The following is a 57671-nucleotide window of genomic DNA, read 5'->3' as shown; positions in this document are numbered from 1 at the left end:
ACTTCGCCGAGCTGGCCGACGCCTACCTCGCCCGCGCCGCCGCCCAGGGCGTCCGGCACGCGGAGATCTTCTTCGACCCGCAGGCCCACACCGACCGCGGCGTCCCGATCGGCACCGTCGTCGAAGGGCTCGGCAGGGCGCTGGACCGCAGCGAGGAGACGCACGGCATCTCCACCCAGCTCATCATGTGCTTCCTGCGCGACAAGTCCGCCGAGTCGGCCCTGGAGACGCTGGAGGCCGCGAAGCCGTACCTGCGCCGCATCAGCGGCATCGGCCTCGACTCCGCGGAGGTCGGCCACCCGCCCGCGAAGTTCCGCGAGGTCTACGCGGCGGCCACGGCCCTCGGCCTGCGCAAGGTCGCCCACGCCGGCGAGGAGGGCCCCCCGGAGTACATCCGGGAGGCCCTGGACGTCCTCGGCGTCGAACGGATCGACCACGGCCTGCGCTGCATGGAGGACCCGGAGCTGGTGGACCGGCTGGTCTCCGAGCGGATCCCGCTGACGCTGTGCCCGCTCTCCAACGTGCGGCTGCGGGCCATCGACGTCCTGGAGCAGCACCCGCTGCGGTCGATGATGGACGCGGGCCTGCTCTGCACGGTGAACTCCGACGACCCGGCCTACTTCGGCGGATACGTCGGAGACACCTTCCACGCCGTGCACGAGGCGCTCGGTCTGGACCGCGAGCAGCTGCGCACCCTGGCCCGCAACTCCTTCGAGGCGGCCTTCCTCGACCACGACGAGGAGCGCAGGGCGCGCTACCTCTCCGAGGTCGAGGCGTACGCGTTCGACTGACCGGCCTCTCCGGCCGGTCCCGCGGTCCGGATCGCACTCCGCACCAGCCTCCTGCGCCGCAGCGCCGGGACGCTGATCTCGGCCACCGCCTGCTCCGGCGCGCCCAGCTTGGGAACGGCGCCGGACAGGCTGTTGGTCGTGGCGGCGAGCAGTGCGGCAGGGGCGCCGCCCCTGCGCCGGACGGAGCCCGGAACCAGCGGGCGTCCGCCGGTGTGCAGTGCCACGGCGGTGACGGGGGCCGCGACCAGGAGCGTGGCGGCCCCCAGGATCAGGCCCATCACCGCGTAGCCGGCCTGCTCGGAGAGCACGCTGCCGAGCAGGGGGCCGCAGGCCGTACCGACGGAGGACGCCGAGCCGGCGAGGACCGCCCAGCGGCCGCGCACGTCCAGCGACGCCGCCAGGCCGATCAGGTAGGACAGGACCACCGGGTAGAAGGTGTTCCACGCGATCTCACCGGTCGCGAACGACCCCAGGTCGTCGGCGGAGGAGCTGAGCACGATGCTCCCGGCGATGATCATCGTGCCGAGACCGATCGGCACGGCACGCCCGAGCCGGGCACCGAGCATCCCGGCGCCCATGACGCCCAGCAGTCCCGCTCCCAGTGCGGCGGCGAACACGGCGCCGATGGTCACCTCGGAGAGGCCGACCTGGACGGCGCCGATGCTGCTGCTCACACCCCACAGGGCGTTCTGCGCCATGGACCAGACGAGCATTCCGCCCGCCAGCACCAGACCCGACCGCCGGTGCGGCAGCCGTCCCTGCACCGACGACGTCCCGCTGACGGGTGCGGAGCCCCCCAGCCGGGAGGTGGCGGGCCAGACGAGCAGGGCGACCAGCGCGATGGAGGCGAACGGCAGTCGGTGGCCACCGCTCAGGTGAGGGATCGTCAGGTAGAGGGCGCCCGCCGTCGCCGAGACGCTCAGCAGCCCGAGCGACGAGGTCCGGTGCGGATCGTGCTGGGCCGCGATGCCCGACGCCGCGACGGCGGTCGCCGCGCCGGAGCCGAAGCCGCCGACCACGACGCCCGCGACGACCAGCGGCACCGAGGTGGTCAGCGCCGCACAGCCGTAGCCGAGGGCGGCGAGCAGCAGTCCCGCGCGCGCCGGTCTCCGCGAGCCGTATCTCTCGACGCGTCCGGCCAGCGCGAAGCCGGCCGACGCCGAGCTGAGGAGGAGGGCGCTGCCGACCAGACCGGCCTGGGCCGAGCTGAGCCCCAGATAGGTGGTGAGGCGGCCGACGATGGTGGGGAGCAGATAGGCGGCGAGGTAACCGGCGGTGAACACGGCGACCAGGGGCCACGCGGCGCGGGGGCGCGAGGACATGGGCGTTCCTGAAGACATGCCTGAGGAGGCAGAAGAAGGCAGGGGAGGGCAGAGCGGGGTTGGGGCAGGGGAGGGTACGGCGAATGGAGGCAGGGGAGGGTACAGCGAGGAAAGCGGGGAAACGCGGGAGAAGCGGCACTCGTCGTCCACTGTCCCGAACGGTGCTCGCGGGGCAATTTGTATCAAGCGCGCGCAGGCGACGGAAAGCCGACCCGATGTGATCTGGGTCACGTATGTGTTTATGCAGGATCAGGCCGGGTAGCAGCGCATGTTTATGCAGGTGGGAGTGAGTTTGGGTGGTGCGGCGCGGACCCTCCGGATGCGGGGGTGAATCCGGCACACTGGCCGGAACTCGCGAGGTTCAGAATCTGCCGAGGCCGGGGAGCGCACGGTGAGTACAGCTAATCCAGGCATCGATCCGCTGCTCGGGCTGCGCGCCCCGCAGGACCCGGCCTGCGATGTCTTCCTGACCGGCACGGTATTCCTGGACATCATCTTCACCGGGCTGGACAGCGCCCCGGTCCGCGGGACGGAGTCCTGGGCCCGGGGGATGGGTTCCAGCCCCGGGGGCGTCGCCAACATGGCGACCGCGCTCGCCCGGCTCGGCCTGCACACCTCGCTGGCCGCGGCGTTCGGTGACGACCACTACGGCGAGTACTGCTGGGACGCCCTCGAACAGGGCGAGGGCATCGACCTGTCGATGTCGCGCACGGTCCCGGGCTGGCACTCGCCCGTCACCGTCTCCATGGCCTACGAGGGCGAGCGGACCATGGTCTCGCACGGCCACGAGGCCCCGGCCCCCGCCCCCTCCGCGGTGCCCGGCCGCACCCTCCCGCACTGTCCGCCGCGCGCCCGCGCCGCCGTCGCCTCGCTGACCCCGGGCCGCAGCGAGCCCTGGGTCGCCGGGGCGGCCCGGAACGGCGCGATGGTCTTCGCCGACGTCGGCTGGGACGAGACCGGCCGCTGGGACCTGGACGCCCTGCCCGACCTCGGGCACTGCCTGGCCTTCCTGCCCAACGCCGAGGAGGCCATGCGCTACACCCGCACCGACTGCCCGCGAGCCGCCGCCCACGCCCTGGCCGAGCGCGTGCCCCTGGCCGTCGTCACCCTGGGTGCGGAGGGTGCCTACGCGGTGGACCGGGCGACCGGGACGGCCGCCGAGGTGCCCGCCATCGAGGTGGAGGCCCTGGACCCCACCGGAGCGGGCGACGTCTTCGTCGCCGGATTCGTCACCGGGACACTGGCCGGCTGGCCGCTCGCCGACCGCCTCGCGTTCGCCGGGCTCACCGCCGCCCTGTCCGTGCAGGAGTTCGGCGGATCACTGTCCGCACCCGGATGGGCGGAGATCGCGGGCTGGTGGCAGCAGGTGCGCACCTGCGCCGACCAGGACCCGGCGGCGCTGGAGCGCTACGCCTTCCTGGAGGAGCTGCTGCCCGCGACGAGCAGGGACTGGCCCCTGCGCCGGGCCGTCCCGACCATCGGCTTCCGGCAGTGAAGGGCTGATGATCACCGGGTAAAACCCCTCGGCGTTGTCGGTGGGGAGTCGTACGCTGGTACTCCAGAGGCGGTCGAGCAGCGACAGCCCTGCAACGGGAGGTATGCGCAGGCCCGAGGGCCGGCCCATGACTCAGTCACCTACACATCCGCAGGCGCGGGCCCGGATCAGCATTCCGGCCGCACACCCCATGGTGATGCTCCTGGGGTCGGGCGATTCCCTGCTGCGCGTGATCGAAACGGCGTTCCCGGCCGTCGACATCCATGTCCGGGGCAACGAGATAAGCGCGACTGGAAGCGCGGCGGACACCGCGCTGATCCAGCGCCTTTTCGACGAGATGGTGCTGGTGCTCCGCACCGGGCAGCCGATGACGGAGGACGCTGTGGAACGCTCGATCGCCATGCTCAGGGCGGCCGGCACCGGCGACGGGGACGGTGCCGAGACCCCCGCCGAGGTGCTCACCCAGAACATCCTCTCCAGCCGCGGCCGCACGATCCGCCCCAAGACGCTGAACCAGAAGCGGTACGTCGACGCGATCGACAAGCACACCATCGTCTTCGGCATCGGTCCCGCAGGCACCGGGAAGACCTATCTCGCCATGGCCAAGGCGGTCCAGGCCCTGCAGTCCAAGCAGGTCAGCCGGATCATCCTGACCAGGCCCGCCGTCGAGGCGGGGGAGCGGCTCGGCTTCCTGCCCGGCACGCTCTTCGACAAGATCGACCCGTATCTGCGCCCGCTCTACGACGCCCTGCACGACATGCTCGACCCCGACTCCATCCCCCGGCTCATGGCCGCGGGCACGATCGAGGTCGCGCCGCTGGCCTATATGCGCGGCAGGACTCTGAACGACGCGTTCATCATTCTGGACGAGGCACAGAACACCAGCGCCGAGCAGATGAAGATGTTCCTCACCCGCCTCGGCTTCGACTCGAAGATCGTCGTCACCGGTGACGTCACCCAGGTGGACCTGCCCACCGGCACCAAGAGCGGTCTCCGTCAGGTCCAGGAGATCCTCGACGGCGTCCAGGACGTCCACTTCTCCAGGCTCACCTCCGAGGATGTCGTCCGGCACAAGCTCGTCGGCCGTATCGTCGACGCGTACGAGAAGTACGACAACGCAGAGGGCCGCACCGGCCGCAACGGGAAGTAGTCGCAGCGCACCATGTCGATCGACGTCAACAACGAGTCCGGAACCGAGGTCGACGAGCAGGCGATCCTCGACATCGCCCGCTACGCTCTCGCCCGGATGCGGATCCACCCGCTGTCCGAACTCTCGGTGATCGTGGTGGACACCGCCGCCATGGAGCAGCTCCACATCCAGTGGATGGATCTCCCCGGCCCGACGGACGTCATGTCCTTCCCGATGGACGAGCTGCGTCCCCCGGCCAAGGACGAGGAGGAGCCCCCGCAGGGGCTCCTCGGTGACATCGTGCTCTGCCCGGAGGTCGCGAAGAAGCAGGGCGAGGACGCCGAGACGCAGCACTCCATGGACGAGGAGCTGCAGCTCCTCACCGTCCACGGGGTGCTGCACCTCCTCGGGTACGACCACGAGGAGCCGGACGAGAAGGCCGAGATGTTCGGCCTCCAGGCGGCCATCGTCGACGGCTGGCGCGGTGAGCGCGGTCTGACCGGCCCGTCCCCCGCCCCCACCGTCTCGTGAGCGTCCCCCTCGTCTCCGGCGCCGTCCTGCTGATCGTCGTGGGCTGGCTCGCGGCCTGCGCCGAGGCCGGAATCGCGCGTACGTCGAGCTTCCGCGCGGCCGAGGCCGTGCGGGCGGGACGCCGGGGGAGCGCCAAGCTGGAACAGGTCGCCGCCGACCCGACCCGCTACCTCAACGTGGCCCTGCTGGTCCGGGTGGCATGCGAGATGTCGGCCGGCGTGCTCGTCACGTACGCCTGCCTCAAGGAACTGCGGGAGACCTGGCAGGCGCTGGCCCTCGCCATGGGGGTCATGGTCCTCGTCAGCTACGTCGCCATCGGCGTCTCGCCGCGCACCATCGGTCGCCAGCACCCGCTGAACACCGCCACGGCCGCGGCGTACGTCCTGCTGCCGCTGGCCAGGATCATGGGGCCGGTCCCGCAGCTGCTGATCCTCCTGGGCAACGCGCTGACCCCGGGCAAGGGCTTCCGCAAGGGCCCCTTCGCCAGCGAGGCCGAACTGCGGGCGATGGTCGACCTCGCCGAGCAGGAGTCGCTCATCGAGGACGACGAACGCCGCATGGTGCACTCGGTCTTCGAGCTCGGCGACACCCTCGTGCGCGAGGTCATGGTGCCCCGCACCGACCTGGTCTGCATCGAGCGCTACAAGACGGTCCGGCAGGCACTGACCCTCGCGCTGCGCTCCGGCTTCTCCCGCATCCCGGTCACCGGGGAGAACGAGGACGACATCGTCGGGATCGTCTACCTCAAGGACCTGGTCCGCAAGACCCACATCAACCGGGAGGCGGAGGCCGACCTGGTCTCCACGGCGATGCGTCCCGCCGCGTTCGTCCCCGACACGAAGAACGCGGGAGACCTGCTGCGCGAGATGCAGCAGGACCGCAGCCATGTCGCCGTCGTCATCGACGAGTACGGCGGCACGGCCGGCATCGTCACCATCGAGGACATCCTCGAGGAGATCGTCGGCGAGATCACCGACGAGTACGACCGCGAACTCCCGCCGGTCACGGAGCTGGAGAACGGCTGCTTCCGGGTGACCGCCCGGCTCGACATCGGAGACCTCGGGGAGCTGTTCGGCCTCGACGCCTACGACGACGAGGACGTGGAGACCGTCGGAGGTCTGCTGGCGAAGGCGCTCGGGAGGGTCCCCATCTCCGGTGCCTCCTCGATCGTCGACCTCCCCGACGGGCGCAAGCTCCGGCTCACCGCGGAATCCCCGGCGGGCCGCAGGAACAAGATCGTCACGGTGCTGGTCGAACCGGAGGGAATGGAAGCGGCATGACACCCCAGGAGCTGCGCGCGTTCTGCCTGGAGTTCAACGCGAGCACGGAGGAGTTCCCCTTCGGGCCCGAGGCCTCGGTCTTCAAGGTCCTGGGCAAGGTGTTCGCCCTCAGCGCGCTCGACGCGCCGCTCCTGAAGGTCAGCCTCAAGTGCGATCCGGACGAGGCGCTGCGGCTCCGCAAGGAGCACGCCGGGATCGTCCCCGGCTGGCACCTCAACAAGCGGCACTGGAACACCGTGACGCTCGCCGAGCTCCCGGACCGCATGGTCCGGGAGCTCGTGGAGGACAGCTACGACCTGGTGGTGGCCGGGCTCCCCAAGGCGGAACGGCTGCGCCTGGACCGGCCGTAGCCGCCGGCATGAGCCTGTGGGAGGGCACTCAGGAGGCCCGCCGCAGGCCCGCCCCCACGACGAGGCCCGTCGCGACGAGGATCACCGCCGCGGCGGTCACCACCAGCCGCACGCCGTCGAACAACGAACCCTGCGTGGTCGCGAGGACCCCCAGCAGCGGGATGCCGATCGTGATGCCGACCTGCTGGGTCGTGGTGACCAGACCGGTGGCCAGGCCCTGCTCCTCGTCGGGGACGCCGGAGGTCACCGTCAGCCCGTAGGCGATGATGGCGCCCAGGTGGCAGGCGCTCGCCAGCGACACCGCCACGGTGGCCAGCCAGACACCCGAGTCCTCGCCGAGGCCGAGCAGAGCCCCGATGAACAGGCCCTGGCCGAGCAGGGAGAGCACCAGCACCCGGCGCGCGCCGAACCGGCCGATCACCTTCGGGGCGAAGACCCCGGCGGCGACCGATGCCAGGCCCTGGACCCCGAAGACGAGCCCCGTGCCGAAGGCCGAGAGGTCCAGCAGGTCCTGGAGGTAGAGGGTCAGGACGAAGACGATGGTGCTCATCATCGAGAACGTCACCAGGCCGCCCAGGTTGCCGAACGCGACCGTACGGCGCCGCAGCATCGGCAGGGAGACCAGCGGTGCCGCCGAGCGGGACTCGACGACGACGAACGCGGCCAGCAGGGCCACGCCCAGGGCGAGGGTGATCCGCACGTCCGTACCACCGAAGCCGCGCTCGGCCGCCGTCGACAGCGAGTAGATCAGCGCGAGGAGACCGCCGGTGACGGCGACGGCGCCGGGCACGTCGAGCTTCGGCCGGTCCGGGGTGCGCGACTCGGTCAGCAGCTTCGGCGCCAGGACCAGGACGATCACCGCGGCGAGGCTCAGCAGGCCCATCGTGGAGCGCCAGCCCAGCGTGTCGGTGAGCACACCGCCCGCCACCATGCCGGTGGTGAAGCCGAGGGAGAGCAGCGTGCCGCTGATGCCCAGGGCACGGTCCCGCAGCGGGCCCTCCGGGAAGGTGGTGGTCAGCAGGGACATGCCGGTCGGCACGATGACGGCCGCTCCGAGCCCCTGCAGCGCCCGCCCCGCCAGGAAGGACGCGGGGTCCCAGGCCATCGTCGCCAGGAGCGACGACGCCCCGAAGACGGCGAGGCCGGAGAGGAACAGCCTGCGCCTGCCGTAGAGATCGGCGATCCGGCCGAAGAGCAGCAGGAAGCCGCCGGAGGGCAGCGCGAACGCGGTGACGGCCCACTGGAGCCCGGACCGGCTCAGCCCCAGGTCCTCACCGAGGACGGGCAGCGCGACGTTCAGCACGGAGAAGTCGAGCGCCACCATGAACTGGGCGGCGCAGAGCACGAAGAGCACCAGCCGTGCCCGGCCGGAGAGCGTGGGCGGAGCCGGGACAGCAGCGGGGTCGGCGGTGCCGACGGACACGGGAGTTGGGGTTTCGATCGCCATGTCCCACAGACTGGATGCACCGGAATAACCGTGGGGAGCCGCCACTTATCCTGTTGGCCGTACCACCAGGCAGCCACGCTCACGCACACCGGGCAGCCCGGCACACGGACACCAGGCAGGCACGCACACGCACACCAGGGGGAGTACGTGGCTTCACCGGCCCAGAACACCGGAGCGGTCCGGACCACCACGGCCCGGACCGGCACCGACGAGAAAGCGCACCGCCTCGGCGAACTGCGCGAGTTCCTGATGAGCCGACGGGCCAGGGTCACCCCGGCCGAGGCGGGGCTGCCGGACGGCGGGGCGCGCCGGCGCACGCCCGGGCTCCGCCGGGAGGAGGTCGCCGTCCTCGCGGGGGTCGGCGTCTCCTGGTACCAGTGGCTGGAGCAGGGCCGCGACATCACCGTCTCGCCGCAGGTCCTGGACTCCGTCGCCCGGGTGCTGCGGCTCAGCAGCGCGGAGCGCCGCCACCTCTACGTGCTGGCCGGCCTCAACCCGCCCGCCCTGGAGGTCGACCCGGCGCACACGGACATGTGCGAGGGCCTGAGCAGGCTCATCGACGCCTGGATGCCCTTCCCGGCCCACATCATGGACCGCTACTGGAACACCGTGCTCTACAACGACGCGGCGTCGGCGGTCCTCGGCATGCGCCCCGGGATCGTGCAGAACTGCATGATCGCCTTCTTCACCGACCCGGTGTACCGGGCCCGGTCGAAGCACTGGGAGACCATCGCCTCCCAGGTCGTCGCCCAGTACAGGGCCGCCTGCTCGGACTCCCCCGAGGACGAGGGCTTCCGCGCCGTGGTCGAGGAGACCAGGGAGCTCAGCCCCGAGTTCGCCGCCCTCTGGGACCGCCGCGACGTCGTCCCGGGCGGACAGGTCCGCAAGGAGCTCCAGCACCCGCTCGTCGGCACGCTGACGGTGGAGTCCACCCAGCTGCGGGTGCCCGCCCGCCCGGACCTGGTGATCGTCCTGCACACCCCGCTGCCCGACACCGGCACGGAGGCCAAGCTCCAGTGGCTGGACTCGCCCGAGGGCCGACGCGGCTCGATGTACCCCGTCCCCGGATGAGCGGACCCCGTCGTGCGGCAGGTGCCCGCCCTCTTCGTATGCTCAGCACATGACTGAGAGCACCGACCTCGGCCCCGAGGACCGCAAGATCGTCACGCTGGCGCGCAGCGTCCGCGCCCGCAACGCGGTGCCGGAGGGCGCTGCGGTACGGGACGAGACGGGGCGTACGTACGCCGCCGGCACCGTCGCGCTGGAGTCGCTGAAGCTCAGCGCGCTGCAGACCGCCGTCGCGATGGCGGTGGCCAGCGGCGCCACGTCCCTGGAGGCGGCGGCCGTCGTCTCCGAGTCCGCCACCGCCTCGGACGCCGACCGCGCCGCCGTGCGTGACCTGGGCGGGCCGGACACGCCCGTGCTGCTAGCGGGGCCCGACGGCACGCTCCGGTCGAGGGTCGCCGCGGGCTGATTCGGGGCGGCTGCGCCCTGCTGTGCAACGCCGCCCCCCGGATCGGGGAGAATGGGCGCCATGAGCGCTCGACCGAACACAGAAGCTGCTGCGCAGCAGGCTGAGAACACCGCCCCCCACCGGGCCGGCTTCGCCTGCTTCGTGGGCCGCCCCAACGCGGGCAAGTCCACCCTCACGAACGCTCTGGTCGGTCAGAAGGTGGCGATCACCTCCAACCGCCCCCAGACCACCCGGCACACGGTGCGGGGGATCGTGCACCGCGACGACGCCCAGCTGATCCTGGTGGACACGCCCGGCCTCCACAAGCCGCGCACACTGCTCGGGGAGCGGCTGAACGACGTCGTGCGGACCACCTGGGCCGAGGTCGACGTCATCGGCTTCTGCCTGCCCGCCGACCAGAAGCTCGGCCCCGGCGACAAGTTCATCATCAAGGAACTCGCCGGGATCAAGAGGACCCCGAAGATCGCGATCATCACCAAGACGGACCTGGTCGAGTCCAAGGCGCTCGCCGAGCAGCTGCTCGCCGTCTCCGCGCTGGCGGACGAACTCGGCTTCGAGTGGGCCGAGATCGTGCCGGTCTCGGCGGTCAAGGACCAGCAGGTGAGCCTGCTCGCCGACCTCATCGCGCCGCTCCTGCCCGAGAGCCCCCCGCTCTACCCGGAGGGCGACCTCACCGACGAGCCCGAGATGGTCATGGTCGCCGAGCTCATCCGTGAGGCCGCGCTCGAAGGTGTGCGGGACGAGCTGCCGCACTCCATCGCGGTCGTCGTCGAGGAGATGCTGCCGCGCGAGGACCGGCCGGCCGACAAGCCGCTGCTGGACATCCACGCGAACGTCTACATCGAGCGGCCCAGCCAGAAGGGCATCATCATCGGCCCGAAGGGGCAGCGGCTCAAGGACGTCGGCACGAAGTCGCGCAAGCACATCGAAGCGCTGCTGGGCACGCCGGTCTTCCTGGACCTGCACGTGAAGGTCGCCAAGGACTGGCAGCGAGACCCGAAGCAGCTGCGCAAGCTGGGCTTCTAGAGACCGGGCTCCCGGGTCCGGCCGCCCGGAGGGCGCCGAAGTGCCCGGGACCACGCGCCTGCGGGGACGTGGGATCACGCGCCTCCGAGGACCCGGGACCACGCGCTTGCGGGGACCCGGGTCTACGCGCCCTCTTTCAGGACCCGGGAGATCAGCGTCCGCTGCGCCTCGGTCAGCCGGGGGTCCGCGCAGTCGACCGTCCGGTCGCCCACCGTGATCCGGTAGCGAAAGCCGTCCGGCACTCCCGCGGGCGGGCCGCCCCGGCCGGCGGCGAGTGCCGTCTCGGCCAGGGACTCCCACTCCGCGGCGTCGGGCCGGCCCGAGGTCTCGACCTCGCCGCGGCGTGCGATGCCGGCGAACCCGCCGGTCCGGCTCACCTGAATGCGCATGCCTACCGGCTCCTGCCTGACACCCTGACCCCGCTCGGACGGTTCCGCGTCGTATCTACCCGGTCAGCGGGTCGGCACGCCCACCTCCGACCACGCCTTCAGGACCGCCTCGGCCTCGTCGCCCTCCCCGAACCTGTGCTGCGCGGCCGCGACCGTGAGCTTGGCGAAGTCCGTGAACGAGGCGTCCTGGGACAGCTCGCCACCGGTCAGCACGTCGAACCAGATCCGGCCGGCCCGCTCCCAGGCGTTACCGCCGAGCGCGGTGGCCAGCAGGTAGAAGGCGCGGTTCGGGATGCCGGAGTTGATGTGGACCCCGCCGTTGTCGTCGTCCGTCTCGACGTAGTCGTCCATCGACGCGGGCTGCGGGTCCTTGCCGAGCACGTCGTCGTCGTACGCCGTGCCCGGAGCCTTCATCGAGCGCAGGGCGACGCCGCTGACCCGGGGGGCGAGCAGCCCCGCGCCGATCAGCCAGTCGCCCTGGTCCGCGCTCTGGCCCAGCGAGTACTGCTTGACCAGGGAGCCGAAGACGTCCGACACGGACTCGTTGAGCGCGCCCGACTGGCCCTGGTACGCCAGGTTGGCGGTGTACTGGGTGAGCCCATGGGCCAGTTCGTGGGCGATCACGTCGATGGCGACGGTGAAGTCGAGGAAGATCTCCCCGTCGCCGTCCCCGAAGACCATCTGCTCGCCGTCGAAGAACGCGTTGTTGTACTTCTCGTCGTAGTGCACGGAGCCGATGAGCGGCAGCCCCTTGCCGTCGATCGAGCTGCGGCCGTACTCCGTGAGCAGCAGGTCGAAGGTGGCGCCGAGCCCGGCGTAGGCACGGTTGACGCTGGCGTCCTGGGTGGGCTCGTCGCCCTCGTCGCGGACCTTGCGGCCCGGCAGGTACGTGCGCTGCCCGCAGTCGTACAGGGTGCGGTGGGGCTTGCTGGGCACCGGGGCGGAGGTGCCGGCGGCCTGGGGTGTCCAGGCCAGCGCGGTCACCCGCCGGTGGTGGCGCCGGGCCGCGTCGGCCTCCAGGGTCCGCCGTGCGGGATCGGCCAGGAGCGGGTCGTCGGCCTGGGACAGCTTGTCGAGGACGTGGGGCGGCACGATGGTGCAGAAGACGGGCTGGAGCCCGTTGTTCGGTCGAGGCTGCATGCAAATGACTGTGGCACTCCGTCACCACGCTGTCACTGGTTGCGATCGTGATTGACGAAATAGAGTGATGTATCACCGTTCTGCCTTCACGCCGGCCCGATCCCGCATACTGATACGGACCGACGTATCAGGCGTCCCTCGGTTAGTGTTGCCGCATCATGCGTTTCGGGCTGCTCCTTCTTAGCTGCCGCGGCGAGGGCCTGTAGTCGTAGGCCGGCTCCCTCCCCGCGGAGTTCGCTGTTGCAGCGACACAGTCGGCCGCCCCTGCTGGACCTCAGAGGAGCCGTACGCCATGACCGCAGTGAATCCCCCCGCGCACACCGATGCCGTCACCACCCCCGTCGGTGGCCCCACGCCGGTGACGAACGCGAAGCGGCTGCAGAAGCCTTCCGGAATGCCGGTCCACAAGTACCGCGGCTACGACGCCGTGGACATCTCCGACCGCACCTGGCCGGACAACCGCGTCACGCAGGCCCCCCGCTGGCTGTCCACCGACCTGCGCGACGGCAACCAGGCCCTGATCGACCCCATGTCGCCGGCCCGCAAGCGCGAGATGTTCGACCTGCTCGTACGCATGGGCTACAAGGAGATCGAGGTCGGCTTCCCGTCCTCCGGTGAGACCGACTTCGCCTTCGTGCGCTCGATCATCGAAGAGGGCGCGATCCCCGAGGACGTGACGATCTCCGTCCTGACGCAGGCCCGCGAGGAACTGATCGAGCGGACCGTCGAGTCCCTGGTCGGCGCACGGCGTGCCACCGTCCACCTGTACAACGCCACGGCCCCCACCTTCCGCCGCGTGGTCTTCCGCGGCTCGAAGGAGGAGGTCAAGCAGATCGCCGTGGACGGTACCCGCCTGGTCATGGAGTACGCGGACAAGATCCTGGGCGACGAGACGATCTTCGGCTACCAGTACAGCCCGGAGATCTTCACCGACACCGAGCTGGACTTCGCCCTGGAGGTCTGCGAGGCGGTCTGCGACGTCTGGCAGCCCGAGGAGGGCCGCGAGATCATCCTGAATCTGCCCGCCACCGTGGAGCGTTCGACGCCGTCCACCCACGCGGACCGCTTTGAGTGGATGTCGCGCCACCTGACCCGCCGCGAGTACGTCTGCCTGTCGGTCCACCCGCACAACGACCGGGGCACCGCCGTCGCCGCCGCCGAGCTGGCGATCATGGCGGGCGCCGACCGCATCGAGGGCTGCCTGTTCGGCCAGGGCGAGCGCACCGGCAACGTCGACCTGGTCACCCTGGGCATGAACCTCTTCTCGCAGGGCGTCGACCCGCAGATCGACTTCTCGCAGATCGACGAGATCCGCCGCACCAGCGAGTACTGCAACCAGATGGAGGTCCACCCGCGCCACCCCTACGCGGGCGACCTGGTCTACACGTCCTTCTCCGGCTCCCACCAGGACGCCATCAAGAAGGGCTTCGACGCCATGGAGGCCGACGCGGCCGCCCAGGGGAAGACCGTCGACGACATCGAGTGGGCGGTGCCGTACCTGCCGATCGACCCGAAGGACGTCGGCCGCTCCTACGAGGCCGTCATCCGGGTCAACTCGCAGTCCGGCAAGGGCGGAATCGCCTACGTCCTGAAGAACGACCACAAGCTGGACCTGCCGCGCCGGATGCAGATCGAGTTCTCCCGGATCATTCAGGCCAAGACCGACGCCGAGGGCGGCGAGGTCACGCCGGCGCAGATCTGGTCGGCCTTCGCGGACGAGTACCTGCCGAACCCCGAGAACGCCTGGGGGCGGCTCCAGATCCGCTCGGGCCAGACGACGACCGGTTCCGACGGGCAGGACACGATCACCGTCGAGGCCACCGTCGACGGCGCCGACACGGTGCTGACCGGCACGGGCAACGGCCCGATCTCGGCGTTCTTCGAAGCGCTGCAGGCCATCGGCATCGACGCCCGCCTGCTGGACTACACCGAGCACACGATGAGCGAGGGCGCGAGCGCGCAGGCCGCCTCCTACATCGAGTGCGCGATCGACGGCAAGGTGCTGTGGGGCATCGGTATCGACGCCAACACCACGCGTGCCTCGCTGAAGGCGGTCGTCTCCGCGGTCAACCGGGCGACCCGCTGACACCGCCGCACGGCATGGCGGACAAACGTCCGATACGCCGCTGAACCGCACGGTCCGAGAGCCCCGTTCACCCGTCCAGGGTGGGCGGGGTTCGGCCATATCCCGGTGTTGTGACATCAGGAATACTGACGCCGCAACACGCATGTGGCTAACATCACGTCCAACGCGGCAATGTTGCCGTGGCGTTACGGAGGTGTGCGACGTGCGGACAGCCAAAGGACAACGCGCCATAAGACTGCGCATCTACGGCATCCGCACCGTCTGGGACACCGTGGGTGACGGCGAGTTCTTCTGCCCGTGCTGCGGGGGCGACCGCAACTACCGGCGCCTCGACGGCCGCCACCGCCTCACCGTCCTCGGTCTGCCGTTGCTGGCCCGGGGCAGTGCGGGGCCCGTCGTCGAATGTGCCGCCTGCGGCACGCACTTCGCGCCGGACGCACTCGACCACCCCACCACCACGCGCTTCTCCTCGATGCTGCGGGAGGCCGTGCACACCGTCACGCTGGCCGTGCTCGCCGCGGGCGGCACCACCTCCCGGACGGTCCTGGAGACCGCCGCGGCCACCGTCCGTGACGCGGGGCTCGACGACTGCAGCCAGGAGCAGCTCTTCACCATCGTGGAGGTGCTGGCCGCCGACACCGGACCCGGTGGCGGGAGCGGCCCGGCGGCCGAGGCGTGCGGCGCCGCCCTCGCGATCGAGCTCCACGAGGTCCTGGAGCCCCTCGCCCCGCACCTGGCCGTCGCCGGCCGTGAGGCGGTGCTGCTGCGGGGCGCGAGGATCGCGCTCGCCGACGGCCCGTACAGCCAGGCGGAGCGCGAGGTGCTGACCACGGTGGGCGGCGCGCTCCAGCTCTGCCCCGCCGACACCGCGAAGCTGCTCGAGGCGGCGCGTACGCCTTCGTAGCCCTCCGTCCGCCCGGGAGGCCCGCGTACGCCTTCGCAGCCCGCCGCGGGCCTCCCGGGCGGGCGGCTGCGCCCCGTGCCCCACACGGGGCCTGGAGCCCCTTCCCGGCCCGGTGCCCCGGTACGCGACAATGGGCGCATGAGCTTGTTCCGGGACGACGGCGTCGTGCTGCGTACGCAGAAGCTGGGCGAGGCCGACCGGATCATCACGATCCTGACCCGCGGCCACGGGCGGGTGCGTGCCGTGGCGCGCGGGGTGCGCCGCACCAAGTCCAAGTTCGGGGCGCGGCTCGAACCCTTCTCCCACGTGGACGTGCAGTTCTTCGCACGCGGCAGCGAGCTCGTCGGCCGCGGTCTCCCCCTGTGCACCCAGAGCGAGACGATCGCCCCGTACGGCGGCGGGATCGTCTCCGACTACGCCCGCTACACCGCGGGCACCGCGATGCTGGAGACCGCCGAGCGGTTCACCGACCACGAGGGCGAGCCCGCGGTCCAGCAGTACCTCCTGCTCGTCGGCGGACTGCGCACCCTCGCCCGAGCCGAACACGCGCCGAATCTCATCCTGGACGCGTTCCTGCTGCGCTCCCTCGCCGTCAACGGCTACGCCCCCAGCTTCGACGACTGCGCCAGGTGCGGAATGCCCGGACCGAACCGGTTCTTCTCCGTCGCGGCGGGCGGCGTCATATGCGGCGACTGCCGGGTACCCGGCAGCGTCGTACCCTCGGCGGAGGCCGTCGAACTGCTGAGCGCCCTGCTCACCGGTGACTGGGAGACGGCGGACGCGTCCGAGGCGCGTCATGTCAGGGAGGGGAGCGGGCTGGTGTCCGCCTACCTCCACTGGCATCTGGAGCGCGGCCTGCGCTCGCTGCGGTACGTAGAGAAGTGACAGAGGGAGACGAGAGAAGCCCATGGCAGTACGCGGGATGCTCGGCGGCCGGAACAGGCGTGAGTACAAGAACCCCGAGCCGCACCCCTCCGGCGCCACCCCGCCGAAGATCCCCGGTGAGCTCGTGCCCAAGCACGTCGCCGTCGTGATGGACGGGAACGGCCGCTGGGCCAAGGAGCGGGGCCTCCCGCGCACCGAGGGCCACAAGGTCGGCGAGGGCGTCGTCATGGACGTCCTCAAGGGCTGCATCGAGATGGGCGTCAAGAGCCTCTCGCTGTACGCGTTCTCCACGGAGAACTGGAAGCGCTCGCCGGACGAGGTGAAGTTCCTCATGAACTTCAACCGGGACGTCATCCGGCGCCGCCGCGACGAGATGGACGAGCTCGGCATCCGTATCCGCTGGGTCGGCCGCATGCCGAAGCTGTGGAAGTCCGTCGTCCAGGAGCTCCAGGTCGCCCAGGAGCAGACCAAGGACAACGACAAGCTGACGCTGTACTTCTGCGTCAACTACGGCGGCCGGGCCGAGATCGCGGACGCGGCGCAGCGCATCGCGGAGGACGTGGCGGCCGGGAAGCTCGACCCCTCGAAGGTCAACGAGAAGACGTTCGCGAAGTACACCTACTACCCGGACATGCCGGACGTGGACCTCTTCGTGCGCCCCAGCGGCGAGCAGCGCACGTCCAACTACCTGATCTGGCAGAGCGCGTACGCCGAGATGGTCTTCCAGGACGTCCTGTGGCCGGACTTCGACCGCCGCGACCTCTGGAACGCCTGCCTGGAGTTCGCCCGCCGCGACCGGCGCTTCGGCGGCGCCGAGGAGATCACGAAGGGCTGAAACCGCGCGGAGGGGGTGGTCGCGCCGGGCGCGGCCACCCCCTCCCGGGCCGGGCGCACCGGCCCGGGGGTCAGTCCCCGGCGCCCGCGCAGTCCGAGCAGGTCCCGAAGATCTCCACGGTGTGGGCCACGTTCACGTAGCCGTGCTGCGAGGCGATGGTCTCGGCCCACTGCTCCACGGCCGGCCCTTCGACCTCGACGGCCTTGCCGCAGACGCGGCAGACCAGGTGGTGATGGTGGTCACCGGTGGAGCAGCGCCGGTAGACGGCTTCGCCGTCGGTCGTGCGCAGGACGTCGACCTCGCCGGCGTCGGCGAGTGACTGGAGCGTGCGGTAGACCGTGGTCAGTCCGACGGAGTCGCCCCGGTGCTTGAGCACGTCGTGCAGGTCCTGGGCGCTGCGGAACTCGTCGACCTCGTCGAGCGCCGCCGCGACCGCCGCCCGCTGCCGGGTGGACCGGCCGCGTACCGGAGCCGCGTTCGTGCCACTGATCGGCGCCGTCGCCACAGCTGCCTCCTCGTGTCGCCCGTACGTATGTCGGGCCATTGTGCCAGCCCTGCCGGGGGGCACGGTCACACCCGCACGTCGTCCGGGGCCGGGCGGGCCGCCGGTACCTCAAGGGTGCACCGGTCGTCCTCGTCCGTCCGCTCCCTGGAGCGCCTGCGGGCCAGCGGCGTGGCGAGCGCGGTCAGCAGGACGAACGCGGCGATGGCCAGCAGCACGATCGTCGCCCCGGGCGGCACGTCCTGGTAGTACGAGGTCACGGTGCCGGCCAGGGTGACGGCCGTACCGATGACGACAGCCAGGACGAACGTCACCTTGAAGGACTTCGCGATCTGCTGGGCGGCGGCGACGGGCACCACCATCAGTGCGCTGACCAGAAGCAGGCCGACGACCCGCATCGCCACGGTGACGGTGATCGCGGCCGTGACGGCGACCAGCAGGTTGAGCACGCGCACCGGCAGCCCGGTGACCCGGGCGAACTCCTCGTCCTGGCTGACCGCGAACAGCTGCCGCCGCAGCCCCACGGTGACCAGGACGACGAAGGCGGCCAGCGCGACGATCGCGACGACGTCCTCCTCGGAGACCGTCGAGAGGGAGCCGAAGAGGTACGAGGTCAGGTTGGCGTTGGAGCCGGTGTCCGAGAGGTTGATCAGCATCACCCCGCCCGCCATGCCGCCGTAGAAGAGCATGGCCAGGGCGATGTCGCCCCGGGTGCGTCCGTACCAGCGGATCAGTTCCATCACGACGGAACCGGCCACGGCGACGAGCGTCGCCATCCAGACGGGGTTGGTGGAGAGCAGGAAGCCGAGGCCGACACCGGTCATCGCGACGTGGCCGATGCCGTCGCCCATCAGGGCCTGGCGGCGCTGGACCAGGTAGATGCCGATGGCGGGCGCGGTGATGCCGACCAGGACGGCCGCGATCAGGGCCCGCTGCATGAAGGGGGGGTTCAGGAATTCCAGCATGATCAGCTCAGCAGTCCCGTCCGGACGGGCTCGGAGGCCGCGTGGGGGTGTACGTGGTCGTGGCCGGGCAGCGCGTGCTGTCCCATGGCCTCGGGGGGCGGTCCGTCGTGCATGACGCAGCCGTCGCGCAGGACGATCGCCCGGTCGATCAGGGGCTCCAGGGCGCCGAGCTCGTGCAGGACGAGCAGCACCGTCGCCCCGCCCGCGACCTGCTCGCGGAGCGTCGTGGCGAGGATCTCCTGGCTGGCCAGGTCGACGCCGGCCATGGGCTCGTCCATGATCAGCACCTCGGGCTCGGCGACGAGCGCGCGGGCGATCAGCACCCTCTGGTGCTGGCCGCCGGAGAGGGCGCTCACGGAGTCCCCGGCCCGGTCGGAGAGGCCGACGAGCTCGATCGCCCGGTCCACGGCCGCCCGGTCCGCCCTGCCCGGAAGCCTGAACTTCGTACGTGAGAGCCGCCCGGACGCGACGACCTCGCGGATCGTGGCGGGGACGCCCCCGGCCGCCGTGGTGCGCTGCGGTACGTAACCGACGCGGGACCACGTGCGGAAGCGGCGCAGCGGTGTGCCGAACAGTTCGACGGTGCCGCCGGTGAGGGGCACCTGCCCGATGACGGAGCGGACGGCGGTGGACTTGCCGGAGCCGTTGGCCCCGAGCAGGGCCACGACCTCGCCGCGGTGGACGGTGAGGTCGACACCGCGCAGCACCGGGCGCGAGCCGAGCGTCGCCGTGGCTCCGCGCATCCTGATCACGGGTTCTGGCGTACTGGGCTCGGGCACGATCGCCTCCGGTGCTGCTGCGGCTGGTTCGGGTGCTGCGGGGGTCACTTCGCGCCGAGGGCTTTCTGCAGCGCGGTGAGGTTGGACTTCATGACTTCGAGGTAGTCAGCGCCCGCGGACCTGTCGGTGATTCCCTCCAGCGGGTCCAGGACTCCGGTCCTCAGACCGAGGTCCTTCGCCAGGGTCCTGGCGGTCCTGTCGCTGGCGAGCGTCTCGAAGAACACGGTGGTGGCCCCGGTCTCCTCGGCGACGTGGTGGATCTCGTCGATCCGGGCGGGGCTGGGCTCGGCCTCGGGGTCGATGCCGGCGATGCCCTCCTGGGTGAGGCCGTAGCGCTCCGCGAGGTACCCGAAGGCGGAGTGCGTGGTGATGAACGTCTTGGTCGCGGTGGACTTCAGCCCGGTCCGGTACGCCGAGTCCAGCGCGTTCAGCTCGCCGACCAGGGTGTCCGTGTTCTTGCGGTAGTCCGCGGCGTGGTCGGGGTCGGCCTTCTCCAGGGACTTCCCGACGCCTTCGGCGACCTCGGCGTACTTCACGGGGTCGAGCCAGATGTGGGGGTCGAGGCCTGCTTCCTGCTCCTCGTGCTCGTGTTCCCCGCCCTCTTCCTCGCCGTGGTCGTGGCCGACCTCGGAGCCGTGGCTCTCCAGCGTGGTGAGCTTCGCCGCGTCCACGGTGTGCTCGACGCCGGCCTGGGCGACCGCGTCGTCGACGGCGGGCTGGACGCCCTTGAGGAACAGGATGTAGTCGGCGTCGCTCAGACCGCCGATCTGCCGGGGCGAGAGCTCCAGGTCGTGCGGTTCGGCGCCGGGCTTCGTCAGGGTGGTGACGGAGACGTGCGGCCCGCCGATCTCCTCGGCCAGGAACTGCATCGGGTAGAAGGACGCCACCACGTCCAGCTTGCCGTCGCTCCCGCCCTCGGCCGCGTCGGAGGATGAGCATGCGGAGAGCGCGGTGAGGCCGAGGGCGACTGCTCCGGCGACGGCGGCGGTGGGTATGAGGCGGCGTACGTTCATGACAGTCATTTTCAACAAAAGTGGAAACGATTGTCAACAAGGCTGATGAGATGCCCGGATCGCAGCGCCGGGCCCGCTATGTGTCCCACCGATTTGATCCAAGGGGTGCGCCCGCCGGTAATCTGAGGTATTCGCCCGCCCGTCTCCTGATCATCACCCCCACCGAGGCGCCGCGCGCCGTCCCTGTCCCATTTCGCCGTCGTAATGAAGAGAGCACCGTGGCCGCCGACAAGATCGACACCATCGTCAGCCTGAGCAAGCGCCGTGGCTTCGTCTACCCCTCCAGTGAGATCTACGGCGGCCAGCGGGCCGCCTGGGACTACGGGCCGCTGGGCGTCGAGCTGAAGGAGAACCTCAAGCGTCAGTGGTGGCGCTACATGGTCACCGCGCGCGAGGACGTGGTCGGTCTCGACTCGTCGGTCATCCTTGCCCCCGAGGTCTGGTCCGCCTCCGGCCACGTCGCCACCTTCTCCGACCCGCTCACCGAGTGCACCTCCTGTCACAAGCGCTACCGCGCCGACCACCTGGAGGAGGCGTACGAGGAGAAGCACGGCAAGCCGCCCGTGAACGGCCTGGCCGACCTCAACTGCCCCAACTGCGGGAACAAGGGCACCTTCACCGAGCCCAAGGCGTTCTCGGGACTCCTCTCCACCCACCTCGGCCCCACCCAGGACACCGGCTCGGTCGCCTACCTGCGCCCCGAGACCGCCCAGGGCATCTTCACCAACTTCGGCCAGGTGCAGCAGACCTCGCGCAAGAAGCCGCCGTTCGGCATCGCGCAGATGGGCAAGTCCTTCCGGAACGAGATCACTCCGGGCAACTTCATCTTCCGCACGCGCGAGTTCGAGCAGATGGAGATGGAGTTCTTCGTCAAGCCGGGCGAGGACGAGCAGTGGCAGGAGTACTGGATGGAGCAGCGCTGGAACTGGTACACCGGTCTCGGCCTGCGCGAGGAGAACATGCGGTGGTTCGAGCACCCGCAGGAGAAGCTCTCCCACTACTCCAAGCGCACCGCTGACATCGAGTACCGCTTCCGCTTCGGCGGCAGCGAGTGGGGCGAGCTCGAGGGCGTCGCGAACCGCACCGACTACGACCTCAAGGCGCACTCCAAGGCCTCCGGCACGGACCTCTTCTACTTCGACCAGGAGAAGGGCGAGCGCTACACGCCGTACGTCATCGAGCCCGCGGCCGGTGTCGGCCGTTCGATGCTGGCGTTCCTCCTCGACGCGTACAACGAGGACGAGGCGCCCAACGCCAAGGGCGTCATGGAGAAGCGCGCCGTGATGCGTCTCGACCCGCGCCTCGCGCCGGTCAAGGTCGCGGTCCTGCCGCTGTCCCGCAACCCGCAGCTGTCGCCGAAGGCCAAGGGCCTCGCCACCGACCTGCGGCAGAACTGGAACATCGAGTTCGACGACGCGGGCGCCATCGGCCGCCGCTACCGCCGCCAGGACGAGATCGGTACGCCGTTCTGCGTCACCGTCGACTTCGACACCCTGGACGACAACGCGGTGACCGTGCGCGAGCGCGACACGATGAAGCAGGAGCGCGTCTCCCTGGACCAGATCCAGAGCTACCTCGGCTCCCGCCTGCTGGGCTGCTGACCGCGACCCGTCTGCATAACGAAGGTCCCACGAAGCCCCCGGTTCCGGCGCACGGAGCCGGGGGCGTCGTGCACACTGGGCCCACTCGTCCACAGGGGAGGCCCGGATGCCGTCCATGACCACGAGCAAGGTCAGCAGATGGGACCAGCACGGCCGTGAACACGTCGTCCACGTACGGAAGTCGGGGATGCAGCGGCAGCTGACCTGCGACACCTGCGGGTGGCGCAAGGGGGCGCAGTTCCTGCCCTGGCTCAAGGCGGAGGAGCACCTGACCGAGGCCCACCAGGCCACGGTCGACCCGACGGCCTGAGCCCGGACCGGTGCGCGGCCCGGAAAACCGGATGAGTCGTCCGGCCGGTCGGGGTACCTTCTCTGCCATGTATTCGTTCTTCCAGATCTACGAGTGAGCGCGCGACGGGCCCGACCGCCCGTCGCCCATCGGATCGATACACGACACGTCATCCTCACTTCCTCACCGCGAATGGGAGAACCCCGTGGCCAAGAGCCGCAACAACCTCCTCGGCGTGGGCGGACAGCGCAAGAAGCTGTCCCGCGCCGAACAGCAGGGCGCGAACCCCGCGCGCAACGACGACCGCAAGGCCGCCGAGGACAAGAAGCAGGAGCTGGTGCGCAAGATGCGTGAGCGCGCCGCCACCGCCCAGGCCGCGCCCGCGCAGGACGCCCCGGCCGACAGCTGACGTCCTCGCACCACCCGTACGGACAGGGGCCCGGATCACCTCGGTGATCCGGGCCCTCATCCGTCCCCCCGTCACCTCACCGTGCGCGGCAGCCGGAGGCTCAGCAGGACCGTCAGGACGACGGCCGCCAGCTGCACCAGCAGCGTCACGATCAGCGCGTCCCGCATCCCCGCACCCGGAGTCAGCGACAGGAACAGAGTCCCGATCGTGGCCACCCCGAGCGCCAGGGCGGACTGCTGGGTCGTCGTCATCACGCCGCTGCCCACCCCGGCCCGCTCGGCGGGTACGTCGGACAGCACGATGCGGATGAGGACGGGCAGTTGCAGACCCTGCCCCAGACCCGCGACGGCGACCCCGGGCAGCAGCCCCAGCATCCCGAGGTCCGGCCAGCCGCGCCACACGGTCAGCGCCAGGACCGTGACGCCGACGCCCTGGATCAGGCCGCCCGCCGTCACGACCCGGCTGCCGAAGCGCCGTACCAGCCGTGGACCGGCCAGCGAGGCCGCGAAGAAGGCCGCGGCCATCGGTGCCAGCGACAGCCCCGCCGCGGCCGGGCCCATCGCCAGTCCCTGCTGGAGGGCGACGGCGATCACGAACATGAAACCGCCGAAGCCGACCGAGAACGGCACCACCAGTGCGAGTCCGCGCCGCAGCGACTCCAGCCGCAGCAGGCTCGGCGGCACCAGCGGTGTCCGCCCCCGCGCGTCGGCCCGCCGCTCCACGCGGTAGAAGGCCGCCGCGGCGAACGGGAACAGGCCCAGGGACACCCACGTCCACAGGGGCCACCCCGCGGCGCGTCCCTCGGTGAGCGGTGCCAGCAGCGTCACCAGGGAGAGGGCCAGCAGCAGCGTGCCCGGCACGTCCACGGGGGCGGGCCGGTCCGAGCGGCTCTCCGGGATTGTGCGGGCGGCCAGGAACAGGCCCACCACCGCCACCGGGACGTTCACGAGGAACACCGACCGCCAGCCCGCGCTCTCGCCGAACACCGAGGACAGCGGGGCCGCGGCGACCAGGACGCCGCCGAGGATCTGGCCGGCGACCATGGAGAGCCCGGCCGTCGCCCCGTACAGGCTCATGGCCCGTGCCCTGCGGTGCCCGGAGGTGGCCGACTGGATGGTGGCGAGCACCTGCGGCAGCATCAGCGCGGCTGCGGCGCCCTGCGCCACCCTCGCCCCCACGAGGGTCCAGGCGTCCGGGGCCAGTCCGCAGGCGAGCGAGGTGAGGCCGAACGCGGCCATCCCTACGAGGAAGAGCCTGCGCCGGCCGGCCATGTCGCCGAGGCGGCCGCCGAGCACGAGCAGCACGGCGTACGCGAGGCCGTAGCCCGCGACGACCAGTTCGAGCAGGGCGGGGCCCGCGGCCAGGTCGTGGTCGATGGTGGGCAGGGCGACGTTGACGATGAAGAAGTCGATGAGGGGCAGCGCCGCGCCGAGCAGCACCGTGAACAGCCCGAGCGCGCCGAGTACCGGTACGGGGTGGTCGTGCCGCTTCACCGGGGTGCCGGCGGCGGATGCGTTCGTCAGTACAGAGGATTCACTCACGACACCGACGATGGACCGCCGGCCAGCCTGGTACCAGAGTCTCTTCATCCTGGTACCGGCAGCACCTGGAAATACGTCCGGGCATTCGGCACCCTGGGAGCATGACGACCGTGGTGACAGAGGTATCCGAGGCGGACGTCCGGCGGCACGAGCTCGCCGGCTTCCTCCGCAGCCGTCGTGAGCGGATCACCCCCGAGCAGGTCGGCCTGGTCCGCGGCCGCCGCAGGCGGACCCCCGGCCTGCGGCGCGAGGAGGTCGCCCAGCTCTCGGCCGTCGGCGTCACCTGGTACACGTGGCTTGAGCAGGCGCGTGACATCCAGGTCTCGCCACAGGTCCTCGACTCGCTGGCCCGCGCCCTGCTGCTCGACCGCAGCGAGCGCACCCACCTGTTCTCCCTTGCCGGTTCCGTCGACCCGGCGCCGGGTTCGGACTGCACCGGCATCGACCCGGCCTACCGGGAGATGCTCACACGCCTGGAGCCCTTCCCGGCCTGTATCCAGAACAGCCGGTACGACATCCTCGCCTACAACCGCACCTACGCCCGGCTCCTGTGCGACCTGGACGCCGTGGCCCCCGAGGACCGCAACTGCATGCTGCTGGCGTACCTCAACGAGGACTGGCGTGCCTCCGTCGCCGACCTGCCCGGCGCCAACCGGGTCATGGCCGCCAAATTCCGGGCGTCGATGGCGGAACACCTGGCCGAGCCCGCCTGGAAGTCCCTCCTGGGGCGGCTGGAGGCGGCCTCGCCCGAATTCCGCGAGATCTGGGCCCGGCACGAGGTCGTCGGCCCCGCGAACCGCACCAAGATCTTCCGCAACGCCCGGGTGGGCATGCTCAGCCTCGAACACACCGATCTGTGGCTGGGCCCCTCGGCGGGTCCGCGCCTGGTGACGTACGTCCCCTCCGACGAGGAGTCCCGGCAGGGGCTGGAGCGGCTCATGGCCTCCGTCCTCGCCTGAGGGCGGTCCCGGGGTCCCGTGGTCCCGGGCGGTCCCGGCGGGGTCCCGTGGTCCAGAGGGTCCCGGCACCGCCCGTGGTCCCGGGGGGTCCCGGGTGGTGGTCCGGGCCGATCCGGTCGGAGGACCACGGTCCCGGACGGGCGGCATCCGCACCGCTGCCCGCGTACGGGACAATGGGTGCCATGACCACGCTCGCCCCCTCCCTCCCGCTGCTCCGGATCGGCCCGCACACCGTGCAGCCGCCGGTCGTGCTCGCTCCCATGGCCGGCATCACCAACGCGCCCTTCCGCACCCTGTGCCGTGAGTTCTCCGGCGGCAAGGGCCTGTTCGTCAGCGAGATGATCACCACGCGGGCGCTGGTCGAGCGCAACGAGAAGACCATGCAGCTCATCCACTTCGACGCGAGCGAGACCCCGCGCTCCATCCAGCTCTACGGGGTGGACCCGGTCACCGTCGGCAAGGCGGTCCGCATGATCGTCGACGAGGACCTCGCCGACCACATCGACCTGAACTTCGGCTGCCCGGTCCCCAAGGTCACCCGCAAGGGCGGCGGCTCCGCGCTCCCGTACAAGCGGCCCCTGCTCCGCGCGATCCTCCGTGAGGCGGTCGCGCAGGCGGGCGACCTCCCGGTCACCATCAAGATGCGCAAGGGCATCGACGACGACCACACCACCTACCTCGACGCCGGCCGGATCGCCGTCGAGGAGGGCGTCACGGCCGTCGCGCTGCACGGCAGGACCACCGCCCAGCACTACGGCGGCACGGCCGACTGGGACGCCATCGCACGCCTCAAGGAGCACGTCCCCGAGATCCCCGTCCTCGGCAACGGCGACATCTGGAGCGCCGACGACGCCCTGCGGATGATGCGTGAGACGGGCTGTGACGGCGTCGTCGTCGGCCGCGGCTGCCTGGGCCGCCCCTGGCTCTTCGGGGACCTGGTGAGCGCGTTCGAAGGCACGGGGACACGGCAGGCGCCCGCCCTGCGGCAGGTCGCGGACGTGATGCTGCGCCACGCGACGCTGCTGGGGGAGTGGATCGGCGACGAGAGCCGGGGCGTGATCGACTTCCGCAAGCACGTGGCGTGGTACCTCAAGGGCTTCGCGGTCGGCTCGGACATGCGCAGGAGGCTCGCGGTCACCTCGTCGCTGGAGGAGCTGGGCGGACAGCTCCAGGAGCTCGACCTGGACCAGCCCTGGCCGGACGGCGCGGACGGCCCGCGCGGGCGTACCTCCGGGAACAACAGGGTCGCGCTGCCGGACGGCTGGCTCAAGGACCCGTACGACTGCGCGGGCGTGAGCGCCGACGCGGAGCTGGACACCTCGGGCGGCTGAGCGACCTCGCTGTACCGGGGCACCGGGTGCCCCACGAAGAGCCCGCTCGGATGAGCGGGCTTTTTCTTCGGGATCCGGCTCGATCGGTCGCGATTGCCGGGCGGGCGTGTGGGGCCGCTCTCCTTCCGGGAGGCCCTGATCACCATCCGTAGCGTGGATGTAGCTCAGAGGTGAGCAACTGCCGGCGCGCAGGGGTCCGGATGGTGACATCTGAGCGCGAGGTGAGGCGTGATTCTCGCCACCCCTGAGGGGTTCATTGCTCAGATGAGCGCAGCATCGGATGCTGTACTTCTCAAATGGCGGCACTGGGTGCCAGCTGGGTTTACTTTGATCGATCAAAGCATTCGCTACTGTGTGTGCATGAAATCGACAACCGGTCGCACTCTTCGTCATATTGACTTCAAGAAGTGAACGACTCCCCCCGTTGGGTGGCGCCGGCGCGTTACTTTCGATCTGCTGGCGGACGGGTGGTTGAGACCTCGTGACGCGCAAGTGGCCGTACCCAGACACCTTCGATCTGGGTATGTTCCTCGCCGTCAGGGCAGCCACCGCGTCCTCGAGGAGTCGAGACCCGTGTCGGAAAACAAAGATCCCCAGAAGTTCGTCTACGACTTCACCGAGGGCAACAAGGATCTGAAAGATCTTCTGGGCGGCAAGGGTGCCAACCTCGCCGAGATGACCAACCTCGGGCTGCCCGTCCCTCCGGGCTTCACCATCACCACCGAGGCCTGCAAGGTCTACCTCGACAGCGGTGACTCGCCGGCCGAGCTGCGCGACGAGGTCAGCGCGCACCTCACGGCGCTCGAACAGCGCATGGGCAAGAACCTCGGCCAGGCGGACGACCCGCTGCTGGTCTCCGTCCGCTCCGGTGCCAAGTTCTCGATGCCCGGGATGATGGACACGGTCCTCAACATCGGTCTCTCCGACGCCTCGGTCGTCGGCCTCGCCGCGCAGGCCGGTGACGAGCGCTTCGCCTGGGACTCCTACCGCCGCCTCATCCAGATGTTCGGCAAGACGGTGCTCGGGGTCGACGGCGACCTCTTCGAGGAGGCCCTGGAGGCCGCGAAGGAGGCCAAGGGCGTCACGGTCGACGTCGACCTCGACGCGGCCGACCTGAAGAAGCTGGTCGAGGAGTTCAAGAAGATCGTCACCCGGGACGCCGGGCGGGACTTCCCGCAGGACCCGCGCCAGCAGATGGACCTGGCCATAAACGCGGTCTTCGACTCGTGGAACACCGACCGGGCCAAGCTCTACCGCCGCCAGGAGCGCATCCCCGGCGACCTCGGCACGGCCGTCAACATCTGTTCGATGGTCTTCGGCAACCTCGGCCCGGACTCCGGCACGGGCGTCGCGTTCACCCGTGACCCGGCCAGCGGCCACCAGGGCGTCTACGGCGACTACCTCCAGAACGCGCAGGGCGAGGACGTCGTCGCGGGCATCCGCAACACCGTGCCGCTCGCCGAGCTGGAGTCGATCGACAAGACGTCGTACGACCAGCTGATGAAGATCATGGAGACGCTGGAGACCCACTACAAGGATCTCTGCGACATCGAGTTCACCATCGAGCGCGGTCAGCTCTGGATGCTCCAGACCCGGGTCGGCAAGCGCACCGCCGGTGCCGCCTTCCGCATCGCCACCCAGCTCGTCGACCAGGGGCTCATCGACGAGGCCGAGGCGCTCCAGCGGGTCAACGGCGCCCAGCTCGCGCAGCTGATGTTCCCGCGCTTCGACCACGGCGCCGCCAGTGTGCTGCTGGGCCGGGGTATCGCCGCATCCCCGGGCGCGGCCGTGGGCAAGGCCGTCTTCGACTCCTACACCGCCGTCAAGTGGTCGCGGTCGGGCGAGAAGGTCATCCTCATCCGCCGGGAGACCAACCCCGACGACCTCGACGGCATGATCGCCGCCGAGGGCATCCTGACCTCGCGCGGCGGCAAGACCTCGCACGCCGCCGTCGTCGCACGCGGCATGGGCAAGACCTGCGTCTGCGGTGCCGAGGAGATCGAGGTCGACACCAAGCGCCGCCGGCTCACGGTCGGGGACACCGTCGTGGAGGAGGGCGACCTCGTCTCCGTCGACGGCTCCACGGGCAAGGTGTACCTCGGTGAGGTGCCCGTCGTCCCCTCCCCGGTCGTCGAGTACTTCGAGGGCCGCATGCACGCGGGCGCCGACGACGCCGACGAGCTCGTCGCCGCCGTGCACCGGATCATGGCCTACGCCGACCGCGTACGCCGCCTGCGGGTACGGGCGAACGCGGACAACGCCGAGGACGCCTCCAGGGCCCGTCGCTTCGGTGCCCAGGGCATCGGCCTGTGCCGCACCGAGCACATGTTCCTCGGTGAGCGCCGCGAGATGGTCGAGAAGCTGATCCTCGCGGACACCGACGACGAGCGTGAGGCGGCGCTGGAGGCGCTCCTGCCGCTCCAGAAGGCCGACTTCATCGAGCTGCTCGAGTCGATGGACGGCCTGCCCGTCACCGTCCGGCTGCTCGACCCGCCGCTGCACGAGTTCCTGCCCGACATCACCGAGCTCTCCGTGCGGGTGGCGCTCGCCGAGTCCCGCAAGGACGCCAACGAGAACGACCTGCGCCTGCTGCAGGCCGTGCACAAGCTCCACGAGCAGAACCCGATGCTGGGGCTGCGCGGGGTCCGGCTCGGCCTGGTCATCCCCGGTCTGTTCGCCATGCAGGTCCGCGCGATCGCGGAGGCCGCGGCGCAGCGCAAGAACGCCAAGGGCGACCCGCGCGCCGAGATCATGATCCCGCTCGTCGGCACGGTCCAGGAGCTGGAGATCGTCCGCGAGGAGGCCGACCGCGTGATCGCGGAGGTCGAGGAGGCCACCGGCACCGAGCTGAAGCTCTCCATCGGCACGATGATCGAGCTGCCCCGTGCCGCGCTGACCGCCGGTCAGATCGCCGAGGCGGCACAGTTCTTCTCCTTCGGCACGAACGACCTCACGCAGACGGTGTGGGGCTTCTCCCGCGACGACGTGGAGGCCTCGTTCTTCACCGCGTACCTGGAGAAGGGCATCTTCGGGGTGTCGCCGTTCGAGACGATCGACAAGGACGGCGTGGGCGCCCTCGTGCGCAGCGCCGTGGAGGCGGGCCGGGCCACCCGTCCGGACCTCAAGCTCGGTATCTGCGGCGAGCACGGCGGCGACCCCGAGTCGGTGCACTTCTTCCACGAGGTGGGCCTGGACTACGTCTCCTGCTCGCCGTTCCGCATTCCGGTCGCCCGGCTGGAAGCGGGCCGGGCGGCAGCCGAATCGCGGGGCAGCGACAGCCGCTGAGACCCGGCCCTCACGACTCCGGACACCGCCGGCGGATCACAGGGACCCTCACCGGTCCGACGGCGGAGCCGGATTACCAGGAAGCGGCGGCACCCTGTGCGGGGGTGCCGCCGCTTCGTCATTTGAACGGCGAACCATACGAGTGGTTGGCTTTTCACCATTCGGTGCGCAAAGCCGGGACGTGCCGCCGGGGTGCGGTCCGGGGATCCCCACCCCCGGACCGCACCCGCTTACCCCTGCCGGGTACGGAGCCGCACCGTCGTTCACCGCCGCCGAACGCGCAAGGCCCCCCACGGCCCTCACCCGCTCTTTCGGTGACGCCGGATGCGTACCCGACGTCGTACAGCCTTTCGGGTGGCGTGGATTCGGGCGAGACATTTCAACTGTGGCCGAAACCCCGTGGTGACCTCCTGTGACGCCGTGCATACGCTACGGCGGGGGCAATTGCGGGTGCAACAGGTGGGGGTTCGGTGCTGCGTATCCATGTGTCCGGAGTGGACCTTTCGCGCGTGCGGATGGCCACGAGGCCGGACGCGATGTGGGAGACCGTTCTCAGTTTTCACCGACTGAGGGACCGGCGGGGTTCCACGGTCTTCGGGAAATGGCGGAAGGAATCCCGCAACCGGTTGAATGGTGAAACGCGTCTGCTGTCCGCGGTCGTTCCGCCCCGGGGCTATTTCCCCGACTTCCTGACGCCTTCCGGGGGAGCCGCCGAGCCATTCGGGCTCGAAGCCGGAATGGAGGCGCTGCGCGACACCCCCGCGGACCGCATCCGCGGGGAGATCGGGCTGCTGTCCGGTGACGGTGCCTCCGCGCGGCGGCCGTCCGGCGGTCATGCGCCCGGCGCGCTGCCGGAGGCTCTCGCCGAGGGGCGCACCGAGCCGCTGGGACGCCTCATCTCCGCCCTGCGCGCCTATCACCGGGCCGCGGTCGAGCCGTACTGGTCGCACATCAGGGCGAGCGTCGAGGCCGACCGGGCCGTCCGGGGCCGCGCCCTGCTCGACGGCGGGGCCGACGAGCTGCTGGCCACCCTCCCGCCGATGATCCGCTGGCGTGCCCCCGTGCTGGAGGCCGACTACCCCGTCGACCGGGACCTCCGCCTCGACGGGCGGGGCCTGCTCCTCCAGCCGTCGTTCTTCTGCCGGGGCACTCCCGTCGTCTACCGCGACCCACGTCTGCCACCGGTCCTCGTCTATCCGGTCACCCACCCCGGAGCGCCGGCCTTCGCGGAGCCCGGGCCCTGGCTCGGGCGTCTCGTGGGCCACACCCGCTCCGCGGTCCTGAGGTCCATAGACAACGGCTGCACGACGAGCGAACTGGCCCGCAGGACCGGGGTGTCCCTCGCGTCGGCGAGCCAGCACGCCTGCGTGCTGCGCGAGGCCGGCCTGGTGCGGACCCTGCGACACGGCAGCTCGGTCCTGCACACTCTGACTCCGCTGGGGGCCGCCCTGCTCCGGGGCGGTGCCCCGCTGCCGGTGCCCTGACGGCCGGGCCGGCGGCGTGGCGCAGCCGTCCGGCCGGGAAGCGATGAGTTTCCGCGGAGGCGGCCGTCTACCTCTTGTGAGCGCTCGTACGGAGTGCGCGGGAGCACCTCAGGGTGCCGGACGGAAGAGTGGGACCACCATGCCTCAGCCTCAGATGATCTTCGTGAACCTGCCGGTCAAGGACCTGGAGACGACGAAGAACTTCTTCGGGAAGCTCGGCTTCGGTTTCAACCCGCAGTTCAGCGACGAGACGACCGCCTGTCTCGTCATCAGCGACACCATCTTCGCCATGCTCATCAGTGAGCCCCGCTTCAAGGAGTTCACCAAGAAGGAGATCGCCGACTCCTCCAGAACGACCGAGGTCCTCGTCGCCCTGAGCGCGGAGAGCCGCGAGAAGGTCGACGAGCTTGCCGACGCCGCGCTCGCCAACGGCGGGTCGCCCGCCAACGACCCCATGGACGAGGGCTTCATGTACGGCCGGTCCTTCCAGGACCCCGACCACCACATCTGGGAGGTCGTCTGGATGGACCCGTCCGCCGTCGAGGGACAGGGCTGACACGGGGGAGGCAGCGGCCGCGGCTCCGCGCCCGCTGCCTCCCCCTCCGGGTGTCAGGAGCGGAAGGGCCCCGTCACCTCGTAGGTGATGCCGCCCGACGAACTGCCGCTCGTGCCGCGCTGCGAGGAGAAGTACAGCCGCCGTCCGTCCGGGGAGAAGGCCGGGCCGGTGATCTCCGACCCGGACTGGCCGCTGACCCTCAGGAACGGGGCGACGGTGTCGTCCGGGGTGATCAGGCAGATCTCCAGGTTCCCGCCGTCCTCGGCGACGTACAGGTCACCGGAGGCGGCGCGGGTGACGTTGTCCACCCCGGTCAGCGGGGCGGTGCCGCCCGTGACGAGCGAGTCGTCGTAGGCGAGCGAGAGGGACGAGGCGTTCGCGTCGTACGCCCACACCCGGTTGTCGCCCTTGGTCGTGAACCAGCAGGTGCCCGCCGCGTAGAAGCAGCCCTCGCCGCCGTTGAAGACCTTCGCGCCGGAGACCTGGTAGCGGGTCTGGGTGGGGGAGCCGTCCGGGTCGGGGACCGTCGTCCAGGTGACCGGGCCCGAGGTGCCGGTTCCCGCGACCAGTACCTGGAGCGTGCCGGACGACAGGTTCCCCCAGGTGGTGGGACGGAAGCGGTAGAAGCGCCCGTCCGTCTCGTCCTCGGTGAGGTAGACGTAGCCGTGGTCGGGGTCCGCTGCTGCCGCCTCGTGCTTGAACCGGCCCATCGCGGGACGCTGCACGGCGGCGTTCACCCCCCACGGGTCGGTCTCGTACACGAAGCCGCGGGTGACCTCCTCGCAGGAGAGCCAGGTGTTCCACGGCGTCCTGCCGCCCGCGCAGTTGGTGTTCGTGCCGGACAGGATGCGGTACGCCGAGGTGACGGTCCCCGAGGCGTTGAAGCGCACCGCGCTCGCCCCGCCGCCGCTGCCCGAGGAGACCTCGGCGTTGGAGACGTAGATCCAGCCGCTGCCGTCGGTGAAGGTGGCGCCGCCGTCGGGCGCGCTGTGCCAGGTGTACGAGGTGCCGGGGACGGTCTGCCCCGAGCGGGCGATGATCCTGCTGGTGAAGCCGCTCGGCAGCAGGATGCCGTTGCTGTTGGCCGCCTGAAGTGCCCCGTAGGGGCCGGTGGCCGGCTGGGCCGGATCCGCGAAGGCGGCACCCCGCCAGAGGGTGCCGCCGAAGGCCGCCGCCGATGAGCCGACGACCGCTGTGCGCAAGAAGGTCCGACGTTCCACGATCACTCCACGGGTGACGTGCTGGCCCGCCGGCCCGGTCGGCCCGGCGGGTCGAACGTCAGGACAGTAGAGGCGCCCGGTGGCCGGAGCTCCAACGTGTCATGAACGGGGCGGGTTCAGTCCGCGCGGACCGGGAAGACCGGCACGGTCACGTCGTCGTCGTCCAGGCAGGCGCCCGTCTCCAGGTCGAAGCGCTGCTTCAGCAGCGGCGACGCGACGAACGGCCGCCCACCGTCGGAGCCGATCAGGCCGCGGGAGAGGACGTAGGCGCCGGTGAACGGGTCCCGGTTGTCGATCGCGTACGCCCGCCCCGCGCGGTCCACGAACAGCGCGACCTGCCGGCCGTCCGGGAGGAGCGCCGCCACCCCGCGCCCCGGGGTCAGCAGCGAGCGGTCGCAGACCGTGAGCCAGCCGTCCCCGTCCGCGAGCTGGATCGTCCTGGTGTCCTGCGCCGTTTCCGTCATCTGGGTCGTCATCAGGAGGGGGTCCCTTCAAGAGTACGGATGGCGAGCACCGGGCCCGCGAGGATGTCCAGGTCGGGCTTGACCTGGTCGCGCTCCGGGACGAACTTGACCGAGGGGTCGGGGGCGTCGGGGGCGTTGACGAAGGTGACGAAGCGGCGGAGCCGCTCCGGGTCGTTGATGGTCTCGGCCCACTCGTCGCGGTAGCCGCGGACGTGGTCGGCCATCAGCCGCTCCAGCTCGTCGCAGAGGCCCAGCGAGTCGTGGACGACGACGTCCCGTACGTGGTCCAGGCCGCCCTCGATGCGGTCCAGCCAGGTCGAGGTGCGCTCCAGCCGGTCCGCCGTGCGGATGTAGAACATGAGGAACCGGTCGATGAGACGGACCAGTTCGGCGTCGGAGAGGTCCTGGGCGAGCAGGTCCGCGTGGCGCGGGGTGGCGCCGCCGTTGCCGCCGACGTAGAGGTTCCAGCCCTGCGCCGTGGCGATGATCCCGAAGTCCTTGCCGCGGGCCTCCGCGCACTCGCGGGCGCAGCCCGAGACCGCCGACTTCAGCTTGTGCGGGGAGCGCAGGCCCCGGTAGCGCAGCTCCAGGTCGATGGCCATCTTCACCGAGTCCTGGACGCCGTAGCGGCACCAGGTCTGCCCCACACAGGACTTGACCGTGCGCAGCGACTTCCCGTAGGCGTGCCCGGACTCGAAGCCGGCGTCCACGAGACGGGCCCAGATCAGTGGGAGCTGGTCGACGCGGGCGCCGAAGAGGTCGATCCGCTGGCCACCGGTGATCTTGGTGTAGAGGCCGAAGTCCCGGGCCACCTCGCCGATCACGATCAGCTTCTCCGGGGTGATCTCACCGCCGGGGATGCGCGGCACGATCGAGTACGAGCCGTTGCGCTGGAGGTTGGCGAGGAAGTGGTCGTTGGTGTCCTGCAGGGCCGCCTGCTCGCCGTCCAGGACGTAACCGCTCGCGCCGACCGTCGGGGCGAGCGAGGCGATGACCGACCCGACCGTGGGCTTGCAGACCTCGCAGCCGTCACCGCCGCGGGCCGCCTCACGGCCGTGCGAGTCGAGGAGGGCGGCGTACGTCGTGACGCCGAGGGTGCGGACGATCTCGTACAGCTCGCTGCGGGTGTACTCGAAGCAGCCGCACAGCCCCTGGTCCTCGGGCTGGGGGAGCAGCTGCCCGATGACCTTGACGCAGCTGCCGCAGCCGGTGCCCGCCTTGGTGCACTTCTTCACCTCGGGGAGCGTGGTGTGCTCGCAGATCGCCCCCTTGGTGACGTTGTGGCAGGAGCAGATCACGGCCTCGTCGGGCAGCGAGGACGGGCCGAGCGTGACCGGGCCGCCCGCTCCGGCCGGCAGCACCAGCTGCTCCGGGGCGACCGGCAGGACCGTGCCCGTCATGGGGCGCAGCGTGCCGTACTGGTCGGCGTCGCCCACCAGGACGCCGCCGAGCAGCGTGCCGTCCCGGCCGATCACCAGCTTCTTGTAGACACCCGAGCGGGAGTCCGCGTACACGACGTCGAGGCAGCCCTCGGCCGCACCGTGCGCGTCACCGAAGGAGGCGACGTCCACACCGAGCAGCTTCAGCTTCGTCGAGAGGTCGGCCCCGGTGAAGGAGGCCGTGTTGCCCGCGATCACCTCGGCGACCGCCACCGCCATCTCGTAACCCGGCGCCACCAGACCGTAGACCCGGCCGTCCGAGGCCAGCGCGCACTCGCCGATCGCGAAGACGTCGCTGTCCGAGGTGCGGCACTCCTCGTCGACGATGATGCCGCCGCGCGGGCCGACGGCCAGGCCGCAGTCGCGGGCCAGCTGGTCCCGGGGGCGTACACCGGCGGAGAAGACGACGAGGTCGGTGGCGAGCGAGGAGCCGTCCGACAGCGACATGCCGTCGACCCGGCCGTCCTCGCCCGCGGTGACCTCCTGGGTGCCCACAGCCGTGTGGACCGAGAGGCCCATGTTCTCGATGGTGCGCAGCAGCGCGGCGCCGCCGCCGTCGTCGACCTGGACCGGCATCAGCCGGGGCGCGAACTCCACGACGTGCGTGTTGAGTCCGAGCCCCTTCAGCGCGCCCGCGGCCTCCAGGCCGAGCAGACCGCCGCCGACCACCGCGCCGGTCGTCGCGGTCTTCGCGTACTCCTCGATCGCGAGGAGGTCCTCGATGGTGCGGTAGACGAAACAGCCCTCGGTGTCCTTGCCGGGGACCGGCGGCACGAAGGGGTACGAGCCGGTGGCCAGCACCAGCGTGTCGTAGGAGAAGGTCTCCCCGGAGCGCGCGGTGACGGTGCGCGCCTCGCGGTCGACGCCCACCGCCGGGTCGCCGACGCGCAGCTCGATGCCGTGGCGCTCCATGAAGTCCGGCTCGACGAGGGAGAGGTCCTCCGGGGTCTTTCCGGAGAAGTACGAGGTCAGCTGCACCCGGTCGTAGGCCGGGCGAGGCTCCTCGCAGAGGACGACGACCCGGGCGGTGCCCGCGGCGGCCGTCAGCCCGCGGTCGGCGAGCGCTTCCAGGAACCGCTGGCCGACCATGCCGTGCCCGACGACCACGATCGTCGGCACGCCTGCGGTGGGGGCGGTCGGGGGAGTGGACACCGGCATCAGAAGCCTCCGTCGTTGGTGAGCAGGTGGAGCAGGGACATGTCGGCGGGGAGGGGCTCGTCGTCCTGCCAGGTCCGGGCGAGGGCGCCGACCGCGGCGAGGTCGCCGAAGAGCACCCCGCCCGCCAGCCGGTCGCCCCGGACGACGACCGTGCGGTACGCGCCCCGGGTGGCGTCCGCCAGCCTGACCACGTCGTCGCCGGGCATCGGGCGGGAGTCGCCGAAGGCGGCCAGGTCGAGGCTCCCGGCGGCCCCGGCCGCCCCGTCGGCGACGGGGGCGGCGGCGGGCGAGCGCAGGGTGAGCCGGGTCAGGGCCCGGGTCCCCCCGTAGCGCGCGGGACGCCCGGCCAGCACCTCGGTCAGTACGTCGGCCTGTTCGAGCGCGGCGCCCGCCAGCCCGTACACCGTCCCCGCGTGCTCGGCGCAGTCGCCGACGGCGTGGATGTACGGGTCCGAGGTCCGCAGCTCGTCGTCGACGACGACGCCCTTGCGGACGTCGAGCCCGGCGGCCCGGGCCAGCCCGGTCCTGGGTCGGACTCCGCAGGCCAGGACGGTGATCTCGGCCTCCAGCTCGTAACCGTCGGCGAGCTCCACGGCCCGCACGGCGGGTGTCTCCCCATCGGTGCAGCGCAGCCCGCGTACCCGGCACTCGGTGTGCACCTCGACGCCGAGGGCCTCCAGGTGACGGCGCAGCATCCCCGCCGCCTCGAAGTCCAGCTGCCGTTCCATGAGGTGCTCGCCCTGCTGGGCCAGCACCACCTGGGCGCCGCACTCGGCCAGTGCGCGGGCGGCCGACACCCCGAGCAGTCCGCCGCCGATGACGACGGCTCGCACGCCGGGACGTACGGCGGCGCGCAGCGCCAGGCAGTCGTCCAGGGTGCGGAAGGGATGCACCCCGTCCGGCAGCGTGTTGCCGAGGCCCCGCAGCGGCGGCAGCACCGGGTTGGAGCCGGTGGCCAGCACCAGGCGGTCGTAGCCGACGACGCTGCCGTCGTCGCAGAGCACCTGGCGCTCCGCCCGGTCGATCCGGACGACGCGCACCCCGCGCCGCACCTCGGCGGGCGGCAGCGCGATGACGTCCGACTCGTACCGGCCGGCGAGCACCTCGGCCAGCAGCACCCTGTTGTACGGTGCGTGGGCCTCCTCACCGATGACGGTGACACCGGGGACCCGGGCGGCGAGCCGTGCGCCCGCCATCCCGGCGCCGATCACCACCACCCGCGCCGCGTTCTCCGTCCGTGTCCTCATACCGACGAGAGTGCGCGGCGGGTGTTACCCGACCGCATCCCTCCTGTTTCCCTGGAGGAACCTTGCGCTCAGCGCGTGACGAGGCGCTCTGTGAGGGCGCGGCCGCCCGGTTGGACGGTGTACCCACCACCTGCTTAAGGTCGCGAGCATGCCTGAGACAACCCTCACCACCCTGGTATTCCTCTGTCTGGCCGCCGCGGCGGCCGGCTGGATCGACGCGGTGGTGGGCGGGGGCGGGCTGCTCCTCCTGCCCGCCCTTCTGCTGGGGCTCCCGCACGTCTCGGCCGCGCACGTCCTCGGCACCAACAAGGCCGTGTCCATCGTCGGTACGTCGGGCGCCGCCGTCACCTACGCGCGCAAGGCGCCGGTCCGGGTGGGCACCGCCGTGCGGATCGGGCTCATGGCGCTGGCGGGATCGATGACCGGTGCCTTCTTCGCCGCCGGGATCAGCAGCGACGTGCTGCGCCCGGTGATCATGGTGGTGCTGCTCGCCGTCGCCGCCTTCGTGATGCTGCGGCCGTCCTTCGGCTCGGCGGCCGGCGGCGGCCCGGACAGGAAGGTCACCCGGGCCCGTGCGGCCACCGCGATCGTGCTGGTCGGCGGTGGCATCGGCTTCTACGACGGGCTGTTCGGGCCCGGCACCGGCACGTTCCTGGTGCTGGCGCTCACCGCCGTGCTCCACCTGGACCTGGTCACCGCCTCGGCCACCGCCAAGATCGTGAACGTCTGCACCAACGCCGGCGCGCTGGCGATGTTCTCCTACCAGGGGACCGTGCTGTGGCAGTTGGCCGCGCTGATGGCCGTATTCAATCTGGCGGGCGGGATGGTCGGTGCGCGGATGGCGCTCAGGAAGGGCAGCGACTTCGTCCGCGGGGTTCTGCTGGTGGTGGTGTTCTCGTTGGTCGCCAAGCTCGGCTTCGACCAGTGGACGGCCTGATCAGCGCACCTCGGTGAGGTGGGCGTACGCCACCACGTTGCCCAGGTAGCCCGTCTCGCGGGTGAATCCGCCGCCGCAGGTGATCAGTCGGAGCGAGGCGTGCCCGGTGGCGCCGTACACCCGCTTGTCCGGGAATTCGTCCTTCTCGTAGACCTCGACCGCGTCGACCGAGAAGACGGCGGTGCGGCCGTCCCCGCGGTCGATCTCGACCACGGCCCCCTTCTTCAGGGACCCGAGGCCGTAGAAGACCGAGGGTCCCTCCGCGTTGTCGACGTGCCCGGCCACTATCGCGGTGCCCCTCGCTCCGGGCGGTGTCCCGTCCTCGTACCAGCCCGCGAGGTTGCGGTTCCCGGCGGGCGGCGCGTCGAGGCTGCCGTCCGCGCCGAGCCCGAGACCCGTCATGGGCGCGTCCACACCGATGCCCGGGATGCGGATCCTGACCGGTGCGGACGAGCGCAGCGGTTCGGCGACCGGTGTCCCCGGCCGCACCTCGGGCCCTGCGGCGAAGGCCTCGGCGGTCGACGGCTGGGGCGCGACCGTCCGGACAGCCGCGCCGTTGTGGACCAGCCACACCCCGCACAGCGCGGCGATGCCCACCAGCCAGGCCCGTGCCTTCAGTGCCGTCCTGTCCACGTCCCGTCCTCCGCCGGTCGCCCTCAGCGGTACATGCCGCCCGGGCGGCGCCGGCGCACCAGCAGGGCGCCGGCGGCGGCTGCCGCCGCGACGAGGCCGGCGCCCGCGGCGATCTGTGCGGTGTCGGGGGCGGCGCTGCCGCCGACACCCGTCCCGACGTGCCCGGAGGGCCGGCTGGGGCCGGGCGAGGTCGTGGGCCGGTGGCCGGGCGGCCTCGCGGAGCCGGGGTCGGCCGGCGGGGTCACCGGTTCGGGGCGGTTCCCGGGCGCCGTGCCCGTGCCGGTCCCGGAGGGCAGGACCGTCGCGGCCTCGTCCCCGGTCCCCGCCTCGTCCTCGTCCGTCTCCGGCCAGTCGGGTTCCGCGACCGCCGCCGGTTCCCCGGCGGGGTCCAGGCCGTCGAGCGGCGCCGGCTCCTCGGCCATCAGGTCCTCGGCGGGCTCCGGGGCGTCGGCCGCTCCCGGGTCCGCGGGCGCCGCCCCGCCGCTGTCGCAGGCCGCCGCGTCCGCGCCGGCCGTGCCCTCCGGTCCGCAGTCCGCCGCACCTGGGGCGGCGTACACGGCGATGGACTCCGGTCTGCCGGGTCCGGCCGCGTGGGCGGACGGGGCGGCGAGGCCCAGCGCGGCGGCGGTGAGGGCCGCGGCGGCGGTACCGGTCACGAGGCGGGCGGGGCTGCGCATGGGAATCCTCCGGGCAGACGGATGTGTCCTGCCTCCGAGGTAACGTGCCGCGCCCGCCGCCCGCACGCTGACGGATGGTCAGCTTTCACCCGCCCGGCCCCGGGAGGCGCGTCCGCCCGTCCGGCCAGGCGCAGGTCGCGGCGGTGCTGGGAGCCGCCGGGGTGGTCCGGTGCCGAACGGGTGACCACCCCCGTTCGGCGAGTGTGATACACGTCACATGAATGGACCTCGATCGACCGGGAACACGCCCCCTACCCCCCCCCACGGGACGGCAGCCCCCCGCCGGCCCCATGGCAACCGCCCTCTCCGGCCCACCCCCCCGGGACCGGTGAGGGCGGTGTCATGTCCGCCCGGGCCTCAGGTGCCGTGCGCGCCGCTCCCGCCCGTCGCGGACCAGGTGATGTCCGGCGGGCGGACGCGCGCGCACCGGGGCTGCCCCCTGCCGTCGGTCAGCCGCAGCCGCGCGGTGAGGTGCCCGGTCCTCGCGGCGGCCTCCAGGACCCCGGGGTCGATGTCGCTCATCATCAGCTTGGCGCGCCGGAACATCGTGAAGACGCCGGAGCCGTCCACGGTGCCCCAGGACAGGTGGACGAAGCGCCCGCCGAGCCGGTTCTGGATGTACGGGCCCGAGACCTCGACGCCCTCCGGGGTGGGCGTGGCGGTGCAGTCCAGGGTCCAGGAGGCGTGCGCCGCGTCGCCGGGATGTATGCCGAGGAGCTCCCCGGGCCGGTCCTTGCGCTGCACGCCGACGTGGATGTTGTCGAAACCGGCGAAGTCGGTGTCGGGACCGCAGGTGCGGCCCGGGAGTTCCGAGGCTTCGATATGGATCTGCATGGCCCCATGGTCCCGCATGCCGGGGAGGTCAGACGCTCCCGCGAGGCGCATCCTCGTACACCTGGCCGAGCAGCCGCATCAGGTTCTCGTCGACGGCGAAGGGGGTGTCGTCGATCCGGTGGACCGGTGCGATGCCCTGCGAGTTGCTGACGAACGCCGCCCGGTACGCGCCCAGGCCGTCCGGCGTCACCCCGCGCCGTACCGGGGGCCGGCCCGCCCTCGTCAGGCCGCTCTCCAGCAGCGCCATGGTGATGCCCGTCAGTGCCGGGGCGTCCGGCCAGACCACCGAGGTGCCGTCCCAGAAGCCGATGTTGGTGATCGCCCCCTCGGTCACCATGCCGCTGGGCGACGTCAGCAGCGCCTCGTCGAAACCCGCCCGCCGGGCCTGCTGCCCGTAGTAGGCCTGGGCGAACTCGCCGGGACGCTTGATGTGCGGCACGGCGCGCGCGAACGGGACCGACATCAGGCTCCGGGGCGCACCGTCGGTCCGGGCGGGCTCCCGCACCGTCACCATCGTCACCGTCGCGGCGCTGTCCGGCGGCATGAAGGCGTGTACGCGGACCGACGCGTCCCGCTTCCCGGCGCCGTCGAGCGCGTGGCCGATGAGTGCCCGCACGCGCTCCCCGGCCAGGGGCAGTCCGAACAGCTCCCGGTTCGCGGAGTCCAGCCGGTCGAGATGCAGGGCGAGGCCGCGTACCGTACGGTCCCTGACCTGCATCGCCGTGAAGTGGCCGTAGCCGGCGAAAGCGGGGATCCGCAGATCCTCCTCGGTGGCGGGCCGGCCGTCGAACTCGGCGTACAGGTCGGACAGGGAGGGCGTCATGGTCCTCAGCGTAGGTGTCGGTCCGGCGGCGCTTGACCTCAATCTTGGTTGAGGTGTGAGGCTGCTCGGCATGGACCTCACCGCACCTCTTCCCACCTCGTCCGACGCCCCGCTGAAGGTGGCCGTCATCCTCGGCAGCAACCGCGAAGGCCGGTTCGGGCCCGTGGTCGCCGAATGGTTCCTCGGACGGGCCGCCGGCCACCCGGACATCGAGACCGAGCTGATCGACGTCGCCGAGACCGAACCGCCCGCCACCGGGGCCGCCCTGGCGACGCCGCGGCTGGCCCGCGCCGACGCGTTCGTCGTGCTGACCCCCGAGTACAACCACTCCTACCCCGCCCCGCTGAAGAACCTCATCGACCGGCACTTCGCCGAATGGCAGGCCAAGCCCGTCGCGTTCGTCTCGTACGGCGGGATCTCCGGCGGCCTGCGGGCCGTCGAGCACCTGCGCCAGGTCTTCGCCGAGCTGCACGCCGTCACCGTGCGCGACACCGTCTCCTTCCACAACGCCGGTGCCCTCTTCGACGACCGGGGCGTGCCCACGGACCCGGCCGGCACCGACGGGGCGGCCAAGAGGATGCTCGACCAGCTGGTCTGGTGGGGCCGCGCCCTGCGCGAGGCCAGGACCCGGCACCCGTACGGCGGCTGACGGCACGGAGGCCGACAATCGAGGGGCCCACCGACGCCGGGAGACAAGGAGATCCGGGAATGACCGAGCCCGCATGGCTGACGGTGCTGACCACGACGGACAGCGAGGAGAAGGCCCAGGCCCTGGCCCGGGGCGCCGTGGACGCGCGACTCGCGGCCTGCGCCCAGATCCCGGCGCCCGTCACCTCCGTCTACCGGTGGCAGGGCGCCGTCGAGTCCGGTCAGGAGTGGCAGGTGCTCTTCAAGACGACGGGGCAGCGGTACGACGAGCTGGAGGCGTACCTCCTCGCGGCGCACGACTACGGGACGCCGGAGATCATCGCGGTGCCCGTCGTGCGCGGCAGCGACCGCTATCTCGCCTGGGTCTCCGCGGAGACGGCGCCCGTGGCTGGCCTGTGACGGACGGCCGGCTGCCGTTCTTCGTCTACGGGACGCTCCTCCCCGGAGAGGCCAACCACGACCGGTTCCTCCGGGGCCGCACACACGAGGAACGGCCGGCCGTGCTGCCGGGCGCCCTCCTCTACGAGGGGCCCGGCTATCCGTACGTCGTCGACGGCCCGGGCACCGTCCACGGCACCCTGGTCACCGCGGCCCCCGGGGCCTACGCGGAACTGCTCGGGCTCCTGGACGACCTGGAGCAGTACCTGGGCCCGGACCACCCCCGCAACCTGTACGAGCGGGTGGCACGCAGCGCCCGTCCGGTCCCGAGGGCGGCCGACGGCACCGTCCCGGGCAGACAGGGCTGCTTCCCGGCCGAGGCCGAGGCCGGGATCGACCGGGCCGGGACCGACCGGGCCGGAACCGACCGGGACGGGACCGTGCTCGCCTGGGTCTACCTCGCGGCCGCCCCGGTGGCCCGCTCCCTGCGCACCGGCGGCACGCCCGTGCCGGGCGGCGACTGGCTCAGCCGGCGGCCTCCACCCGCACGGCGCACACCTTGAACTCCGGCATCCGCGACACCGGGTCGAGCGCCGGGTTCGTCAGGGAGTTGGCACGGCCCTCGTCCGGCCAGTGGAACGGCATGAACACGGTGTCCTGCCGGATCGCCACCGTGATCCGGGCCGGTGCCACCGCCCGTCCACGCCGCGAGGTGACCGCCACCCTCTCGCCCTCGGCCACCCCGATCCGCTCGGCGAGCCGTGGGTGCAGCTCCACGAACGGCCCCGGTGCGGCGGCGTTCAGCTCGGCCACCCGGCGGGTCTGCGCCCCCGACTGGTACTGGGACACGACCCGCCCCGTCGTCAGCACCACCGGGTACTCCGCGTCCGTCTCCTCGGCGGCGGGCCGGTGCGTGACCGGGACGAACCTGGCCCGCCCGTCGTCCGTCGCGAACCGCTCCAGGAACAGCCGGGGCGTCCCGGCGTGCTCCTCGTCCGGGCAGGGCCAGAACACCCCGTCCTCCGCCTCGATGCGGGCGTAGGTGATGCCCGCGTAGTCGGCGGGGCCGCCCGCCGAGGCCCGCCGCAGCTCGTCGAAGACCTGCTCCGGATCGGCGGGGAAGCCCTTGCCGTGCCCCAGGAGACCCGCCAGCGCGTTCAGCACCTCCAGGTCGCTGCGTACGCCCTCCGGAGGTGCGACCGCACGCTGCCGCAGCAGCACCCTGCCCTCCAGACTGGTCGTGGTCCCGCTCTCCTCCGCCCACTGCGTCACCGGCAGCACCACATCGGCCAGTGCCGCCGTCTCCGACAGCACCACGTCCGCGACCGCCAGGAAGTCCAGCGACCGCAGCCGCTCCTCGACGTGCCCCGCCCGCGGTGCGGACACGACCGGATTCGACCCCATGACCAGCAGCGACCGCACATCCTGCCCCAGCGCGTCGAGCAGCTCGTAGGCACTGCGCCCCGGCCCCGGCAGCGAGTCCGGGTCCACGCCCCACACCCCGGCCACATGGCGCCGCGCCGCGGGGTCGGTGAGCTTGCGGTAACCGGGCAGCTGGTCGGCCTTCTGGCCGTGCTCCCGGCCGCCCTGGCCGTTGCCCTGGCCGGTCAGGCAGCCGTAGCCGGACAGCGGACGGCCCGCCCGGCCGGTGGCCAGGCAGAAGTTGATCCAGGCGCCCACCGTGTCCGTGCCCTTGGCCTGCTGCTCGGGCCCCCGCGCGGTGAGCACCATCCCGCTCTCCGCGCCGCAGAACATCTCCACGGCCTCGCGCAGCTGCGGCACGGGCACTCCGGTGAGGCGCTCCACCAGCTCCGGCCAGTGCGCCATCGCGCCCGCCCTCGCCCCGTCCCAGCCGCTGGTCCGGGTGCGGACGAACTCCTCGTCCACCCGCCCGTCCGCCACGGCCAGATGCAGCATGCCGAGCGCGAGGGCCAGGTCGGTGCCCGGACGGGGCGCCAGGTGCAGATCCGCCTGCTCGGCGGTCCTGGTCCGGCGCGGATCGATCACGATCAGTCGGCCGCCGTTCTCCTTCAGCTCGGTCAGGTAGCGCAGCGCGGGGGGCATGGTCTCCGCGAGGTTCGAGCCGACCAGGATCACGCACCCGGTCCGGGGGATGTCCTCCAGCGGGAAGGGCAGCCCGCGGTCGAGGCCGAACGCCCGCTGGTGGGCGGCGGCCGCCGACGACATGCAGAAACGGCCGTTGTAGTCGATCTGCGAGGTGCCGAGCACCACCCGGGCGAACTTCCCGAGGGCGTACGCCTTCTCGTTGGTGAGCCCGCCGCCGCCGAAGACGCCCACGGCGTCCGCGCCGTGCTCCGCCCGGGTCGCGCGCAGCCTGTCCGCGATCCGCTCCAGCGCCTCGTCCCAGCTCGCCGGCGCCAGCTCGCCGCCGGCGTCGCGCACCAGGGGTCCCGTCAGCCGCACACCGGCGGCGAGCACGGCGGGGGCGGTGCGTCCCTTGCCGCACAGGGCTCCCCGGTTGACGGGGAACTCGGTACGCTCGACGACCTCGACCACCCCGCCGTCGGTGACCGGTCGCAGCTTCATCCCGCACTGGAGCGCGCAGTACGGGCAGTGGGTGGACGTCTCGGTGCGGGCCATGCGCCCAGCGTGCGAGGCCGGTATTACGAGGACCGGTGCGTCCGGTTACGCGCCCGGTACGCGCGCCTCAGTCCGCCCCGCCCGCCGCCGTGAGGTCGTCGGCGAGTGCCTCCGTCACCCCGGGCTCCTGCGGACCCAGGAAGTGCGGATCCGGCTCGAACACCACGTCGAGGAGGGCCTTGCCCGCCGCGAACACCTCCCGCGCCCCGCCGTAGTACCAGGTCACATCGTGTACGGCGTCGACCCCCACCCCGTACGCGTCGATCCCGGCGGACCGGCAGAGGGCGATCGCCCGCCGTATGTGGAAGCCCTGGCTCACCAGGACGGCCCGGTCGACCCCGAATATCCTCTTCGCCCGGACGCAGGAGTCCCAGGTGTCGAAGCCCGCGTAGTCGCTGACGATCCGCGCGTCCGGCACCCCCCGCCCGGTGAGATACGTGCGCATGGCATCCGGTTCGTCGTACTCCACGCGGCTGTTGTCCCCGGTGACGAGCACGACCCGGACCCTGCCCGTCCTGTACAGCTCGGCGGCGGCGTCCAGCCGGTTCGCGAGGTACGGCGACGGCAGGCCCTCCCGCAGCCCCGCCCCGAACACCACGGCGACCTGCTGCGCCGGTGCGTCCGCCGTCGTCCTCACCCGGGCGTCTGCCGTGGTGTGCAGCCACGCGGCGGGCGCCAGCGCCACCACGCAGGCGACCATCAGCGCCTGCAGCAGCCGCCGCTGCCCCCGCCGGGTGCGTGGCGGCCGCAGCCGCGCGGCCTGCCGTCGCAGGGCCCTGGGCCGCACACGGCGGAGCCCCCTCGTTGTCCTCAGCCGCATGCGGCGCCCCCCGCGCTCGTACCGGTTCCTGGAGAATGGGACGAACGACGGGGACGAAAGGTTCGCGGGCCGGTGTGAACAGGTACTGACACCGCGGGAACCCCGTCCGTGAGGCAGAGGCAAACACCCGTCACCGGTGCGAAACGGCCCGGCAACGTCCGCCCGGCACGATCGGTGCATGACGGAGACGGCACCGGAACACCCACGTGAGTCCCTGCCCCTCGACAGCACGGCGCAACTCCTGACCCGCATCACCTCGCAGCTCGGAAACCAGCTCAGCCTCGTCTCCCTGAACGGAACCCGCAGGCCCATGCACCGCATCCGGAGATCCGCCCCCACCCTGGTCGCCGTCGCCCACGGCAGCCGGGACCCGCAGGCCCTGCGCACCGTCCTGGAGCTCCTGGAGGGGGTACGGGAGCTGCGGCCGGGCCTCGACGTCCGGCTCGGCCACATCGAGCTGAACGAACCGCTGCTGCCGGACACCCTGGACGGCATCGGGCGGGGTGACGCCGTGCTCGTACCGCTGCTGCTCGGCCGCGGCCACCACGTCCGCCACGACCTGCCCCTCGCCGCGGCGGCCGCGAGCCACCTGCGGACCAGGGTCGCCGCCCCGCTCGGACCGCACCCGCTGCTCGTCGAGGCACTGTACGAGCGTCTCGTCGAGGCCGGGTGGCGGGACGAGGACGGCACGAGCCGCAGCGCCGCCGTCGTGCTCGCCGCCGCCGGGTCGCGCGACCCCGACTCCGACGTCGACGCGCGCCGCACCGCCGCCCTGCTCAGCGACCGCCTCGGCGGCGTGCCCGTGGTGCCCGCGTACGCCTCGGCGGCCACGCCCACCGTGCCGGCCGCCCTGCGGGCACTCGCCGCCCGGGGCCGCCACCGCACCGCCGTCGCGTCGTACTTCACGGCACCCGGCCGCTTCGCGACCGTCTCGGCAGCCGCCGCTCCCGGCATCGCCGCCGCACCGCTCGGCGCCCACCCGGCGATGGCACGCCTCGTGCTGCACCGCTACGACCGGGCCGTGGCCGGTGCGCCGTCGGCCCACGGCGCCCTGACGCATCCCCACCTCCTCGCCTCCGCCTGACCCTTCCTGTCAGCCCGCCGGTCTAATGTCGAAGACATGGACGGTACGCACGACCCCAGGGACACGCCCTACGGCATCGCTGACACCGAGCGCTGGGACACCGAGCCGGACAAACGGCCCGGCCGCACCGCGTTCCAGCGCGACCGTGCGCGGGTACTCCACTCCGCCGCCCTGCGCAGGCTCGCCGGCAAGACCCAGGTCGTCACCCCCGGCACCCGGGGCCAGGCCTGGGACGCCAGTCCCCGCACCCGCCTCACCCACTCCCTGGAGTGCGCCCAGGTCGGCCGGGAGCTCGGCGCCGTCCTCGGCTGCGACCCCGACCTCGTGGAGGCGGCCTGCCTCTCCCACGACATGGGCCACCCGCCCTTCGGGCACAACGGCGAACAGGCCCTCAACGACTTCGCGTCGGACTGCGGCGGCTTCGAGGGCAACGCCCAGTCGCTGCGCCTGCTGACCCGCCTCGAACCGAAGCGCTTCGTCCGCGACCCCCGCAGCGGGGAGCTCGTCAGCGTGGGGCTCAACCTCACCCGGGCCGCCCTGGACGCCGCCACCAAGTACCCCTGGGCCCGGGGGGCGCACCCCACGGACCCCGGCTCACCGAAGTTCGGGGTGTACGAGGACGACCTGCCGGTCTTCGCCTGGGTCCGCAAGGGCGCTCCGCAGGACCGCAAGTGCTTCGAGGCGCAGGTCATGGACTGGTCCGACGACGTCGCCTACTCCGTGCACGACTTCGAGGACGGACTGCACGCCGGGCACATCGACCCGGGCTGCCTCTTCTCCGGGCCGGAGCGCGCGGAGATCTGGGACGTCGCCGTCGGGCGGTACGTCCCCGCGGACACCGACCCCCAGGAGCTCGCCGACGCCCTGGACCGGCTCACCGCCCAGGAGTGGTGGCCGCACGGCTACGACGGCACCGCGGTCGCCCAGGCCCGGCTGAAGGACGCGACGAGCCAGCTCATCGGCAGGTTCTGCCTCGCCGCCGAGTCCGCGACCCACGCGGCGTACGGCCCCGGACGGCTCAGCAGATACGGTGCCGAGCTCATCGTCCCGCGCGAGGTGCGCAACGAATGCGCCGTCCTCAAGGCCGTCGCGGACCGCTACGTCATGCAGCGCGCCGAGCAGGAGGTCATCCGTGCGGGCCAGCGGATCGTCATCGCGGAGCTGGCCGCGGCCCTCACCGCCCGTGCGCCCGAGGGCCTCGAACCGCAGTTCCGCGCCCTCCACGAGGCGGCCGAGGACGACCGGGCGCGCAAGCGGGTCCTCGTCGACCAGATCGCCGCACTGACGGACGCTTCCGCGCGTTCCCTTCACGGGACGCTCATGGGCGCCCGGCAGACTGGACCATGACCGGGCCACATGCCAGCGGCTGTGACCTGATCGGGGTACACCCTCTTTCGCCATCACGCCGCGTGCGGGACGCTCGCAGGTGATGGCGCCGCGCAGCACAGTACCGAGGAGGCATCAAGTGGTCGACGCACATCGGACGTTCGTCATCATCGGCGGAGGACTCGCCGGCGCGAAGGCGGCCGAGACCCTCCGGGCGGAGGGCTTCAGCGGCCGGGTGATCCTCATCGGGGACGAGCGCGACCATCCGTACGAACGGCCTCCCCTCTCCAAGGGGTACCTGCTGGGCAAGGAGGAGCGGGACTCCGTCCTCGTCCACGAGACCGCCTGGTACGCAGGCGCCGACATCGAGCTCCACCTCGGCCAGGTGGTCACCTCCATCGACCGGGCCGGCCGGTCCGTGCAGCTCGGCGACAACACCGTCGTCCACTACGACAAGCTGCTGCTCGCCACCGGCGCCGAGCCCCGGCGTCTCGACATCCCCGGCACCGGGCTGGTCGGCGTCCACCACCTGCGCCGCCTCGCCCACTCAGACCGGCTGCGGGGCGTCCTCGCCGCCCTCGGCCGGGACAACGGCCACCTGGTGGTCGCGGGAGCCGGCTGGATCGGCCTGGAGGTCGCCGCGGCGGCCCGCGGCTACGGCGCCGAGGTCACCGTCGTCGCTCCCTCCGCGACCCCGCTGCACCACGTCGTCGGCCCGGAGGTCGGCCAGATCTTCACCGAGCTGCACGCCGAGCACGGGGTCCGCTTCCACTTCGGGGCCCGCCTCACCGAGATCACCGGAGAGGACGGCCTGGTCCTCGCCGCCCGCACCGACGACGGCGAGGAGCACCCCGCCCACGACGTGCTCGCCGCGATCGGCGCGGCCCCGCGCACCTCGCTCGCCGAGGCCGCCGGGCTCGACATGGCGCAGCGGTCCGAGGGCGGCGGTGTCGCCGTGGACGCCTCCCTGCGCACCTCCGACCCGCACATCTACGCCGCCGGGGACATCGCGTCCGTGGACCACCCGCTGTTCGGCCGCCGGCTGCGCGTGGAGCACTGGGCCAACGCCCTGAACAGCGGACCGGCCGCCGCGAAGGCCATGCTCGGCCAGGACGTGACGTACGACCGCGTGCCGTACTTCTTCTCCGACCAGTACGACCTCGGCCTTGAGTACTCCGGCTGGGCGCCGCCCGGCTCCTACGACCAGGTCGTCCTCCGGGGTGACGCAGGGAAGCGCGAGTTCATCGCCTTCTGGCTCAAGGACCGCCGGGTCCTCGCCGGGATGAACGTGAATGTGTGGGACGTCACCGAGAGCATCCAGAAGCTGGTCAAGGCAGCCCGGCCGGTCGACCCGGACGCCCTGGGCGACCCCTCGGTGCCCCTGGAGTCCCTGCTCTGAGTGATGGCCCGGCCGTCCGGGACCGGCAGCCGCGCCCCGGTACGGGCCCCGCCGCCGGCCGGTCCCGGACGGCCGGGCCCACCCGTAGACTTCACTCGTGGCAGGCAGGATCAATGACGACGACGTGAAGGCGGTCCGGGACGCGGTCCCGATCGACGCCGTCGTATCCGAGTACCTCCAGCTGCGCAGCGCGGGCGGCGGCAACCTCAAGGGACTCTGCCCCTTCCACGACGAGAAGTCCCCCTCCTTCCAGGTGAGCCCGGGCAAGGGCCTGTTCCACTGCTTCGGCTGCCAGGAGGGCGGCGACACGATCGCCTTCGTGATGAAGATCGATCACCTCACCTTCTCCGAGACGGTCGAGCGCCTCGCCGCCAAGGCGGGCATCACCCTGCGCTACGAGGAGGGCGGCTACAACCCCTCCCACCAGCGCGGCGAGCGCATCAGGCTGGTCGAGGCGCACAAGATCGCCGCTGATTTCTACCGTGAGCAGCTGGACGGCCCCGAAGCGGAGATCGGACGCGCGTTCCTCGCCGGGCGGGGCTTCGACCAGGACGCGGCCGCACACTTCGGCGTCGGATACAGCCCCGCCGGCTGGGACCACCTCACCCGCTTCCTGCGCGGCAAGGGCTTCAGCGACAAGGAGCTGATCAACTCCGGGCTCTCCCAGGACGGCCGCCGGGGCCCCATCGACCGCTTCCGCGGCCGGCTCATGTGGCCGATCAGCGACACCTCCGGCGAGATCGTCGGCTTCGGCGCCCGCAAGCTGCGCGACGACGACAACGGCCCGAAGTACCTGAACACCCCCGAGACCTCGATCTACAAGAAGTCCCAGGTGCTGTACGGCATCGACCTGGCGAAGAAGGACATCGCCAAGGCGAGCCGTGCCGTCGTCGTCGAGGGCTACACCGACGTCATGGCCTGCCACCTCGCCGGGGTCACCACCGCCATCGCCACCTGCGGCACGGCGTTCGGCAACGACCACATCAAGATCCTCCGACGGCTCCTGATGGACAACGGCAGCGCCCGGGTGATCTTCACCTTCGACGGTGACGCGGCAGGCCAGAAGGCCGCCCTGCGCGCCTTCGAGGACGACCAGAAATTCGCCGCCGAGACCTACATCGCGATCGCCCCGGACAACATGGACCCGTGCGACCTGCGGCTCGCCAAGGGTGACGACGCCGTCCGCGACCTGACCGAACCCCGCACCCCGCTCTTCGAGTTCGCGCTCCGCCAGATCGTCGGCCGCTACGACCTGGAGACCCCCGCGGGGCGCGCCGCCGCGCTCGACGAGGCGGCCGCCGTGGTGGCGAAGATCAAGACGAGCAGTGTGCAACGCGAGGTGGCCGTCCAGCTCGCGGGCTTCGTCGGCATCCTCGACCAGGAATTCGTCGTCCACCGGGTCAACCAGCTCGCCCAGTGGGCCCGGGGCCGGGGCGACCAGCGGGGATCCGCGCCGGGCAAGCCCTCCCGGGGAGGCGCCCCGCAGCACGGCATCCAGGCCCCCGCCGCCCCGTCCGGTCCCGCGCTCAACCTCCGCAGTCCCGCACACCGCACGGAGCGCGAGCTGCTCAAGCTCGCCCTGCAGAAGCCGGCCCTGGTCTCCCCGGCTTTCGACGCCTACGGCATCGACGAGTTCACCGCCCCGCCGTACGCGGCGGTACGCCAGTGCATCGCGGAGGCCGGCGGCGCGGAGCTGGGGGTCGCCGAGACCCGCGAGTACCTGGTCCAGGTGCTCGACGCCACCCCCGACGACACCGTCCGCAAGCTCGTCACCGAGCTCGCGGTCGAGGTCTTCCACGGCAAGTCCATCGACGAGACGTACGCGGGCCAGCACCTGGTCAACGTCCGTCTGCGCGCGGTCGACCGCAGGATCGACGACGTCCAGAGCAGCCTCGCCCGCCTGGGCAGCAACGTCGCGCCGGACCACCTGGCCGCCGCGCAGAACGAGGTCTGGGTCCTCCAGCAGTACGCCCAGTCGCTGCGGAGCCACGGCGCCGACGCCCTCTGACCCGATCAGCACCCCGTCACGCTCCGGACGCAAAAAGTCACCGCACGCCCCTCGTGGCGGTGATGTGTCGTACCCCACACTGGATGGCGGTGCCTGAGTCATCGGAGCGCGGCGGTCCGCCGAGGGCGGACCTCCATCCCCGCGGTCCGGCAGCGATCACCTGGAGGTCGCCCCCGTGCAGACCCGGACCGTGCCGATCACGACCGAGCATGTCCCGGCGATTCCCGCGCAGAACCGGGTCACACGTCACCCGGAGACGGCGGGCACGCCCGAACCGGTGCTGGAGGAACCGGTGGAGCCCCCCGGGCTCCCCGAGCCGCGCAGCCGCCCGGAGGCGGGCGGCCCGTCGTCCGACCTCTTCCGCCAGTACTTACGCGAGATCGGACGGATCCCGCTGCTGAGCGCCGCCGAGGAGGTGGACCTCGCCCGCCGCGTCGAGGCGGGACTCTTCGCCGAGGAACGGCTCGCCCGCACCCCCGACCCGGACTCCCGGCTCGCCTTCGACCTGGACCGCCTGGTGGTCCTGGGACGGATGGCGAAACGCCGGCTCATCGAGGCCAACCTCCGCCTCGTCGTCTCCGTGGCCAAGCGCTACGTCGGCCGGGGCCTGACCATGCTCGACCTGGTCCAGGAGGGGAACCTCGGACTGATCAGGGCGGTCGAGAAGTTCGACTACGCCCGCGGCTACAAGTTCTCCACGTACGCCACCTGGTGGATCCGTCAGGCGATGTCCCGCGCGCTGGCCGACCAGGCCAGGACGATACGGGTCCCGGTCCACGTCGTCGAGCTGATCAACCGGGTCGTACGCGTCCAGCGCCGCATGCTCCAGGAGCGGGGCTACGAACCCACCGCCGAAGAGGTCGCCGCCCAGCTCGACCTCACACCCGAACGCGTCGGCGAGGTCCTGCGCCTCGCCCAGGAGCCCGTCTCCCTGCACGCCCCCGTGGGCGAGGAGGACGACGTCGCCTTCGGCGACCTCATCGAGGACGGCGACGCCGCCTCACCGGTCGAGTCCGCGGCCTTCCTCCTGCTGCGCGAGCATCTGGAAGCGGTGCTCTCCACCCTCGGGGAGCGGGAGCGGAAGGTCGTCCAGCTGCGCTACGGGCTGGACGACGGGCGCCCCCGCACGCTCGAGGAGATCGGGAGGATCTTCGGCGTGACACGCGAACGCATCCGCCAGATCGAGTCCAAGACGCTCGACAAGCTGCGGGACCACGCCTTCGCCGACCAGCTCCGCGGCTATCTGGACTGAGACCGGCCGGCGATCGGGCCGCGCCCGGTCGCCGGCCGGTCCGGATCAGTCGACCTCGGCCAGCGCCTGCGCGAACTGCGCCGCGTACAGCCGGGCGTAGGCCCCCTCGGCCGCCAGCAGCTCGTCGTGCGTGCCCTGTTCGACGATCGAGCCGCTCTCCATCACCAGGATCACGTCCGCGTCCCGGATGGTGGAGAGCCGGTGGGCGATCACGAAGCTCGTACGGCCGTGGGCCAGCCGCGCCATCGCCTTCTGGATCAGCACCTCGGTACGCGTGTCCACCGAGCTGGTGGCCTCGTCGAGGACCAGGATCACCGGGTCGGACAGGAACGCCCGCGCGATGGTGATCAGCTGCTTCTCGCCCGCGCTGACCCCCGCGCCCTCGTCGTCGATCACCGTGTCGTAACCGTCGGGCAGCGTACGGACGAAACGGTCGGCGTGGGCCGCCCGCGCCGCCTCCTCGATCTCCTCCCGGGTCACCTCCCGCGAGGCGCCGTAGGCGATGTTCTCCGCGATCGTGCCGCCGAACAGCCAGGTGTCCTGGAGCACCATGCCTATGCCCGAACGGAGTTCGTCACGCGTCATCCTCGCCGCGTCGACCCCGTCGAGGGTGATCCGGCCGCCCGTCACCTCGTAGAACCGCATGAGCAGATTGACCAGCGTCGTCTTCCCCGCGCCGGTCGGCCCGACGATCGCGACCGTGTGGCCGGGCTCCACGCTCAGCGAGAGATCCTCGATGAGCGGCTTCTCCGGGTCGTAGCGGAAGGACACGTTCTCCAGCGCGACACTGCCGCGCAGCTCCTCCGGCCGCTCGGCCGGATCGGGGTCGGGCCCCTGCTCCTCGGCGTCCAGCAGGCCGAAGACCCGCTCGGCCGACGCGATGCCCGACTGCACCAGGTTCGCCATCGAGGCGACCTGGGTCAGCGGCATCGAGAACTGCCGCGAGTACTGGATGAACGCCTGCACGTCACCGATGGACAGCGAACCCGACGCCACCCGCAGCCCGCCGACGACCGCGACCAGCACGTAGTTCAGGTTGGACACGAACATCATCAGCGGCTGCATGATCCCGCTGTTGAACTGGGCCTTGAAGCCCGCCTCGTACAGCGCGTCGTTCTGCTCGGCGAAGTCCTTCGCGGACTCCTCCTGCCGCCCGAAGACCTTCACCAGGGTGTGGCCGGTGTACATCTCCTCGATGTGGGCGTTGAGCCTGCCCGTCACCTTCCACTGCGCCACGAAGTGCGGCTGCGACCGCTTGCCTACCCGCGTCGCGACGACCACCGACAGCGGGATCGTCACCAGCGCGACCAGGGCGAGCAGCGGCGAGATCCAGAACATCATGATCAGCACACCGACGATGGTCAGCAGCGAGTTGATCAGCTGGCCCATCGTCTGCTGCATCGTCTGCGAGATGTTGTCGATGTCGTTCGTCGCCCGGCTCAGCACCTCGCCGCGCTGCTGCTTGTCGAAGTACGACAGGGGCAGCCGCGCCAGCTTCGTCTGCAGGTCCTCGCGCAGCTGGAAGACGACCCGGTTGATCACCCGGATCGACAGCCGGGTCGACACCAGCATCAGCAGCCCCGCGCCGACGTACACCACCAGCGCCGCGAGCAGGACCTGGCCCACGGCGCCGAAGTCGATGCCGTCACCGGGGGTGAAGTCCACCCCGCCCAGCATGTCGGCCAGTCCGCCGTTGCCCTGCTCGCGCAGGCCGTCGATGGCCTGCTCCTTCGTGGTGCCGTCCGGCATCTGCCGTCCGACGACACCCGCGAAGATCAGGTCCGTCGCCCCGCCGAGGATCTTGGGCCCGACCACGGAGAGCGCCACGCTCAGCGTCCCCGCGCCCAGCATCAGGTACAGCGAGGACCTCTCCTTGCTGAACCTCCGCAGCAGCCGCTTCCCGGACCCCTTGAAGTCCATGGACCGCTCGGTGGGCCCCTGGGCCATCATCCGTCCGCCCGGTCCTGCCATCAGGCGGCCTCCGCTTCCGTCAGCTGGGAGAGCACGATCTCCCGGTAGGTTTCGTTGCCGTCCATCAGCTCGTGATGGCTGCCCGTCCCGACGACCCGGCCCTCGTCGAGCACCAGGATCCGGTCGGCGTCACGGATCGTGGACACCCGCTGCGCCACGATCACCACGGTCGCCCCCGCCGTCTCGTGGGAGAGCGCGCCGCGCAGCGCGGCGTCCGTCGCGTAGTCCAGCGCCGAGAACGAGTCGTCGAAGAGGTAGATCTCCGGCTGCTGCACCAGCGTCCGCGCGATCGCCAGCCGCTGACGCTGCCCACCGGAGACGTTGGTGCCGCCCTGCGCGATCGGTGCGTCCAGGCCGTGTTCCAGCCGCTCCACGAACTCCTTCGCCTGAGCCACCTCCAGGGCGTGCCACAGCTGCTCGTCGGTCGCGTCCGGATTGCCGTAGCGCAGGTTCGTCGCGACCGTCCCCGAGAACAGGTACGGCTTCTGCGGGACCAGGCTCACGGTCTTCGCCAGCAGGACCGGATCCATCGTCCGCACGTCCGTACCGTCGACGAGCACATCGCCGTCCGTCGCGTCGAACAGCCGCGGCACGAGCCCGAGCAGCGTCGACTTCCCGCTGCCGGTCGACCCGATGATCGCGGTCGTCTCCCCGGGCCGCGCCACGAGATCGACGGAACGCAGCACCGGTTCCTCGGCACCCGGGTAGCGGAACTCCGCACCCCGTATCTCCAGGTGGCCGTGTTTGAGCAGCTTCGTGACCGGGGCGGTGGGCGGCACGACGCTCGACTCGGTCTCCAGGACCTCCTGGATGCGCTCGGCGCACACCTCGGCGCGCGGCACCATGATGAACATGAAGGTGGCCATCATCACCGACATGACGATCTGCATCAGATACGCGAGGAACGCCGTCAGCGCCCCGATCTGCATCCCGCCGCTGTCGATGCGGTGCGCCCCGAACCAGACCACCGCGATGGACGACAGGTTCACCACCGTCATCACGGTCGGGAACATGAGGGCCATCAGCCGGCCCGTCGACACCGCGACGTCCGTCAGCTCCCTGTTGGCGCCGCGGAAGCGCTCCTCCTCGTAACCGTCACGGATGAAGGCGCGGATCACACGGTTGCCGGTGATCTGCTCGCGCAGTACGCGGTTCACCGTGTCCAGCCGCACCTGCATCGTGCGGAACAGCGGTCGCATCCGCCTCACGATCAGGCTCACCGAGACACCGAGGACGGGCAGCACGGCCAGCAGCACCGCCGACAGCGGGACGTCCTGGCCGAGCGCCATGATGACGCCGCCGACGCACATGATGGGCGCCGAGACCATCAGGGTGAACGCCATCAGGACGAGCATCTGGACCTGCTGCACGTCGTTGGTCGTGCGGGTGATCAGCGAAGGAGCCCCGAACCGTCCCACCTCGCGGGCGGAGAACGACTGCACGCGGCCGAAGACCGACGCCCGGACGTCGCGCCCGAGGGCGGAAGCGGTCCGGGCGCCGTAGTAGACGGCCCCGATGTTGCAGACGATCTGGATGACGCTGACCGCGATCATCATGGCGCCGTACTGCAGGATGTAACCCGTGTCACCCTGCACGACACCGTTGTCGATGATGTCCGCGTTGAGGCTGGGCAGATAGAGGCTGGCGCAGGTCTGCAGGAGCTGGAGCAGTACCAGCAGCATGATGGGCTGTCTGTACGGACCCAGATAGGTCCGCAGGAGTTTTATGAGCACGCGTGTCTCTCGGTCGGCGACGGGCAGAGGCCGATCCATACTCCGGCACGGCCTGCCCCGGCGGCGAACCCTTTTGCTCAAGCGCGGGTCAAATTCCGGGGGACCCCTCCCCTCAGGCGGTGCCGCCGAACGCCCCGGGGTGGATCTGGTCCCGGGTCGCGCCGTACTGCTGGCGCACCGCGCGCCCGACCGGCAGCTCGTCGCCCGGCTCCAGCACCTGCGCCGCCGCACCCCTCCAGGCCGGGGGAGTACGCGGATCCAGCGTGCCCTGCGAGACACCGAGGGCCCACGCGGCCTGCCGGGCCGCACCCAGCGCCGCGTACTCGGCGGGCTGCGGCACGACGACCTGGGTCCCCAGCACCGCGGGTGCCAGCGCCTGCACGGCCGGCAGCTCGGCCGCTCCGCCCAGCAGGAACACCCGCCGCACCTCCACACCCCGGTCGCGCAGCACGTCCAGCGCGTCGGCCAGCGAGCAGAGCATCCCCTCGAAGGCGGCCCGCGCCAGGTGCTCCGGCTTCATCGACTCGCGCCGCAGCCCGCTCAGCGTCCCCGCGGTGTGCGGCAGATGCGGCGTGCGCTCGCCCTCCAGGTACGGCAGCAGGACGAGCCCGGATGCACCGGGCGTCGACTTGAGGGCCAGCGCGGACAGTTCGTCCAGACCGCCTTCGAGGCCCAGCATCTCGGCGGTGCCACGCAGGGCGCGCACCGCGTTCGACGTGTGGACCACCGGGAGGTGCATCCCGGTCGCGTCGGCGAAGGAGGTGATCATCCCCGTCGGGTCGGCCAGCGCCTCGTGGTGGACGGCCATCACCGAACCGGAGGCCCCCAGCGACACGACGGCATCCCCGACGGCGACGCCCAGACCGAAGGCCGCCGCCATCGTCTCGCCGGTGCCCGCCGAGATCAGCAGCCCCTCCGGTGTCGTCCCGGCGGCGTCGGCCGGGCCGAGGACCTCGGGCAGCGCGGCCTGATGGCCGAGAGCCAGCTCCACGAGATCGGGCCGGTAGGACGCGGAGCCGGCCGACCAGTAGCCGGTTCCCGACGCGGCACCGCGGTCCGTCGTCCGGCGGGCGGGCCGCCCGAGGAGCTGCCACACCAGCCAGTCGTGGGGCTGCAGGACGGCGGCGACGCGCTGTGCGTTCTCCGGCTCGGTCCGCACCATCCAGCGCAGCTTCGCCACCGGCTGCGCGGCCTGCGGTACGGCTCCTACGGCCTCGGCCC

The 57671-nt window shown here is 71.6% G+C and carries 52 protein-coding genes (2 of these 52 cut by a window edge); 30 read left to right on the top strand and 22 right to left on the bottom strand.

Annotated features, from left to right (window positions below; all coding sequences use genetic code 11):
* Positions 1-791, top strand: the 3' portion of a protein-coding gene (locus ACFUNE_RS00820) for an adenosine deaminase (protein ID WP_383560753.1). Its footprint begins 202 nt before the window's first position; 791 of the gene's 993 nt are visible here — the last part of the coding sequence; the start codon falls outside the window, past its left edge; its stop codon occupies positions 789-791.
* Here the strand turns inward: ACFUNE_RS00820 and ACFUNE_RS00815 are convergent.
* On the bottom strand, positions 755-2113 hold the full coding sequence (locus ACFUNE_RS00815) for an MFS transporter (protein WP_383560752.1): 1359 nt from the start codon (positions 2111-2113) through the stop codon (positions 755-757). The two genes, ACFUNE_RS00820 and ACFUNE_RS00815, sit on opposite strands and share 37 nt — an antisense overlap.
* Before the next feature lie 391 nt (positions 2114-2504).
* Between ACFUNE_RS00815 and ACFUNE_RS00810 the strand changes: the two genes are divergently transcribed.
* The 5 genes from ACFUNE_RS00810 (at position 2505) to ACFUNE_RS00790 (ending at position 6898) form a co-directional block, all read left to right on the top strand.
* Entirely contained in the window at positions 2505-3608 is a 1104-nt protein-coding gene (locus tag ACFUNE_RS00810) for a carbohydrate kinase family protein (protein WP_383560749.1), read from the top strand.
* Positions 3609-3735: 127 nt separating this feature from the next.
* Positions 3736-4758 (top strand): PhoH family protein, encoded by a 1023-nt coding sequence (locus ACFUNE_RS00805; RefSeq protein WP_383560746.1) that lies wholly within the window; start codon positions 3736-3738, stop codon positions 4756-4758.
* Between the two features lie 12 nt (positions 4759-4770).
* Positions 4771-5268: an rRNA maturation RNase YbeY gene (ybeY, locus tag ACFUNE_RS00800; protein WP_099172499.1), complete on the top strand. Its 498-nt coding sequence runs from the start codon at positions 4771-4773 to the stop codon at positions 5266-5268.
* Positions 5265-6548, top strand: coding sequence for a hemolysin family protein (locus ACFUNE_RS00795; protein ID WP_383560742.1), 1284 nt, complete (start codon positions 5265-5267; stop codon positions 6546-6548). The genes ybeY and ACFUNE_RS00795 overlap by 4 nt, the downstream gene beginning before the upstream one ends.
* Positions 6545-6898 carry an MmcQ/YjbR family DNA-binding protein gene (locus tag ACFUNE_RS00790; protein WP_383560739.1) on the top strand — a complete coding sequence of 118 codons (354 nt, stop codon included), beginning with the start codon at positions 6545-6547 and terminating at the stop codon, positions 6896-6898. Before ACFUNE_RS00795 ends, ACFUNE_RS00790 begins: the two co-directional genes overlap by 4 nt.
* Positions 6899-6926: 28 nt before the next feature.
* Here ACFUNE_RS00790 and ACFUNE_RS00785 read toward each other — a convergent pair whose 3' ends face one another.
* The gene (locus ACFUNE_RS00785) at positions 6927-8345 is read right to left on the bottom strand and encodes an MFS transporter (RefSeq protein ID WP_383560736.1); all 1419 of its coding nucleotides are present in this window, start codon (positions 8343-8345) and stop codon (positions 6927-6929) included.
* 147 nt (positions 8346-8492) lie between these two features.
* Between ACFUNE_RS00785 and ACFUNE_RS00780 the strand changes: the two genes are divergently transcribed.
* Genes ACFUNE_RS00780 through era form a run of 3 tightly spaced genes read left to right on the top strand, consistent with a single transcriptional unit; the run spans position 8493 to position 10845 of the window.
* The gene (locus ACFUNE_RS00780) at positions 8493-9416 is read left to right on the top strand and encodes a helix-turn-helix transcriptional regulator (protein WP_383560733.1); all 924 of its coding nucleotides are present in this window, start codon (positions 8493-8495) and stop codon (positions 9414-9416) included.
* A 49-nt stretch (positions 9417-9465) separates the two neighbouring features.
* Entirely contained in the window at positions 9466-9819 is a 354-nt protein-coding gene (locus ACFUNE_RS00775; RefSeq protein WP_383560730.1) for a cytidine deaminase, read from the top strand.
* Positions 9820-9870: 51 nt separating this feature from the next.
* Complete coding sequence (era, locus tag ACFUNE_RS00770; protein WP_383560727.1) at positions 9871-10845, top strand: GTPase Era; 975 nt, start codon at positions 9871-9873, stop codon at positions 10843-10845.
* Between the two features lie 122 nt (positions 10846-10967).
* On the opposite strand, the gene ACFUNE_RS00765 is transcribed toward era, so the two are convergent.
* Positions 10968-11234 carry a protealysin inhibitor emfourin gene (locus ACFUNE_RS00765; protein ID WP_383560725.1) on the bottom strand — a complete coding sequence of 89 codons (267 nt, stop codon included), beginning with the start codon at positions 11232-11234 and terminating at the stop codon, positions 10968-10970.
* 63 nt (positions 11235-11297) lie between these two features.
* Positions 11298-12374, bottom strand: coding sequence for a M4 family metallopeptidase (locus tag ACFUNE_RS00760; protein WP_383560723.1), 1077 nt, complete (start codon positions 12372-12374; stop codon positions 11298-11300).
* A gap of 292 nt (positions 12375-12666) precedes the next feature.
* Between ACFUNE_RS00760 and leuA the strand changes: the two genes are divergently transcribed.
* The 4 genes from leuA to ACFUNE_RS00740 all read left to right on the top strand — a co-directional run bounded on the left by leuA (position 12667) and on the right by ACFUNE_RS00740 (position 17084).
* The gene (gene leuA / locus ACFUNE_RS00755; protein WP_383560721.1) at positions 12667-14460 is read left to right on the top strand and encodes a 2-isopropylmalate synthase; all 1794 of its coding nucleotides are present in this window, start codon (positions 12667-12669) and stop codon (positions 14458-14460) included.
* A gap of 202 nt (positions 14461-14662) precedes the next feature.
* The gene (locus tag ACFUNE_RS00750; protein ID WP_383560718.1) at positions 14663-15364 is read left to right on the top strand and encodes a TerB family tellurite resistance protein; all 702 of its coding nucleotides are present in this window, start codon (positions 14663-14665) and stop codon (positions 15362-15364) included.
* A 138-nt stretch (positions 15365-15502) separates the two neighbouring features.
* Complete coding sequence (gene recO, locus ACFUNE_RS00745; RefSeq protein ID WP_383560716.1) at positions 15503-16249, top strand: DNA repair protein RecO; 747 nt, start codon at positions 15503-15505, stop codon at positions 16247-16249.
* Between the two features lie 22 nt (positions 16250-16271).
* A complete protein-coding gene (locus ACFUNE_RS00740; RefSeq protein WP_383560714.1) occupies positions 16272-17084 on the top strand; it encodes an isoprenyl transferase in 813 nt (270 codons plus the stop codon).
* A gap of 70 nt (positions 17085-17154) precedes the next feature.
* On the opposite strand, the gene ACFUNE_RS00735 is transcribed toward ACFUNE_RS00740, so the two are convergent.
* From ACFUNE_RS00735 to ACFUNE_RS00720, 4 genes are all read right to left on the bottom strand, one after another.
* Positions 17155-17589 carry a Fur family transcriptional regulator gene (locus tag ACFUNE_RS00735; RefSeq protein WP_383560711.1) on the bottom strand — a complete coding sequence of 145 codons (435 nt, stop codon included), beginning with the start codon at positions 17587-17589 and terminating at the stop codon, positions 17155-17157.
* A gap of 65 nt (positions 17590-17654) precedes the next feature.
* Positions 17655-18554, bottom strand: coding sequence for a metal ABC transporter permease (locus ACFUNE_RS00730; RefSeq protein ID WP_383561659.1), 900 nt, complete (start codon positions 18552-18554; stop codon positions 17655-17657).
* Entirely contained in the window at positions 18554-19330 is a 777-nt protein-coding gene (locus ACFUNE_RS00725; protein WP_383560708.1) for a metal ABC transporter ATP-binding protein, read from the bottom strand. The genes ACFUNE_RS00730 and ACFUNE_RS00725 overlap by 1 nt, the downstream gene beginning before the upstream one ends.
* Positions 19331-19374: 44 nt before the next feature.
* On the bottom strand, positions 19375-20343 hold the full coding sequence (locus ACFUNE_RS00720; protein WP_383560706.1) for a metal ABC transporter substrate-binding protein: 969 nt from the start codon (positions 20341-20343) through the stop codon (positions 19375-19377).
* A gap of 218 nt (positions 20344-20561) precedes the next feature.
* On the opposite strand from ACFUNE_RS00720, the gene ACFUNE_RS00715 reads away from it, so the two are divergent.
* The 3 genes from ACFUNE_RS00715 (at position 20562) to ACFUNE_RS00705 (ending at position 22642) form a co-directional block, all read left to right on the top strand.
* A complete protein-coding gene (locus ACFUNE_RS00715) occupies positions 20562-21944 on the top strand; it encodes a glycine--tRNA ligase (RefSeq protein ID WP_383560703.1) in 1383 nt (460 codons plus the stop codon).
* A gap of 106 nt (positions 21945-22050) precedes the next feature.
* The gene (locus tag ACFUNE_RS00710) at positions 22051-22254 is read left to right on the top strand and encodes a hypothetical protein (RefSeq protein ID WP_073747065.1); all 204 of its coding nucleotides are present in this window, start codon (positions 22051-22053) and stop codon (positions 22252-22254) included.
* Between the two features lie 184 nt (positions 22255-22438).
* Entirely contained in the window at positions 22439-22642 is a 204-nt protein-coding gene (locus tag ACFUNE_RS00705; protein WP_383560701.1) for a DUF6243 family protein, read from the top strand.
* A 71-nt stretch (positions 22643-22713) separates the two neighbouring features.
* Here the strand turns inward: ACFUNE_RS00705 and ACFUNE_RS00700 are convergent, their stop codons facing one another.
* Complete coding sequence (locus tag ACFUNE_RS00700; protein WP_383560698.1) at positions 22714-24183, bottom strand: MFS transporter; 1470 nt, start codon at positions 24181-24183, stop codon at positions 22714-22716.
* Between the two features lie 101 nt (positions 24184-24284).
* Here ACFUNE_RS00700 and ACFUNE_RS00695 point away from each other — a divergent pair, with 101 nt between their 5' ends.
* From ACFUNE_RS00695 to ACFUNE_RS00675, 5 genes are all read left to right on the top strand, one after another.
* Positions 24285-25142: a helix-turn-helix transcriptional regulator gene (locus tag ACFUNE_RS00695; RefSeq protein WP_383560696.1), complete on the top strand. Its 858-nt coding sequence runs from the start codon at positions 24285-24287 to the stop codon at positions 25140-25142.
* 182 nt (positions 25143-25324) lie between these two features.
* The gene (dusB, locus tag ACFUNE_RS00690) at positions 25325-26473 is read left to right on the top strand and encodes a tRNA dihydrouridine synthase DusB (protein ID WP_383560693.1); all 1149 of its coding nucleotides are present in this window, start codon (positions 25325-25327) and stop codon (positions 26471-26473) included.
* Between the two features lie 573 nt (positions 26474-27046).
* Positions 27047-29758 (top strand): pyruvate, phosphate dikinase, encoded by a 2712-nt coding sequence (gene ppdK / locus ACFUNE_RS00685; RefSeq protein WP_383560691.1) that lies wholly within the window; start codon positions 27047-27049, stop codon positions 29756-29758.
* A 470-nt stretch (positions 29759-30228) separates the two neighbouring features.
* The gene (locus ACFUNE_RS00680; RefSeq protein WP_383560688.1) at positions 30229-31242 is read left to right on the top strand and encodes an ArsR/SmtB family transcription factor; all 1014 of its coding nucleotides are present in this window, start codon (positions 30229-30231) and stop codon (positions 31240-31242) included.
* Positions 31243-31381: 139 nt separating this feature from the next.
* A complete protein-coding gene (locus ACFUNE_RS00675) occupies positions 31382-31798 on the top strand; it encodes a VOC family protein (RefSeq protein WP_383560686.1) in 417 nt (138 codons plus the stop codon).
* Positions 31799-31851: 53 nt separating this feature from the next.
* Here ACFUNE_RS00675 and ACFUNE_RS00670 read toward each other — a convergent pair whose 3' ends face one another.
* The 4 genes from ACFUNE_RS00670 to ACFUNE_RS00655 all read right to left on the bottom strand — a co-directional run bounded on the left by ACFUNE_RS00670 (position 31852) and on the right by ACFUNE_RS00655 (position 37326).
* Complete coding sequence (locus tag ACFUNE_RS00670) at positions 31852-33018, bottom strand: alkaline phosphatase PhoX (protein ID WP_383560684.1); 1167 nt, start codon at positions 33016-33018, stop codon at positions 31852-31854.
* Between the two features lie 116 nt (positions 33019-33134).
* Positions 33135-33494 carry a nitrite reductase small subunit NirD gene (gene nirD, locus ACFUNE_RS00665; protein ID WP_383560682.1) on the bottom strand — a complete coding sequence of 120 codons (360 nt, stop codon included), beginning with the start codon at positions 33492-33494 and terminating at the stop codon, positions 33135-33137.
* Positions 33494-36079, bottom strand: coding sequence for a nitrite reductase large subunit NirB (gene nirB / locus ACFUNE_RS00660; RefSeq protein ID WP_383560680.1), 2586 nt, complete (start codon positions 36077-36079; stop codon positions 33494-33496). The genes nirD and nirB overlap by 1 nt, the downstream gene beginning before the upstream one ends.
* The gene (locus ACFUNE_RS00655; RefSeq protein ID WP_383560678.1) at positions 36079-37326 is read right to left on the bottom strand and encodes an NAD(P)/FAD-dependent oxidoreductase; all 1248 of its coding nucleotides are present in this window, start codon (positions 37324-37326) and stop codon (positions 36079-36081) included. Before ACFUNE_RS00655 ends, nirB begins: the two co-directional genes overlap by 1 nt.
* A gap of 148 nt (positions 37327-37474) precedes the next feature.
* Between ACFUNE_RS00655 and ACFUNE_RS00650 the strand changes: the two genes are divergently transcribed.
* A complete protein-coding gene (locus ACFUNE_RS00650) occupies positions 37475-38263 on the top strand; it encodes a sulfite exporter TauE/SafE family protein (RefSeq protein ID WP_383560676.1) in 789 nt (262 codons plus the stop codon).
* Here ACFUNE_RS00650 and ACFUNE_RS00645 read toward each other — a convergent pair whose 3' ends face one another.
* The 4 genes from ACFUNE_RS00645 to ACFUNE_RS00630 form a co-directional block, all read right to left on the bottom strand.
* On the bottom strand, positions 38264-38896 hold the full coding sequence (locus ACFUNE_RS00645) for a class F sortase (protein WP_383560673.1): 633 nt from the start codon (positions 38894-38896) through the stop codon (positions 38264-38266).
* A 23-nt stretch (positions 38897-38919) separates the two neighbouring features.
* Positions 38920-39573, bottom strand: coding sequence for a hypothetical protein (locus ACFUNE_RS00640; RefSeq protein ID WP_383560669.1), 654 nt, complete (start codon positions 39571-39573; stop codon positions 38920-38922).
* Between the two features lie 357 nt (positions 39574-39930).
* Complete coding sequence (locus ACFUNE_RS00635; protein WP_383560666.1) at positions 39931-40407, bottom strand: DUF5990 family protein; 477 nt, start codon at positions 40405-40407, stop codon at positions 39931-39933.
* Between the two features lie 28 nt (positions 40408-40435).
* Entirely contained in the window at positions 40436-41230 is a 795-nt protein-coding gene (locus ACFUNE_RS00630) for an aminotransferase class IV (RefSeq protein WP_383560663.1), read from the bottom strand.
* Positions 41231-41300: 70 nt separating this feature from the next.
* On the opposite strand from ACFUNE_RS00630, the gene ACFUNE_RS00625 reads away from it, so the two are divergent.
* From ACFUNE_RS00625 to ACFUNE_RS00615, 3 genes are read left to right on the top strand one after another with little or no spacing between them, the layout of a single operon-like run.
* Positions 41301-41879 (top strand): NADPH-dependent FMN reductase, encoded by a 579-nt coding sequence (locus ACFUNE_RS00625; protein WP_383560660.1) that lies wholly within the window; start codon positions 41301-41303, stop codon positions 41877-41879.
* A 59-nt stretch (positions 41880-41938) separates the two neighbouring features.
* Entirely contained in the window at positions 41939-42277 is a 339-nt protein-coding gene (gene cutA, locus ACFUNE_RS00620; protein WP_383560658.1) for a divalent-cation tolerance protein CutA, read from the top strand.
* Entirely contained in the window at positions 42274-42819 is a 546-nt protein-coding gene (locus tag ACFUNE_RS00615) for a gamma-glutamylcyclotransferase (RefSeq protein WP_383560654.1), read from the top strand. The genes cutA and ACFUNE_RS00615 overlap by 4 nt, the downstream gene beginning before the upstream one ends.
* Here ACFUNE_RS00615 and ACFUNE_RS00610 read toward each other — a convergent pair.
* Both ACFUNE_RS00610 and ACFUNE_RS00605 read right to left on the bottom strand, forming a co-directional pair.
* Complete coding sequence (locus ACFUNE_RS00610) at positions 42782-44857, bottom strand: molybdopterin oxidoreductase family protein (RefSeq protein WP_383560652.1); 2076 nt, start codon at positions 44855-44857, stop codon at positions 42782-42784. The genes ACFUNE_RS00615 and ACFUNE_RS00610 overlap by 38 nt on opposite strands.
* A 67-nt stretch (positions 44858-44924) precedes the next feature.
* Complete coding sequence (locus ACFUNE_RS00605) at positions 44925-45677, bottom strand: vancomycin high temperature exclusion protein (RefSeq protein WP_383560651.1); 753 nt, start codon at positions 45675-45677, stop codon at positions 44925-44927.
* Between the two features lie 178 nt (positions 45678-45855).
* Between ACFUNE_RS00605 and ACFUNE_RS00600 the strand changes: the two genes are divergently transcribed.
* The 5 genes from ACFUNE_RS00600 to ACFUNE_RS00580 all read left to right on the top strand — a co-directional run bounded on the left by ACFUNE_RS00600 (position 45856) and on the right by ACFUNE_RS00580 (position 52746).
* On the top strand, positions 45856-46761 hold the full coding sequence (locus tag ACFUNE_RS00600; protein WP_383560649.1) for a sirohydrochlorin chelatase: 906 nt from the start codon (positions 45856-45858) through the stop codon (positions 46759-46761).
* A gap of 36 nt (positions 46762-46797) precedes the next feature.
* Positions 46798-48108: a deoxyguanosinetriphosphate triphosphohydrolase gene (locus tag ACFUNE_RS00595; protein ID WP_383560646.1), complete on the top strand. Its 1311-nt coding sequence runs from the start codon at positions 46798-46800 to the stop codon at positions 48106-48108.
* A gap of 118 nt (positions 48109-48226) precedes the next feature.
* Positions 48227-49486: an NAD(P)/FAD-dependent oxidoreductase gene (locus ACFUNE_RS00590; protein WP_383560644.1), complete on the top strand. Its 1260-nt coding sequence runs from the start codon at positions 48227-48229 to the stop codon at positions 49484-49486.
* 97 nt (positions 49487-49583) lie between these two features.
* Positions 49584-51494, top strand: coding sequence for a DNA primase (gene dnaG, locus ACFUNE_RS00585; protein ID WP_383560641.1), 1911 nt, complete (start codon positions 49584-49586; stop codon positions 51492-51494).
* Between the two features lie 160 nt (positions 51495-51654).
* A complete protein-coding gene (locus ACFUNE_RS00580) occupies positions 51655-52746 on the top strand; it encodes an RNA polymerase sigma factor (RefSeq protein WP_383561657.1) in 1092 nt (363 codons plus the stop codon).
* A 45-nt stretch (positions 52747-52791) separates the two neighbouring features.
* Here ACFUNE_RS00580 and ACFUNE_RS00575 read toward each other — a convergent pair whose 3' ends face one another.
* From ACFUNE_RS00575 to ACFUNE_RS00565, 3 genes are all read right to left on the bottom strand, one after another.
* Positions 52792-54717, bottom strand: coding sequence for an ABC transporter ATP-binding protein (locus tag ACFUNE_RS00575; protein WP_383560638.1), 1926 nt, complete (start codon positions 54715-54717; stop codon positions 52792-52794).
* A complete protein-coding gene (locus tag ACFUNE_RS00570) occupies positions 54717-56450 on the bottom strand; it encodes an ABC transporter ATP-binding protein (protein WP_383560635.1) in 1734 nt (577 codons plus the stop codon). Before ACFUNE_RS00570 ends, ACFUNE_RS00575 begins: the two co-directional genes overlap by 1 nt.
* Positions 56451-56562: 112 nt before the next feature.
* A protein-coding gene (locus ACFUNE_RS00565; RefSeq protein ID WP_383560632.1) for an FGGY family carbohydrate kinase crosses the window boundary here: on the bottom strand, positions 56563-57671 show its 3' portion. The gene runs 340 nt beyond the window's last position; the window shows 1109 of its 1449 coding nt (coding positions 341-1449); its start codon lies off the right edge, out of view — the gene reads right to left on this strand; it ends in the stop codon at positions 56563-56565.

Origin of the sequence: Streptomyces sp. NPDC057287, assembly GCF_042667905.1 — a bacterium.
GTDB lineage: Bacteria > Actinomycetota > Actinomycetes > Streptomycetales > Streptomycetaceae > Streptomyces.
This window is presented reverse-complemented; position numbering and strand designations above follow the sequence as displayed.

Bases quoted from the DNA above. Each gene is read 5' to 3' on its own strand.
- ACFUNE_RS00815 (WP_383560752.1), bottom strand. From the start codon at position 2,113: ATGTCCTCGCGCCCCCGCGCCGCGTGGCCCCTGGTCGCCGTGTTCACC.
- ACFUNE_RS00805 (WP_383560746.1), top strand. From the start codon at position 3,736: ATGACTCAGTCACCTACACATCCGCAGGCGCGGGCCCGGATCAGCATT.
- ybeY (WP_099172499.1), top strand. From the start codon at position 4,771: ATGTCGATCGACGTCAACAACGAGTCCGGAACCGAGGTCGACGAGCAG.
- ACFUNE_RS00790 (WP_383560739.1), top strand. From the start codon at position 6,545: ATGACACCCCAGGAGCTGCGCGCGTTCTGCCTGGAGTTCAACGCGAGC.
- ACFUNE_RS00785 (WP_383560736.1), bottom strand. From the start codon at position 8,345: ATGGCGATCGAAACCCCAACTCCCGTGTCCGTCGGCACCGCCGACCCC.
- ACFUNE_RS00775 (WP_383560730.1), top strand. From the start codon at position 9,466: ATGACTGAGAGCACCGACCTCGGCCCCGAGGACCGCAAGATCGTCACG.
- era (WP_383560727.1), top strand. From the start codon at position 9,871: ATGGGCGCCATGAGCGCTCGACCGAACACAGAAGCTGCTGCGCAGCAG.
- ACFUNE_RS00765 (WP_383560725.1), bottom strand. From the start codon at position 11,234: ATGCGCATTCAGGTGAGCCGGACCGGCGGGTTCGCCGGCATCGCACGC.
- ACFUNE_RS00760 (WP_383560723.1), bottom strand. From the start codon at position 12,374: ATGCAGCCTCGACCGAACAACGGGCTCCAGCCCGTCTTCTGCACCATC.
- leuA (WP_383560721.1), top strand. From the start codon at position 12,667: ATGACCGCAGTGAATCCCCCCGCGCACACCGATGCCGTCACCACCCCC.
- recO (WP_383560716.1), top strand. From the start codon at position 15,503: ATGAGCTTGTTCCGGGACGACGGCGTCGTGCTGCGTACGCAGAAGCTG.
- ACFUNE_RS00740 (WP_383560714.1), top strand. From the start codon at position 16,272: ATGGCAGTACGCGGGATGCTCGGCGGCCGGAACAGGCGTGAGTACAAG.
- ACFUNE_RS00720 (WP_383560706.1), bottom strand. From the start codon at position 20,343: ATGAACGTACGCCGCCTCATACCCACCGCCGCCGTCGCCGGAGCAGTC.
- ACFUNE_RS00710 (WP_073747065.1), top strand. From the start codon at position 22,051: ATGCCGTCCATGACCACGAGCAAGGTCAGCAGATGGGACCAGCACGGC.
- ACFUNE_RS00695 (WP_383560696.1), top strand. From the start codon at position 24,285: ATGACGACCGTGGTGACAGAGGTATCCGAGGCGGACGTCCGGCGGCAC.
- dusB (WP_383560693.1), top strand. From the start codon at position 25,325: ATGACCACGCTCGCCCCCTCCCTCCCGCTGCTCCGGATCGGCCCGCAC.
- ACFUNE_RS00675 (WP_383560686.1), top strand. From the start codon at position 31,382: ATGCCTCAGCCTCAGATGATCTTCGTGAACCTGCCGGTCAAGGACCTG.
- nirD (WP_383560682.1), bottom strand. From the start codon at position 33,494: ATGACGACCCAGATGACGGAAACGGCGCAGGACACCAGGACGATCCAG.
- nirB (WP_383560680.1), bottom strand. From the start codon at position 36,079: ATGCCGGTGTCCACTCCCCCGACCGCCCCCACCGCAGGCGTGCCGACG.
- ACFUNE_RS00655 (WP_383560678.1), bottom strand. From the start codon at position 37,326: ATGAGGACACGGACGGAGAACGCGGCGCGGGTGGTGGTGATCGGCGCC.
- ACFUNE_RS00650 (WP_383560676.1), top strand. From the start codon at position 37,475: ATGCCTGAGACAACCCTCACCACCCTGGTATTCCTCTGTCTGGCCGCC.
- ACFUNE_RS00640 (WP_383560669.1), bottom strand. From the start codon at position 39,573: ATGCGCAGCCCCGCCCGCCTCGTGACCGGTACCGCCGCCGCGGCCCTC.
- ACFUNE_RS00635 (WP_383560666.1), bottom strand. From the start codon at position 40,407: ATGCAGATCCATATCGAAGCCTCGGAACTCCCGGGCCGCACCTGCGGT.
- ACFUNE_RS00630 (WP_383560663.1), bottom strand. From the start codon at position 41,230: ATGACGCCCTCCCTGTCCGACCTGTACGCCGAGTTCGACGGCCGGCCC.
- ACFUNE_RS00625 (WP_383560660.1), top strand. From the start codon at position 41,301: ATGGACCTCACCGCACCTCTTCCCACCTCGTCCGACGCCCCGCTGAAG.
- cutA (WP_383560658.1), top strand. From the start codon at position 41,939: ATGACCGAGCCCGCATGGCTGACGGTGCTGACCACGACGGACAGCGAG.
- ACFUNE_RS00610 (WP_383560652.1), bottom strand. From the start codon at position 44,857: ATGGCCCGCACCGAGACGTCCACCCACTGCCCGTACTGCGCGCTCCAG.
- ACFUNE_RS00605 (WP_383560651.1), bottom strand. From the start codon at position 45,677: ATGCGGCTGAGGACAACGAGGGGGCTCCGCCGTGTGCGGCCCAGGGCC.
- ACFUNE_RS00600 (WP_383560649.1), top strand. From the start codon at position 45,856: ATGACGGAGACGGCACCGGAACACCCACGTGAGTCCCTGCCCCTCGAC.
- ACFUNE_RS00595 (WP_383560646.1), top strand. From the start codon at position 46,798: ATGGACGGTACGCACGACCCCAGGGACACGCCCTACGGCATCGCTGAC.
- ACFUNE_RS00575 (WP_383560638.1), bottom strand. From the start codon at position 54,717: ATGGCAGGACCGGGCGGACGGATGATGGCCCAGGGGCCCACCGAGCGG.